Origin of the sequence: Streptomyces lusitanus (assembly GCF_042647945.1) — a bacterium.
Lineage (GTDB): Bacteria > Actinomycetota > Actinomycetes > Streptomycetales > Streptomycetaceae > Streptomyces > Streptomyces pseudogriseolus.
Genome location: NZ_JBHRWL010000003.1, coordinates 244,031 through 299,114, shown reverse-complemented (window position 1 = coordinate 299,114; position 55,084 = coordinate 244,031). Strand labels below are relative to the sequence as shown.

Below are 55,084 nucleotides of genomic sequence, written 5' to 3'. Positions count from 1 at the left end.
CCGTCCGTGGGCGGGGCGCCGGCGGCGTCCGTCCCGGGGACGGCACGGATCCGCCGGGCGATCGCCTCGGCGAGCCCTGACTCGTCGGCCATCTGCACACCGAGGTTGCGCACCAGGAGATGGGGGGCGGAGCGCAGCACGCCGGCGTGCAGGCTCCACAGCTCGTGCTCCCGCTCCGCCTCCCTCAGCTCGGCGGCGAGCGCCTCGCGCAGCGCCTCCAGCGGCGACAGCGCGGGCGGTGCGGCGAGGAACGACCGCCGTACGCGCTCGCCCGCGTCCGCGTCCACGACGACGAAGGCGTCGTCGCGCGAGTCGAAGTAGTTGAAGAAGGTCCGCACGGACACACCGGCCGCGGCGCTGATGGCCTCGACCGTCACCTGGTCCGCGCCGTGCTCGGCGGCCAGCCGCACCGCCGCCTCCGCGAGCGCGGCGCGCGTGGCGCGCTTCTTGCGCTCCCGCAGACCGCCGCCCACGGCGTCCTTCCCCGTCATGAGGTGCATGGTATGCAAAAATGCACACTCTGCAAAATTGCGCCCTGCCAGGCGTTCTTCCGGAAGGTCACGCCGTTGGCGTACTGAGGCGGGCGCCCGGGCGCTCCGCGACTAGCGTCGGGGCATGACCGGTGACCGGCTCGGATGGCGCGCGTGCCTGCTCGGCGGCGCCGTGTTCGCGGTGTGCATGACCGGCACCACGCTGCCGACCCCGCTGTACCCGCTCTACCAGCAGAAGTTCGGCTTCTCCGAGCTGACGGTCACCGTGGTGTACGCGGTGTACGCCTTCGCGGTCATCGGCGCCCTGCTGCTCGTGGGCAACGCCTCCGACGCCGTCGGCAGACGTCCGGTCCTGCGGTGGGGCCTGGTCTGCGCGGGCGCGAGCGCCGTCTGCTTCCTGCTGGCCACCGACATCGCCTGGCTGTACGCCGGACGGCTCCTGTCGGGCCTGTCGGCCGGCCTGTTCACCGGAGCCGCCACAGCCTACGTCATGGAGTCGGCCCCGCCCGGCCGGGCCTCCCGCGCCACGTTCGTCGCCACGGCCGTCAACATGGGCGGCCTCGGCTGCGGCCCTCTGCTCGCAGGACTCCTCGCCGAGTACGCCCCCTGGCCGCTGCATCTGCCGTACGCCGTCCACCTGACCCTGGTCGCCTGCTCGGCGGTGGTGCTCCTGTGGCTGCCGGAGACCGTACGGGACCTGCGCCCCTTGCGCACCGTACGGCCGCAGCGCCCCGGCGTGCCCCCGCACGTGCGGGCGGTGTTCGGGCCGGCGGCGACGGCCGCGTTCGTGGGCTTCGCCCTGTTCGGTGTGTTCACCTCCGTCAGCCCCGCCTTCCTCGCGCAGTACCTTCACGTGACCGACCACGCGGTGAGCGGTGTGGTCGTCGCGACGGCGTTCTTCGCGTCGATCGCCGGGCAGACGGCGGTCGGCCGGGTGGGGGTGGGCCGGTCCCTGCCCCTGGGCTGCGCCGGGCTGCTCGCGGGTCTGGCCCTGCTGGCGGGCGCCCTGCACTGGGACACGCTGGCGCTGGTGGTGCCGAGCGCGCTCGTCGGCGGCGTGGGGCAAGGGCTGGCGTTCCGCGGGGCGCTGGCCGCGGTGGGCCGGGCGTCCCCGCCGGACCGGCGTGCGGCGGTGATCTCGTCGCTGTTCGTCGTGGCGTACACCGGCATCTCGGTCCCGGTCATCGGGGTGGGTCTGCTCACGGAGCCGTTGGGCCTGGAGAACGCGGGACTGGTGTTCATCGCCTGCATGGCGGCGCTGGTGATCCCGGCGGCGGGCTATCTGCTGCGCAGGCCGGTGCCGGCCGAGGCATGAACGGGGGCGGGGCGTTTCCGGCCGGAGGGACCCTTCCGCGGGCGTGGTGACGCATGACGTCCTATAGTCGGGGTTGCGAGAATGTTGAATATCGAACTTCCTTGACAGTCGAACGTCCTCGGTGGGAGGCACCCGGCATGAGCAACACGGAGACACGACCGGCGGAGATGAGGTGCGGCGGCGCGTCCGAGGCGGACCGCCCGGCGGACGTCGAGATCCTCACGGCGCGTGACGTGCCGCTCGGCGGCCCGCGCGCGATGCGGGTACGGCGCACCCTGCCGCAGCGCGCCCGGTCGCTCATCGGCGCCTGGTGCTTCGCCGACCACTACGGCCCCGACGACGTCGCCGGCACCGGCGGCATGAACGTCCCCCCGCACCCGCACACGGGTCTGCAGACGGTGAGCTGGCTGTTCAGCGGGGAGATCGAGCACCGCGACAGCCTCGGCAGCCACGCCTACGTCCGCCCCGGCGAACTGAACCTGATGACCGGCGGTCACGGCATCGCCCACTCGGAGGTCTCGACCCCGGACACCACGGTTTTGCACGGCGTCCAGCTGTGGGTGGCTCTCCCTGACGAACACCGGGGCACGGAACGGGACTTCCAGCACCATGTGCCGCACCCGGTCGCCCTGAACGGCGGCGAGGCCCGCGTCTTCCTCGGCACGCTCGCGGGCGTCACGTCACCGGTCCGCACCTTCACCCCGCTGCTGGGCGCGGAACTCACGGTCTCCCCGGGCGCGCGGCTGGTGCTGGACGTCGACCCCGCCTTCGAACACGGGGTGCTCGTCGACACGGGCGACGTCCTCGTCGAGGACACACCGGTGGAACGGGCCGCCCTCGGCTACACGGCCCCGGGCCGCACCTCCCTCACCCTCACCAACCGGGGCCCGGCCCCGGCCCGCCTGATCCTCCTCGGCGGCCCGCCCTTCGGCGAGGAGATCATCATGTGGTGGAACTTCATCGGCCGCACGCACGAGGACATCGTCCGGGCCCGGGGCGACTGGATGACGCAGCTCAAGGCGGGCACGGGGGAGCGCTTCGGCGAGGTACGCGGCTACGACGGGGACGCGCTGCCGGCGCCCGAGCTGCCCAACGTCCCGCTGAAGCCGCGGGGGAGGCCGAGGTGAGAGTATCCGTTCCATGAGCGGCGACCTCGAAGTGAGTGCTCTGGCGATCAACGTCACCGTCCCCGAAGCGCTCCGCTGGACGGACACGCGGCGCGGTCAGGAGTTCCGGCTGACCACGCTCAACGTCCGGCTCCTCCCGGACGGTCACCTCGCCGTGAAGGCGTACGGCCGGCCGGTCGGCGGCGGCCGCGGCGCGTACGTCTCCTTCCCGGTCCCCGACGAACCGGCCCTGGCGGCCCTGGTCGCCGAAGCGGCGGGTGAGGCAGGGAGGTTGTGGGCCGCCCACCGGGGTCTCGACCGGCCTCGCGCGTGACGCGGCCGGCCTCGTTGCGCCGGCCGGGGAACTCCCTTGACCCTCACGTGGCGTGAGGCGCCACAGTCGGCGCCGTGGAGGAGCACTGGACCGTGGGACGCGTCGCCGAGCTGGCCGGGGTGAGCGTCCGCACGTTGCATCACTACGACGACATCGGCCTCGTCCGGCCGTCGGCCCGCACGGCGGCCGGGTACCGGGCGTACTCGACGGACGACGTGGAGCGGCTGCGCGAGGTACTGGCGTACCGGCGCCTGGGCTTCGGGCTGCGGGAGATCGCGGACCTGGTCGGGGACCCGGCCGCCGACGCCGTCGCCCACCTGCACCGGCTGCGCGGACTGCTGCTGGAGCGCCGTGACCGCGTCGACGCGACGGTAGCCGCCATCGACAAGGAACTCGCCGCACGGGGAAGGGGGTTGACGGTGACGCCGGAGGAGCAGCTGGAGATGCTCGGGGCACGGCTGTACGACGCGATCGGCGGCGCCTACACCGCGACCCGGCGTACGGATCCGCGGATCGCCGCGCAGATCTGGGACGCCCTCGGTGACGCGCGGACGGTCGTGAACGTCGGGGCAGGCACCGGCTCCTACGAGCCCGTCGGCCGTGACGTGACGGCGGTGGAGCCGTCGGCGGTCATGCGGGTACAACGTCCGGCGGGTTCGGCGCGGTGCGTGGCCGCCGCCGCGGAGAGTCTGCCGTTCGCGGACGGGTCCTTCGACGCTGCGATGGCCGTGTCCACCGTGCATCACTGGAAGGACCCGCTGGCGGGGCTCCGCGAGATGCGGCGCGTCGCCCGCCGTGTCGTCGTGCTGACCTTCGACACCGACGAACCGGGATGGCAGGACCGGTTCTGGCTCACCCGCGACTACCTGACCGAGTTCGCCGACGTGCTCGACGGCTTCCCCTCGCTCGCCCGGATGGCCGCCGCGATCGGCGCCCGTACCGAGCCGGTGCCCGTCCCGTGGGACTGCGCCGACGGTCTCTTCGAGGCGTACTGGCGCCGGCCGGAGGCGTATCTGCGGGAGCCCGTGCGGCGTGCGATGTCGGTGTGGACGAGGGTCGGGCCGCACGCCGAGCGCCGCGCGGTACGACACCTCGGGGACGACCTCGCCTCCGGCCGCTGGGCCGCGCGCAACGCCGATCTCACCGCCCTCGCCTCCGCCGACCTCGGCCTCCGGCTGCTCATCGCCTGACCCGGCCGGGAGCCGCCGCGCACGCGGGTGTCCGGCGCCGGCTCGGTCAGGACGGGGGCGGCTCGGTCAGGACGGGGGCGGCGCCGTGGACGCCCGTACGACCAACTCCGTGGCCAGCTCGATGTGATGGGACTCCGCCTTCTCGCCGCTCGCCAGCCGCAACGCCGTGCGCAGCGCGGCGGCCCCCATCTCCCGCAGCGGCTGGCGCACGGTGGTCAGCGGCGGCGAGGCCATCCGGGCGAGGCTCGTGTCGTCGAAGCCGACCACGCTCACGTCCTCGGGGACACGCAGACCCCGGGCGCGGGCGGTCTCGACGACGCCGAGGGCGATCTCGTCATTGCCCGCGAACACCGCCGTGGGCGGCCGGTCGAGGTCCAGCAGCGCCGCGGCCCCGGCCAGGCCCGTCTCGTACGTGAACTCCCCGGGCCGGACGTACTCGTCCGGCACCGCGGCACCCTCGGCCTCCATGGCGGCCCGATAGCCGTGCATACGCGCCTGGTTGCAGATGGCGGTGGCCGGGCCGCCGAGGTAGGCGATGCGGCGGTGGCCGAGGGACAGCAGGTGCCGGGTCGCGGACAGGCCGCCGGCGAAGTTGGTCGCGCCGACGCTGTGCACCCGGCTGTCCGGCAGGTGCAGGGGGTCGAGCACGACCAAAGGCAGCCCTGAGCGGGCGAGTTCCTTCAGGTGCGCCGCGGTGTGGACGCTGGTGACCGCGATGACGGCGCGACGTCCTGCCGACACCAGGTCCCGTGCCCAGTGCGGGGCGCCGGACGCCTTGCTCACCACCACCGACGCGCCCGACTCGGCGGCGGCGTCGACGATGCCCTCCAGCGTCTCCGCGACGTACGACTTGAGGCTGCCCTTGAACTGCACCTCGATCGTCGGGCTCTCGACGGCCTCCGTGTGGCGGAACACCGGGGCCAGGTAGTCGTGCCGGTGCAGGAGTTCCTGCACGCGGACGCGGGTGTGCGGCGCCACGTCGCCCCGGCCGTTGACCACCTTGGACACGGTGGCGACGGAGACCCCAGCCGCTTGGGCGATGTCCGCCAAGGTGGTGCGCCGGGCGTTCGGTCGCATCGGTTCCTCTCAGCTCCAGGGACACCGGTGTGGTGACCCGCCGGTCCGGCCGGTCACCCGGACGGACGCGGTCCACCGTACCGGTCGACGCCGGCCCGCCGCCGGGAACACCCGGCCGGCACGGAGGCGCCGGTTCCGGCGGCCCGGCCCGGACCGCACCGACAGTGTGACAGTCCGGAGCCGCTGCGTCATCAACGCCTTTCACCCACCCCTTTCGAAACAGTTTCGGAGTCTGTCGCGGTCCCTCTCGGGTCGATCAAGTCCCTGTTCGACGCGGAATATGCCCGCATCACGCCGACCGTGCACGCGTCTTGACACCGGCTGAGACCGAAACCTAGCTTGCTCGAACAGAGCTGGATGAAGTGATTTTCGAAAACCTTTCCACGACTTGCGAGAAGCCGACGGCTCTCGAGTGCGGAGAAAATCATGGCGCTCTCCCGACGCACCCTTCTCGGCCTGGCGGCCACCGTGCCCGTCTCCGCGGCGCTCGCCGCCTGCGGCGGCTCCTCGGGCCCCGGCAAGAGCGGTGCCGCCACCTACTGGTATCTGAACGGACAGCCGCAGGAAGGCGTCAGGGCCGGCGCCGTCGAAGCCTTCAACAAGGCCCACCCGGACAGCACGATCGAGGACACGACCTTCGAGAACGACGCCTACAAGACGAAGATCAAGACCGCCATCGGCGCGGGACAGGCGCCCACCCTCATCTGGGGCTGGGGCGGCGGCACCCTGCGCGCCTACGCGGAAGCCGGCCAGGTCGAGGACCTCACCTCCTGGTTCGACGAGAACCCCGACGTCAGAAAGGGACTGTTCCCGTCCTCGTTCGGCGCGGCGACCGTCGACGGCAAGATCTACGCGATGCCGTGCGAGACGGTCCAGCCGATCATCCTCTACTACAACCGCAAGGTCTTCGACCAGGTCGGGGTGGAGCCGCCCGAGACCTGGGACGACATCATGGCGCTGGTCCCGAGGTTCAACGCCAAGGGCATCGCGCCCTTCGCCCTGGGCGGCCAGTCCCGGTGGACCAACATGATGTGGCTGGAGTTCCTGTTCGACCGCATCGGCGGGCCCGAGGTCTTCCAGGCCGCCATCGAGGGCGAGAAGAACGCCTGGTCCCACCCGGACGCCATCAAGGCGCTGACCGCACTCCAGGACCTCGTCAAGGCCGACGGGTTCGTCAAGGGATTCTCCTCGATCACCGCGGACTCCAACGCCGACCAGGCGCTGCTGTACACCGGCAAGGCCGCGATGATGCTGCACGGCGCCTGGTCGTACGGCATCCAGCAGGCCGACGGCGGGGACTTCGTGTCCAGCGGCTCGCTCGGCTTCATGACCTTCCCGGCCGTCGAGGGCGGCAAGGGCGACCTGAGCGACACCGTCGGCAACCCCGCCCAGTACCTGTCCATCTCCTCGAAGGCGAGCGCCGAGCAGAAGAAGACCGCCAAGGAGTACTTCGCCACCGGCGTCCTCCAGGAGGAGGAGGTGAAGGCGTGGATCGGCAACGGGTCGGTGCCGATCCGGCTGGGCACGGAGAAGCTGCTGGCCGCCTCCGACAACGCCGAGTTCCTCCAGTTCACCTACGACATCGCCAGCAAGGCCAAGGTGTTCGTGCAGTCCTGGGACCAGGCGCTCAGCCCCACCGCCGCCGACACACTGCTCGACAACATCGTCAAACTCTTCCAGCTGTCCGTCTCGCCGCAGCAGTTCGCCGCCAACCTCAACGCGGTCACCGCCGCATGAGCACGCTCACCGCCAAGCGGAGCGGCCGTCGCCCGCCGCGCAGCATCCTGCCCTGGCTGGCGACGCCGGCGCTGCTGCTCTTCACCGCCTTCGCCGTCGTACCGCTGGTCGGCGTCTTCGCGCTGAGCTTCACCACCTGGGACGGCATCGGCTCCATCCGCGCCACCGGGCTGACCAGTTGGCGTGCGGTGCTCACCGACCCCGGGCTGCCGCACGCCTTGTGGGTGACGTTCCTGGTGATGGCCGTGTCCTGGGCCGTGCAGACGCCTCTCAGCATCCTGCTCGGCACGTTCCTCGCCGGCCGCCAGCGGTACCGGGCGGTGCTCGGCGTCGTCTACTTCGTTCCGCTGATGCTCAGCTCCGCCGCCATCGCCATCGCCTACAAGGCCTTGCTCGACCCGAACTTCGGGATGGGCGCCGGGCTGAACATCGAGGCGCTCAGCCAGGACTGGCTGGGGCGGCCGGGACTCGCGTTCGGCGTCGTCGTCTTCGTCGTCTCCTGGCAGTTCGTCCCGTTCCACTCGCTGATCTACCAGGGCGGGGTCCAGCAGATCCCGAAGTCCCTCTACGAGGCGGCACAGCTGGACGGGGCCGGGCGCGTCAGGCAGTTCTTCAGCATCACGCTGCCCCAGCTGAAGTACACGATCATCACCTCGTCCACCCTGATGGTGGTCGGGTCGCTGACCTTCTTCGACCTTATCTTCGTCCTGACCGAGGGCGGCCCCGGCGACGCCACCCGGGTCCTCGCACTGGACATGTACAAGCGGGGATTCCAGGCCAGCCTCATGGGACCCGCCAGCGCCATCGCGGTCATCCTCGTCCTCGTGGGCCTCGCCCTCGCCCTGCTGCTGCGCCGCCTCGGAGGCCGGGACGCCGGAGCGAGCCAACTCGAGGGGGCCTCCTGACGTGACCACCACGCTCACCAGGACCCGACGCCCGCGGAACGGCACACGGACGACGAAGCCGCACCCCGCCCGCCCGGCCGCCCGCGGGCGCAACTGGGCCGGGGGACTGGCCGGCTGGCTCTGGCTGGTCGTCGTCGCCGTGCCCCTCTACTGGACCCTCATCACCAGCCTCAAGGACCGCAGCCGCTACTACGCGAGCAACCCCCTGGCGCCGACGGGCGACCCGACCCTGGAGAACTACCGGCTCGTCATCGAGTCCGACTTCCTCCAGTACTTCGTCAACAGCGTCGTCGTGACCGCGGGAGCCGTGACACCGGCGGTCCTGGTCTCCTTCATGGCGGCCTACGCCATCGTCCGCGGCCGGCGCATGCGGGTACTGCGCGCCATGAACGGGCTGTTCCTCATGGGCCTGGCCATCCCGTTGCAGGCCACGGTGATCCCGGTCTACCTGATCATCATCAAGCTGCACCTCTACGACAGCCTGCTCGCCCTGATCCTCCCGTCGATCGCCTTCGCCATCCCGCTGTCCGTCCTGGTGCTCGCCAACTTCATCCGCGACGTGCCGAAGGAGCTCTTCGACTCGATGCGGGTGGACGGCGCCACGGAGTGGACGACGCTGTGGCGGCTGGCGGCGCCCCTCACCCGGCCCGCCATCCTCACCGTCACCGTCTTCAACGCCCTGACCATCTGGAACGGCTTCCTGCTGCCGCTGGTCCTCACCCAGAGCCCCGACCGCAGGACCCTGCCGCTCGCCCTGTGGGCCTTCCAGGGCGAGTACGGCGTCAACGTCCCGGCCGTGCTGGCCTCCGTCGTCCTGACCACCCTGCCCGTCCTGGTGCTGTACGCCTTCGGCCGCCGCCAGCTGCTGAGCGGCCTGACCGCGGGATTCAGCCGCTGACCGACACCGGAACCGGCGGGACGCCGACCCCGCCCCGACTCCCACCCGTCCACCGGCACGCCCGCCCCGCCCCGCTCCGGGGCCCGGCGGGCGGAGGAGGAAAGTGAACGCCGACGTGGCCGCGGAGAACCCCTCCGCCCCCTCCCTCTGGAACGACCCGACCGCCCCCGTCGCCGCACGCGTCGACGCGCTGATCGACGCCATGACCCTTCAGGAGAAGACCGCCCAGCTGGTGGGGGCGTGGGTGGGCGCCTCCGACGAGGGCGGCGAAGTGGCCCCCCACCAGCACGAGATGGAGGAGCCCGTCGACCTCGACGCGCTCCTGCCCACCGGACTCGGCCAGCTGACCCGGCCCTTCGGCACCGTCCCCGTCGATCCCGCCCTCGGCGCGCTCTCCCTGGCCCGCACCCAGGCCCGGATCGCCGCCTCCAACCGCTTCGGCATCCCCGCCCTCGCGCACGACGAATGCCTGGCCGGCTTCGCCGCCTGGGGCGCCACCGCCTACCCCGTCCCGCTGTCCTGGGGCGCCGCATTCGACCCCGGCCTGGTGCGGCGCATGGCCGCCGCCATCGGCCGCGACATGCGCGCCGTCGGCGTCCACCAGGGCCTGGCGCCCGTCCTCGACGTGGTGCGCGACGCCCGCTGGGGCCGCGTCGAGGAGACCATCGGCGAGGACCCGTACCTCGTCGGCACCGTCGGCACCGCCTACGTCCAGGGCCTGGAGTCCGCCGGCGTCGTCGCCACCCTCAAGCACTTCGCCGGATACTCGGCCTCCCGCGCCGGACGCAACCTCGCGCCCGTGTCGATGGGACCGCTGGAACGCGCCGACGTGGTGCTGCCGCCGTTCGAGATGGCCGTCCGCGAGGGCGGCGCCCGCTCCGTGATGAACGCCTACACCGACACCGACGGCGTGCCCTCCGCGGCCGACGAGAACCTGCTCACCGGGCTGCTCCGCGACACCTGGGGCTTCGACGGCACCGTGGTCGCCGACTACTTCGCCGTCGCCTTCCTGAAAACCCTGCACGGAGTCGCCGCCGACTGGGCGGACGCCGCCGGCACGGCGCTGCACGCGGGCGTCGACGTCGAACTGCCCAACGTCAAGACGTACGGCGCGCCCCTCACCGAAGCCGTCGCCGACGGCCGCGTCCCGGAGGAACTCGTCGACCGCGCCCTGCGCCGGGTCCTCACCCAGAAGGTGACGCTCGGCCTGCTCGACCCGGACTGGGACCCCGTGCCGGCCGCCCTGGACGGAACGGACCCGGCCGACCCCGAGGCCCTGCGCGGACGCGTCGACCTCGACAGCTCCGGGAACCGCGCCCTGGCCCGCACGCTCGCCGAGGAAGCGGTCGTGCTGCTCGGCAACGACGGCACGCTTCCGCTGGGCGGCCCCCGCCGCATCGCCCTGATCGGCCCCAACGCGGACGAACCCACCGCCGTACTGGGCTGCTACTCCTTCCCGCAGCACATCGGCGTCCAGCACCCCGGCACGCCCCTCGGCATCGCCCTGCCCACCCTGCGCGAGACGCTCGCCGCCGAGTTCCCCGACGCCGCCGTCACGTACGTCCGCGGCACCGGCGTCGACGACGGGGACCTGACCGGCCTCGACGAGGCGGTACGGGCGGCCCGCGAGGCGGACGTCACCGTCGCGGTGCTCGGCGACCGCGCCGGCCTGTTCGGCCGCGGCACCAGCGGCGAGGGCTGCGACGCGGAGTCCCTCGCCCTGCCCGGCGCGCAGCAGCACCTTCTCGACGCGCTGCTGGACGCGGGCACCCCGGTGGTCACCGTCCTCCTCGCGGGCCGCCCTTACGCCCTTGGCCGCGCGGTGACGGAGTCGGCGGCGATCGTGCAGTCCTTCTTCCCGGGCGAGGAGGGCACGCACGCGATCGCCGGGGTGCTCAGCGGCCGGGTCAACCCCTCCGGACGCCTCCCGATCGGCGTGCCGCGCGCACCGGGCCTCCAGCCGGGCACCTACCTAGGAGCGCGGCTCGCCCACGCCGGCGACGCGTCCGCCGTCGACCCGACCCCCGCGTTCCCCTTCGGCCACGGCCTGTCCTACACACGCTTCGACTGGACGGACCTGACCGTGGACGCCCACGAGGCCCCGACGGACGGCGAGTTCACCCTCGCCCTCACCGTCCGCAACACGGGCGACCGTCCCGGCACGGAGGTCGTCCAGCTCTACCTCCACGACCCGGTCGCCTCCGTCGTCCAGCCGCTCCAGCGCCTCGTCGGCTACACACGGGTGGTGTTGGAACCGGGGGAGTCCCGACGCCTGACCGTCACGGTCCCGGCCGACCTGGCGTCCTTCACGGGCCGCGACGGGCGGCGGGTCGTCGAACCGGGCGAGCTCGAGCTGAGACTGGCCGCCTCCAGCACGGACCGCCGCCTGACGGCCCGGGTCACACTGACCGGCGAGGAACGCGAGGCCGACCACACCCGCCGCCTGCACGCGACGTTCACGCAGAAGCCGGCCACCTGAACGGACGGGGGTGCGCGGTACACGTGGGGGTGCCGCGCACCCTCGCACCCCCGCACCCCCGCACCCGCGTGCCCGGCGTTCACGGGTAACGGACGCCGGTCAGGTCCTGTGCGACCGCCCACAGGCGGCGGGCGACGGCCGGGTCGGCGGCCTCCTCGCCGAGGCGGGCCTCGGTCACCGGGCCGCGGGTCTCCCAGAGACGGGCGGGGCCGAAGAACTGCCCGCCCCGCACCTCCGGGTCGGTCGCGGCACGCAGCTGCGGCAGCGCCCCCTGCTCCACCGACTGGGTGGCCAGAAGGCCCCCCGCGGCGATCAGCCGGCCGAACCGCCCGCGATGCTCCCAGGCGCGGGGGGTGAGGTTGGTGCGGGTGAGTCCCGGGTGGGCCAGCGCGCTGACCACGGGCAGCCCGGCGGCCCGCAGCCGGCGGTCCAGCTCGAGGCCGAAGAGGGTGGTGGCGAGCTTCGAGCGGCCGTAGGCGGAGGACGCCCGGTAGCCGCGCTCGGACATCAGGTCGTCGAAGTCGAGGTGCGCGCTCTTGTGGGTGATCGAGCTGAGGGACACCACCCGGCCCCCGGACCCGGCGGTCAGCGCGTCGAGCAGCAGCCCGGTCAGGGCGTAGGGCCCCAGCATGTTCGTGCCCACGTGCAGCTCGAACCCGTCGGCGGTGGTCCGGCGGGGGCCGAGATGCACGAGGCCGGCGTTGTTGACCAGCACGTCGACGGAGGGGTGGTCGGCGGTCAGTTTCGCCGCGAACGCCCGCACCGACGCCAGTGACGCCAGGTCCAGTGCGCGCACCTCGGTGTCGCCCGGGATCCGGCGGGCCGCCTCCTCGCCCGCGACGACGTTGCGCACGGCCAGGACGACGTGCGCCCCGCGCCGGGCCAGCTCGGTCGCGGTGACCAGGCCGAGCCCGGAGTTCGCGCCGGTGACGACGACGACCTTGCCGTGCTGGTCGGGGATGCGGTCGGCGGTCCATCCGCTCATCTGCTGCTCCTGGGGTGTGGCGGTGCCGGGAACGCCGACGTTAGGAGCGGTACGGCAGGGTTCCGTCGTTCCCGTTTTCCTGGGTCCACGAGACCTACCCTGGGCGGCCGGCAGCGGGGCACACTGGCGGCATGACCCATCCGTACGCCCGTGAGCTGGGCGACTTCCTGCGCGCGCGGCGCGACAGGCTCCACCCGGACGACGTCGGCCTGGAGCCCGGAGGACGCCGCAAGGTCGCCGGGCTGCGGCGCGAGGAACTCGCCCTGCTCGCCGGTCTGAGCACCGACTACTACCAGCGGATGGAGCAGGGCAGGGACGTCCGGCCCTCCGACGACGTCCTGGACGCCCTCGCGACGGCGCTCGCCCTCGACGACGAGGAGCGCCGGCACCTGTTCACGCTCGCGCACGCCGCACGCCGTCCCACACGGGCCCGGGTGGACCGCGCGCCGGAGGTGGTGCCGGACAGCACCCGGCGGCTGCTGCGGGTCCTGCACACCCCGGCCGTCGTGCTCGGCAGACATCTCGACCTGCTCGCCTGGAACCAGCACGCCGAGGCGCTGCTCGGCGATCCGGGCGACCTCCCGCCCGACCGGCTGAACATGCTTCTGCTGCTGTTCGACGACGAGCTGACCGGCGAACGCACCTGCGCCGACTGGGAGCGGCAGGCGCTGGACTACATCGGGATGATGCGCGCGGCGGTCGCCGCCGACCCGACGCATCCGCGAGCCACCGCCATCGTAGGCGAACTGAGCATTCGCAGCGCCGAGTTCCGCCGGCTGTGGGCCCGGCACGACGTCCGCGCCTCGGTGAGCGGCACGAAGACCTTCCACAGCCCGGCCGTCGGCGACCTCACCCTGGAGTGGAGCACGTACCCGCTGCCCGGCCGGCCCGGCCCGTTCCTGCTGGTGTTCACCGCGGAACCGGACTCGGCGGACGCGGACCGGCTGCACCTGCTGGGGTCCCTGCACGCCACCCGCACCACCGGCCGGGACCGGCCGTAGGCCACATCCGGCCGGAGGCTCACAACAACCCCCGCCGCGCGAGGTTCCGCATCAGCGCCCCCACCCCGAACGTCCACGGAGCCGCCTCCTCGCTCGGCACCACGGTGTTGACCAGCGCCCCGAGCCGTGGGCTGGAGATGCGGACCACGTCGCCGTACTCGTGGGTGAAACCCTCACCCGGCGCCTTCCGGTCCTCGGTCGGGGCGAACAGGGTGCCGGTGAACAGGACGAAACCGTCCGGGTACTGATGGTGCGCGCCGTACGTGGCGGACACCAGGTCCAGGACGTCGCGGCTGATCTCGCGCAGGCTGCTGCTGCCGCGCAGCTCGTAGCCGTCCGGACCGTCGATCCGCAAGCCGATGTCCAGGTCGCGTACCGCGTCGATGCCGAAGTCGTCGTCGAGCAGGCGGACGAACGGGCCGATCGCGCAGGAGGCGTTGTTGTCCTTGGCGCGGGACAGCAGCAGGGCGCTGCGGCCCTCGACGTCGCGCAGGTTGACGTCGTTGCCGAGGGTGGCGCCGCGCACCCGGCCGCGCGCGTCCACGACGAGGACGGCCTCCGGTTCGGGGTTGTTCCACACGGAGGCGCGGAGCACGCCGATGTCCGCGCCGGTGCCGACCGCCGACAGCACGGGGGCCTTGGTGAACACCTCGGGGTCCGGCCCGATGCCGACCTCCAGGTACTGCGACCACAACCCCTCGGCGACCAGCAGCTCCTTCACCTCGGCCGCCTCCGGCGATCCGGGCCGGATGCCGTCGAGCCTGCCGCCCAGCACCCGCAGGACACGCTCCCGTACCCGCGCGGCCTGTGCGGGGTCGCCGCCCGTGCGTTCCTCGATGACGCGTTCCAGCAGGCTCCGCGCGAACGTGACGCCCGCCGCCTTGATCACCTGGAGGTCGACCGGGGCCAGCAGATGCGGCACGTCCCGGCGTCCGGGCGGCGCTGTCAGGAGGTCGTCCAGGCGCCAGGTGCGTCCGCCGTCGGCCTCGCGGACCGCCTCCGGCGCGTCGTCGCGTTCCAGCAGGCCGGAGACGGTGGGCGCGAGGGCCGTCAGGTCGACGACGTGCTCGCCGCGCACCGCGGCCACGCACGGCCCGCCCGCCTCCGGGTCGTGGACGCGCGCGACGAGGGCGGCCCGGCCGGCGTCCTCCGGCAGGACGGAGCCGGCGGTCAGGACCGGCCGGGGGCGTGCTGCTGCCGATTCCACGGTCGTTGCTCTCCTCAGGGCGGGAAGGGACGGGTGCTCAGTGCGAGTCCCGGGGGACCTCGTGACCGCGCCCGCCGCGCAGGAACCCGAAGTCGGCGCCGCGGTCCGCCTGTTCGACGTGCTGGGTGTAGAGCCAGGTGTAGCCGCCGGCATACCGCTCCGCGGGCGGGGTCCACTCCTGCCTGCGCCGCGCGAGTTCGGCGTCGTCCACGTCCAGCCGCAGGGTGCGGGCGGGGACGTCGAGGACGACGGGGTCCCCGTCCCGTACCAGGGCGAGGGGTCCGCCGACGGCGGCCTCGGGCGCCACGTGCAGGACGACCGTCCCGTAGCCGGTGCCGCTCATCCGGCCGTCGCAGACGCGCACCATGTCCGTGACCCCGGCCTTCAGCAGCTTCGCCGGCAACGGCACGTTGGAGACCTCGGGCATGCCCGGATACCCCTTGGGGCCGGCGTTGCGGATGACGATCACGGTGTTCTCGTCGACGTCCAGGTCCGGGTCGTCGGCGACGGCGTGGTACGCCTCGGGGGAGTCGAAGACACGGGCGGGCCCGCGGTGGGTGAGCAGGTGCGGTGACGCGGCCGACTGCTTGAGGACCGCGCCGTCCGGGCACAGGTTGCCGCGCAGCACGGCGATGCCGGTGCCGGCGGGCTGGAAGGGGGTGTCGAGCGGGGTGATGACGTCGGTGCCGAAGCGCTCGGCGCCCTCGGTGTTCTGGGCGACGGTGCGTCCGGTGACGGTGACCGGCCCGCCGTGCAGCAGCCCGCCGCCGAGCAGTTCGGCCATCACGGCGGGCAGTCCGCCCGCGTAGCAGAAGTCCTCCATCAGATACGTGCCGCTGGGCATCAGGTTCACCAGCGTCGGCACCTCACGGACCAGCCGGTCGAAGTCGTCCAGGTCCAGCTCGACGCCCACGCGTCCGGCGAGCGCGGTGAGATGGATGACGGCGTTGGTGGAGCCGCCGATGGCCGCGTTGACCCGGACGGCGTTCTCGAACGCCTCCCGCGTGAGGATCCGCGAGGGCCGAAGGTCCTCCTCCACCATGTCGACGACGCGCCGCCCGGCCGCCTGCGCGGTCTCCATGCGCCGGGAGTCGACCGCCGGCCAGGCCGCCGAGCCCGGCAGCTGCATGCCGAGCGCCTCGGCCACGCACGCCATCGTCGCCGCCGTCCCCATCGTCATGCAGTGACCGCCTGAGCGCGCCATGCACCCCTCGGCGAAGAAGCACTCCTCCTCCGTCATCCGGCCGGTCTTCAGGTCCTCCTCGAACTTCCACACATGGGTGCCCGAACCCACGTCCTGGCCCCGGTACTTGCCGTTGAGCATCGGCCCGCCGGTCACCATCACCGCGGGCAGGTCGACGCTCGCGGCGCCCATCAGCATGGCGGGGGTCGTCTTGTCGCAGCCGGACAACAGCACCACCCCGTCCAGCGGGTTGGCGCGGATCAGCTCCTCGACCTCCATCGCCATGAGGTTGCGGTACAGCATGGCCGTCGGGCGCATCAGCGTCTCGCCGGTCGCCATGGTCGGGAACTGGAGCGGCAGACCGCCCGCCTGCCACACCCCGCGCTTCACGGCCTCCGCGACGCGCGTCAAATGCGCGTTGCACGGCGCGAGCTCGGACGCGCTGGTCGCGATGCCGATGACGGGACGCCCGTCGAACACCTCGTGCCCGAAGCCCTGGTTGCGCATCCACGAGCGGTACAGCATCCCGCTGCGGCCCTGTGCGCCGAACCAGGCCTGACTGCGGCGGTTCGTGTTCCGGCGGTCGGTCATGCGCACACACTCCCGTGGCTCGCTCCGGCGTCGTCCGCTGCGCGGATGGGGCGTGATCGCGCGGACCCCGCTACCCTGGAGCCACAATCATTAAATGATTCGATGAATGGCGTCCAGGGGGTGGACGGAGATCGACACCAACTTCCCGACCATGCAGCAGCGCGTGGCCGACGACCTCGGGCGGCGCATCGTCGCCGGCGTCTGGCAGCCGGGGAATCCGCTGCCGGTCGAGGACGCCCTCGCCTCCGGGCTCGGCGTCAGCCGCGGCGTGCTGCGGGAGGCGGTCAAGTCGCTGGTGGCCAAGGGCATGCTGCGGGTACGGCCGCGCACCGGCACGCGCGTACTGCCCCCGGAGGACTGGAACCACCTGGACCCGGACGTGCTGCGCTGGAAGCAGTCCGGGGACGCGGCGGCGCTGCTGCGGGACACGGGCGAACTGCGGCGCATCGTCGAGCCCGAGGCGGCCCGCCTCGCCGCCGAACGCGCCGGCCCCGACGACGTGCGCGCCCTGAACGACGCCCTGGCCGCGATGGAGGCCGCGGCGGCGTCACCCGCGCGCGGCGGCTACGTCGCGGCCGACATCGCCTTCCACCGGGCCCTGCTGGACGCCGGCGGCAACCGGCTGCTCGGCTCCCTGGGACGCGCCGTGGAGATCGCGCTGCGGCACAGCTTCGACGTCAGCACGCAGACCCCGGGCGCGGTGGAGGCCTCGCTGCCGGGCCACCGCGCCGTCGTCCGGGCCGTCGAGGCCCGGGACCCGGACGCGGCGGCGGCGGCCGTGCGGGGAATCATCGACGCGGCCCGGCAGGAGATCGCCCGGTCACCGGCGAAGCCGGGCGGGAGTCCCCCGGCTACTCGGGCCACGCCGAGTTCCGGATGACGTCGACGAAGTCGACCCGGCGGAAACCCGGCACGAAGTGCTCCAGGACGTCCGCGTTGACCGTGCCGAACGTTGTGGCCGGCCGGTGCCCGAAGCCGTCGGCGAACGCCTGGAGGATCTGCCGCTTGAAGTCCGGCCGCGGGTGTGCGGCGGTGACCTCGTCGATCTGCGCGCGGGTGAGGCCGTCCAGGTGCAGGCCCAGTACGTCCGTCTCCACGCCCGCCGTCGTCGCCGCGATCTCGGCGGCCATCTTGTACGGCACCTCCGGGGTGGTGTGCAGGGCGACGGCGGTCCACACCGTGTGCGCGTCGGCCTCGGACAGCCCGTGGCTCAGCAGGAAGGCACGGGCCTGGTCGGCGCCGTCCATCTCGAACCGCTGGTCGTCGGACCGGTACGGCTCCACCAGGCCGGTGTCGTGGAACAGGGCGGCCACGTAAAGCAGTTCGGGGTCGGGAGCGAGCCCGCGCGCGGCGGCCTGGAGGCTGCCGAACAGGAACACCCGACGGGAGTGGTGGTAGATCAGCGGCGGGGTGGTGTCGCGGATCAGCTCGGTGGCCTCCCGCGCCAGGGTGCTGTCCGGGATCGCGACACCGGCGATCTTCTCGCTCATGACTGTCTCCAAGAGGTCGTGGGTGACCGGAACGCCTCCAGCCTGCGACGACGGACCCGCCCGCTGCCGCTCACGGACGGCCGACAACCCCTCGGAAACGGACACCGGGCCCCGCGCCCGCACCGGGACGCCGAAGCCCCGCGCCCGCGCCGGACACCGAGGACCGAGGGATCAGGGCGGCGCGTCCGCCCTCGTCGTGGAGAACCGCTGCCGGTACCGCGTGGGAGACACCCCCAGATGCCGTGCGAAGGCCCGCCGCAGACTCTCGTAGCTGGGGAAACCCGAACGCGCCGCCGCCTCCGTCGCGTTGTGCCCCGCGTCCAGCAGGGCCTTCGCCATGTCGAAGCGGATCAGCTCCACGTACTTCATCGGCGTGGTGTCCAGCTCCGAGCGGAACAGCCGGGTGAGATGGCGCGGACTCACGCGGACGCGCGCCGCGAGGGACTCCACCGTGTGGTCGCCCGTCGGGTCCGCCTGCACCGCGTCCTGCACCAGCCGCAGCACGGGTGTCTGCGGGACCGGCCCCTGCAGCGAGGCCGAGAACTGCGACTGGCCGCCCGCGCGCTGCATGTACACCACCAGCGAGCGGGCGACCCCGCGCGTCAGATCGGGCCCGTGGTCGTCCTCCACCAGGGCCAGCGCCAGATCGATGCCCGCGGTGACCCCGGCCGAGGTGTACGTGCCGCCGTCCTTGACGAAGATCGCGTCGGGCTGCACCCGCGCGGCCGGGTGGCGACGGGCCAGCAGCGCGGTGTGCTGCCAGTGCGTCGTGGCCCGTCTGCCGTCGAGCAGACCGGCCGCGCCGAACACGAAGGCGCCCGTGCAGATCGACGCGATCCGCCCGGCGCGTGCGGCCAGCCGCGCGGCGGCGGAGCTGAGCTCGGGGTCGACGGGAGAGGCGGGCAGCCCGTCGCCGCCCACCACCAGGAACGTGTCGAAGGCGGGGGCGTCCAGCGCGTCCGCGTCGGCCGGCACCGGCACGCCGATCGACGACCGCGCGGGCTTCCCGCCGACCGAGACGATGCTCACCCGGTAGGCGGCCCCGAACCGGTTCGCCTCGCTGAACACCTCGGCGGGTCCGGACAGGTCCAGCATCTTCATCCCGTCGAAGACCAGCACGCCGACGCGGTGCTCCCGCCGCTCCATCCGCCCTCACCCCGCACGCCCGCTCACCGCTCCCCGCGTCCGGGAAGCCTGGTCACGGGCATTCTCCTCCCGCCCGCGAGTGGCGCCCGCGGCCACGGGCGGGACACCGTGGCGGACATCACCGCCGCGGCCGGGGGGCCCGACGGCACGGCGGCCCCGCTCCGACGCCCGCGAGGGGCCGGAACGGGGCCGCCTGCCCACCGCCCGCTACGACTTCAGCCACTCCAGGATGTCCGGGTTCAGCACGTCGGGATGGACCGTCAGCATGCCGTGCGGGTAGCCCTCGTAGCTCTTCAGCGTGCCGTTCTTCAGCAGCTTCACCGTCAGCGGCGCCGAGTCGTCGTACGGCACGACCTGGTCGTCGGTGCCGTGCATGACCAGCACCGGCACCTCGATCCGCTTCAGGTCCTCGGTGAAGTCGGTCTCCGAGAAGGCCTTGATGCACTCGTAGTGGGCGTTCGCCGCGCCCGTCATCCCCTGGCGCCACCAGTTGTCGATCAGACCCTGGGAGACCTCGGCGCCCGGCCGGTTGAAGCCGTAGAACGGGCCGGACGCGACCTCGATGTAGAACTGGGCGCGGTTGGCGGCGAGTGCGCTGCGGAAGCCGTCGAAGACCTCGATCGGCGTGCCGCCCGGATTGCTCTCCGACTTGACCATGACGGGCGGCACCGCGCCCACGAGCACGGCCCTCGCCACCCGGCCCGGCTCGGCGCGCGCCACGTACCGCGTCGCCTCGCCGCCGCCGGTGGAGTGCCCGATGTGGACGGCGTCGCGCAGGTCCAGGGCCTCGGCCAGCGCCGCGACGTCGGCCGCGTACGTGTCCATGTCGTGCCCGTCGGAGGTCTGGTCGGAGCGTCCGTGGCCGCGCCGGTCGTGGGCGATCACCCGGTAGCCGTGCTGAAGGAAGAACATCAACTGGGCGTCCCAGTCGTCGGAGCTGAGCGGCCAGCCGTGGTGGAAGACGAGGGGCTGCGCGTCACGCGGGCCCCAGTCCTTGTAGAAGATGGCCGTCCCGTCAGAAGTCGTCACCGTGCCCATGGTTGATCCTCCGCAAGATGGGGCTGAGGCGGCCGGGCCGGTCCATGACCACCGCTGCACGGCAAGGCGTGCGGGCGGACCCCGGCCGGCCGGAGGGACTGCATCCGCGGGCCCGGGGGCCAGGGCCGGATGCACGGCAATCACCTTACGCCGATGAGACGAACCCCTCATCTCAGGAGATTCCGGGCGCGCTCGCTTTGGGCCGGTACCTGGCATTTGATCCGCTTATGGTGGTCCAATGCTGCTTGTTCCCAGATGGGTTCTGTTCTCGTCGGGGTGCGCGCCGGTGCTGTTGATCGCGGGCTGGGCGATCTCGGCGGCGCTCGAGGGGTCGGCCTACGACCCGGTGACGCAGACGATCAGCGTCCTGGCGGCGTACGGCGCCTCGGGCTCCTGGGTGATGACCGGGGCGTTCCTCGCGCTGGGCGTGTGCCATCTGCTCACCGCGTGGGGACTGCGCGCGGCCGCGGCGGCCGGCCGGGTGGCGCTGGCCGGCGGGGGAGTGGCCGCACTGACCGTGGCGATGGTCCCCGCGCCGAGCAGCGGAGGCTCGCTGGGGCACGGATCGGTGGCTGCCGTCGGGTTCACGCTGCTCGCCCTGTGGCCGGTCCTCGCCGCGACCGCCGGCCGCGGCACGCCGTGGGCGCTGCGGCCCCTGCCGTCCTTCGCGGCGACCGCCGTGATGGTCGCGGGGGCGGTGTGGTTCCTGGTCGAGATGCACCGCCACGGCATGGCGGGCGTCGCCGAACGCGTGGTGACGGCCGTCCAGTCACTGTGGCCCTTCGTCGTCGTCCTGTCCTGCCTCCGGCACCGCGCGGGGCGGCGCGCGGAACAGTCCGCGTGAGCGGATCGTCCGTGCGATCGGATCACCGGATCACCGGGTGACCGGATCGACAGTGACCTGATCATCCGCGTGACCGGAGCTTCCGTGCGACCCGATCATCCGCGTGACCGGAGCTTCGGTGCGACCCGATCAGAGGAACCGCGAGCTGCCCACCGGCCCCGACGACCGCACCGCGTCCCGGTCGCCTCGCAGCCAGGCGTCACGGACGACCGTGACGAACGAGGCCGGCCCCTCCACCGGATCGGCAGGCGTCCGCCCGTCCCCCTCGGCCGGCTCCGGGCCGGCGCCCACCACGGCGGCGGCGATCTCCTCCTCGGGACGCGCGTCGGGCTCACCCTGCTCCACCCCGCCGTCGGCGCCCTGCCGCAGCCCGCCCGCCCACGGGGCGACGACCGACTGGTGCAGGAGCGTCACACTGTCCGCCGCGACCGGCGGCGGATCCGTCCAGCAGCTCGCGTGCTCGTGCAGCACCTGCCCCGGCACCCGCTCCCGCAACTGCTCCAGGACAAGCTCCCCCTGCGGGTGCCCGGCCGTCCCGCCGAGGTCGTACGCCACGACGACGGTGTCCTGCCGTCCGGCCTCGAAGGGCTCCGCGGGCAGGCCCAGCACCTCCGCCGCGGCCAGTCCCAGGATCCGGCTGTCCCGGTCCGGCAGCAGCGACACCGAGCGGGCCCGCACCCCGGCCGCGTCGAGCACCGCCCGCAGCCGCACCAGGCCGGCCAGGCACTGGTCGTAGGTGTCCTGGAGCCACGCCCACCGGCCGCTCATCCCCGCGTCGAAGCCGTACGGCGACAGCGTGCCGAGCACGGTGCCGCCCAGCACGAACTGCCAGCCGCGCAGATCCGTGCCGTCCAGGGGACCCGCCTCCCGCGCGCTCGCGGCGCGTCGCAGCATGCGCGTCTGCCGGTCGTGCGCGCCGCGCCACAGGTCGTCGTCCGGGGCGGGCAGCAGCGCGTGCTGCCGCCGGGCCAGCTCCAGGTCACCGGACAGGAGAGCGTTGTGGACGAGCAGGTAGCGGTCGGGCCAGTCGAGGAGCCCGGACTCGTGGGCGAGCAGCGCGTCGGCGGCGTCCCGGTGCCGGCCCTCGTCCTCGTACGCCGACACCAGCTCCCGCAGCACCCCGGCCGACCCTCCCGTCAGCCGCAGCGCCTCGCGCAGGGCGGGGATCGCCAGGTACGACACGCCGCGCTCGACGCACGCGTACCCGTAGTCGTACAGGGCGCGCGGCCGGTCCGGGTGGGCCGCGAGCGTGGCGGCGGCGGTGCGGAGGTCGTCGAACCCGGCCGTCCCGGCGGCACGGCCGACCACGAGGGCGACCTCCGCGAGGGGCGCCGTGCCGGCCTGCCGCAGCAGACGGAGCGCGCCGGGCAGGTCACCGGAGTCGAGGCACGTCCAGGCGGGGACCAGGTCAGGGGACGTGGGACGCCGGCCGGAGCTGCCGGCGCGGGAGAAGCGGGAGAACATGCACGGCATCCTCCAAGGCGGCCGTGACGGAGCTCAACCGGATTTGCCCGCAGGCCACTTCGCGCAGGGGCCCGCGGGCTGCTTCACGCGCCCGCGACATCACCGCCCGTCGCGCTGCGCCGTCCCCGTGGAGAACTCCTCGCTGCCGAGCACCCGCAGCAGCTCCATCCGCTCGCGGGTCTCGGCGTCCGCCGGGGTGAGCACCAGCAGTTGCTGCCCCTGGTCGGGGGTGACCAGGGTCTCGCAGTCGAGGAGCAGCCGGCCGACCCGGGGGTGCAGCAGCGTCTTGCGGTCAGCGCGCCGCACCGCGACCTCGTGCTCCGTCCAGAGCGCACGGAATTCGGCGCTGGCCGCCTCCAGCCGCTCGACCAGCCCCGCCACCGTCGGGTCACCCGCCCGGCGTCCGGCGGCCGCGCGCAGGTCGGCGACCAGCCGGCGGCCGTTGAGCTCCCGGTCCTCGGGCGGACAGAAGGCACGGGCCTCCGGCTCGGTGAACCAGCGGTGGATCATGTAGCGGCGGTCGCCGCGGAAGCCGGTGTGGTCCGACATCAGCAGCAGGGACGCACGGTTCTGCGCCAGCATCTCGCCGAGGTCGGACATCACCGCGGCCGGGGTGCCGCCGAGCAGGTCCAGCATGCGCACCAGCCCCGCGCGGGCCAGCCGGGCCGTGCCGTCCGCGGGCGGGGGCCGGTGACCGGCCAGATGGAACAGATGGTCCCGCTCGTCGTCGGACAGCCGCAGCGCACGGGCCAGGGCGACCAGCAACTGCGCCGACGGCTGACTGCTGCGGCCCTGCTCCAGACGCACCACGTAGTCCACCGACATCCCGGCGAGCATCGCCACCTCCTCCCGGCGCAGTCCGCGGGTGCGGCGCCGGGGTCCGTCGGCGATGCCCACCTCCGCCGGGCGGATCGCCTCGCGGCGGCGGCGCAGGAAGTCGGCGAGCTGTTCTCGTTCCACCCGTCCATGGTCCCGCGTGGCCGGACGCCCATCCAGGGAGCGGCGCTCCCATGATGAACGCTCCGCTCCCGCCCGCCCGGCCGCCGCAACACAGTGGAGGCGGTTCAGGCGATTCTGCGCCGACGAGCAAGGCGACAAGGGAGCACATCATGCGGACACGCACACTGGGCAGCACCGGGCCGAAGGTTTCCGCGCTCGGGCTGGGCGCGATGGCCATGTCGGGGGCGTACGGCGAGGCCGACCGCACGGAGAGCATCGCGACCGTGCACGCCGCACTGGACGCCGGAGTGACCCTGATCGACACGGGCGACTTCTACGGCATGGGCCACAACGAGCTGCTGCTCGCCGAGGCGCTGCGCGGCCGGGACCGGGACAGCTACGTGCTGAGCGTGAAGTTCGGCATGCTGGCCGGCCCGGGCGCGACGCCCGGCAAGGTCGACGGCCGCCCGGCCGCGGTGAAGAACTTCCTCGGCCACTCGCTGACCCGCCTCGGCACCGACCACGTCGACATCTACCGGCCCGCCCGGCGCGACCCCGACGTGCCGATCGAGGAGACCGTCGGCGCGATCAAGGAACTGATCGAGGCAGGCCACGTACGGCACCTCGGCCTCTCCGAGGTCGACGCGGCGACCGTGCGGCGGGCGCACGCGGTGCATCCCGTCTCCGACCTCCAGATCGAGTACTCGCTGATCTCCCGCGCCGTCGAGGCCCAGATCCTGCCCACCCTGAGCGAGCTGGGCATCGGCCTGACGGCGTACGGCGTCCTCGGCCGGGGGCTGATCTCCGGGCACTGGTCGCCGGACCGCGCCGGACGGCCGGGCGACCACCGGGCGGTCAGCCCCCGGTTCGCCGCGAGGAACGTGGAGCACAATCTCGCCCTCGTCGAGGCGCTGCGCCGGGTGGCCGAGACGAAGGGGTGCACCGTCGCCCAGCTGGCCATCGCGTGGGTGGCGGCGCGGGGCGAGAACATCGTGCCGCTCGTCGGCGCCCGTACCCGTGAGCGGCTGGCGGAGGCGCTGCCGGCGCTCGACGTGACGCTCACGGAGGACGACCTGGCGGAGATCGAGAAGGCGGTGCCGCCGGGTTCGGCACGCGGGGACCGTTACCCGGCCGCGTTCATGTCGGGGCTGGGGGTGGGCAATTGAGCAGGTGAGCAGCTGACCGGCCGGGGCGGGGGCGGTCGAGGGGGGCGGGCGGCCGAGCGCCAACGAGCGGCCGTGACCGGGGTGGCCGTCAACCCGCCTCGAGGCCGAGGACGCGGCGGGCCGCCTCGGCCTCCGCGGCCGGCGGGGAGAGCTCGTCCAGGGTGTCCAGTTCCGTGTCGTCCGCCAGCTCCCGCTCCCAGGCGTCGGCGAGCCGCTGCTGCTCCTCGTGGGGTTTCGCGCTGACGGCCTCCCGGTGCTCCGGGTCCAGGGCCGTGAGGAAACGCTCGACCGATTCCATGGACATGCCGTACTCCTTGTTCGCTCCGGAAGGCGCCGCACGGCCCAGGATGGCCAGCGCCCTCGGGCTACGGGTGCCCGACACGGCCCGTGGCCACCCTGATGGCCCCGCGCGGAAGGGACCCGCACTTGCCTCACCTATCGAATTTCGATAGCTTCCCATCGTCATTCGATCGGCGCGGAGATGCTGCGCGGCGCCTCATCGGGGTTGCCATGCCCCGCGTCCACGTCCGATGCGCCGTGCCCGTCGCCGTGCCCGTACCCGCCCTCTCCGTGCCCGTGTCCTGGAGTGCCCGATGTCCTCAGCCGCCCCTGCCCCTGTGCCCGCACCCGCCTCCGCGCCCGCCGCCCGTCCGGCGTCCACGGACTCTACCCGCACCGACGTGCTGGTCGTAGGCGCCGGTCTGGCCGGACTCCACGTCGCCACGCGGCTCGCCCGGCAGGGACACGACGTCCTCCTCGTGGACCGGCGCACCACCCTGGCAGGCGCGATCCGCACCACCGGGATCTTCGTGCGCAAGACGCTCGACGACTTCCCGCTGCCCGAACGCCACCTCGGCCCGCCGATCCGGCGGATGCTGCTCTATCCGCCCAGTCTGAGCCGCCCCGTCGCCCTGGTCAGCGACCGGGACGAGTTCCGCGTGGGCGACATGGCCGGGCTGTACGAGACGTCGGCCAGGGTCGCCGTCGAGGCGGGCGTACGGCTGGCGCTGGGCACCCGCTACGCCGGCCGGCACGCCGGGACGTACCACCTGACCGGCCGTGAGGGGGCGTACCGGGTCCGTGCCCGGTACGTCGTCGGCGCCGACGGCGCCCGGTCGAGCGTCGCCCGTGACCTCGGCCTCGACCGCAACCGGCACCTGCTGGTCGGAGCCGAGGAGGTCTTCCCGGTCGCCCCGAACGGCGAACCGCCAACCTTCCACTGCGTCCTCGACCCCCGCGTCGCCCCCGGATACCTGGCGTGGGCCGTCAACGACGGGGAGCACGCCCACGTGGGCGTCGCCGGGTACGCCGACCGCTTCCCCGACGGCCTGCGCCGGGCCATGGAACGCTTCAGCGCCCACGCACCCGGACTCGAGGGCGTACGGCGCCCCGACACGGTGGAGCGGCGCGGCGGACCCATACCCGTCGGCGGGGTGCTGCGCCGCATCGGCTGCGCGGAGGGACTGCTCGTCGGGGACGCGGCCGGCGCGGTGTCCCCGCTCACCGCCGGCGGCCTCGACCCGTGCCTGCGCCTGTCCGACCTGGCGGCCCAGGTACTCGACGACGCCCTGCGCACCGGCACCCCGGACGCGCTGACCCACTACAGCGGCGCCTCCCTGCGCTCCCGCTTCCGCGGCCGGCTGGCGCTGCGCACCGGACTCGCGCACATCCGGACGCCCGCCGCGACCACGGCGGCGTTCACCCTCCTGCGCACCCCGCCCGGCCGTGCCGCGGCGGCCCGCATCCTCTTCGGCGACCGTTCCTTCCCAGGTCAGCCTGCCCCTGAGCCGAGCCTGGCGACCGGCTGACCGGGCCGCCGCGGCGGGCCCGCGCCCGCATGCGTGCCTCTGGCACTCCGTGCACGCTGGACCCATGGCGAGCGACCAGCAGCCCATCGTGATCTACCCGCCCGCCGGCGACGGCGGCCGCCGGGTCCGCGCCGGCCCGCACTTCCTGGGCATGGCGTACACCCTCCTGGACGTGGTGGAGTTCCTGCGGCTTGCCGGAATGGAGGACGCCGACGACGACTGGCTGCGGCAGTCCCCGCTCGTCGAGTGGCGCGGCGGCGGCCCGGACACCTGGACCTCGGCCCACGGCCTGCACGACTGATTCGGCTGACTCGTCCGCGCTGACGCACGTGACAGGGCTGTGCCGACGCATCTGACCGGGCTGCGCCACGGGCATGATGTGATCATGACGGAACTGGTCGAACGGGTGGACGGCGGCGATCGGGTGATCGGCCTCGCCGACAGGGGCGAGGCGATCCGCAGGCGGTGGCTGCACCGCATCGCGACGGTGGTCTGCCGGGACACGCGGGGGAGGATTCTCGTGCACCGCAGGCCGCCCGACGCGGACCGCTTCCCGAACGGCGTCAACTTCATGCTCGGGGGAGCGTCGGAGCCCGGCGAGACCTACGAGGAGGCCGCCGCGCGGGAGCTGACGGAGGAACTCGGCGTCCGGGCCCGCCCCCGCTTCGTCCTCAAGTTCCTGTGCGCGGGCGTGATCAGCCCGTACTGGCTCGGGCTGCACGAGGCGGTGGTGACCGGGCCCGTCGCCCCCGACCCGGACGAGGTCGCCTGGTACGACTGGCTGACGGAGCCCCAGCTCGCGGAGCTGGTCGAGGACGAGGCGTTCGTCCCCGACGCGCGGGAGGCGTACCACCGCTGGGCCGCCCTGCGCCGCGACGGGTCGGCCGCCGCCGGGCCCGTCGGCTGAATCGGTGCGCGCCGCCCCCGCCCCCGTCCGCGCCTCCGCCCCCGCTTCCGCGTTCGCGCGCCGTCCGCCGGGCGGTCACCATGACAGGGAATGCGGGATGACAGGGACCGGGGGCGGGCCGACGTCGTGGAGGGTGGACATGTTGCTGCCGGTCCTGTTCGCGCTGGGCGCCGCGCTCAGCAACGCGCTCGCGACCGTGCTCCAGCGCAAGGCCGCCCTGACGGTGCCCAAGAGCGAGGGGCTGCGCGTCGGACTGATCGTCGACCTGCTGCGCCGCCCCGTCTGGCTGGTCGGCATCGTGGCCGTGATCACCGCGGGCGTCTGCCAGGCCGTGGCGCTCGCGACCGGACCGATCACCATCGTGCAGCCCCTGTTCGTCCTCGAACTGCCGCTCGCCCTCGTCATCGCCACCGCACTCCTCCAGGGGCGGCTGTCCTGCGCCGGCTGGGCGGCCGTCGGCACGGTGGTCGCCGGGCTCGCCGTCGTGCTCTTCGCCGCCTCGCCCGCCGGGAACCGCACCCAGGTGCCGATGACCCACTGGATCCCGGCGCTCGCCGGATGCGTCGCCGCCATCGCCGCCCTCGTCGTCGCGGCACTCCGCCGCCCCGAGGGCCGCGGACGCGCCGCCTGCTTCGGACTCGCCACGGCGATCTCGTACGCGATGACGGCCGCGCTGATGAAGACGTCGATGCACACCCTCGACGACAGGGGCGTCACGGCCTTCTTCACCACCTGGCAGACGTACGGATTCGCCCTGTTCGGGGTGTGCGCGCTGTTCTTCCTCGAGAACGCGATGCAGTCCGGCCCGCTGGTCGCCTCCCAGCCCGCCCTGACGCTGGGGGACGCGTGCGTGAGCCTGGCCCTGGGGGTCACGGTCTACGCGGAGTACGTCCGCACGGGCTGGTGGCTGGTCCCGCAACTGCTGGGCGCCGCGCTGATCGCGGCGGGCGTACTGGCGCTGTCGCGCCTGCCGTTGGCGCGGGCGCTGGCGAGTGAGGACGGGGAGAAGGGGACGGCGGCGGACGCGGAGTCGCCCGCGCCATGAGGGTTGTTGACGGTCTCGCCCCGGGACCGGTGAGATGGTCGCCGTTCGCTGTCATCACGGCGGCAAAGAGGCCGGTGAAGTGGTGCCGCTGTCCTGCAACGGCAGCACCGTGTACGACTCGGTCGCCGCGGAGGACGTCGCCCCGGCCGGCGAGGAGACCGTCGGCTTCACCGCCACGACTCGTACCAGGGTGTGTCCCACCTCGTCCGCACCCAGGTCGTCCGTGCGGGCGACGTCGTCGCCGTCTACTTCGCGGCCGACGGCATGGCGGTCGCCAACGGCCGGGCGAGCGAGGCGAAACCGCAGCCGGCCGTGGTGAAGGCGCAGTGGGCGAAACTGGGTTGAGCGCTTCACGCCGCTCTAAGCTCCCCCTGTGCGACGCAATGATGTGACGCGGACCGACGGCACGTGGGTGGGCCTGTCCGTGGAGGTGCGGGACCGCCGCCGGGCGGGACTGGCCGTGTTCACCGCCGGCGCGTCGCGCCTGCTGATCTCGCAGGCGTCGCGGCCCGTCCTGCTCGCGGTGGTCGACGAACCGCTCCAGGGCGTGGACTTCTGGCGCACCGACGCGTACCGCTCCTGCGTCCCGCCGCTGCGCGCGGACGTGGGGCGCGCCCTGGCGGGCGACGTGGAACGGTGGGCTCACCGCTTCGTGCGGTATCTCGTCGACGCACCGGACAGCCCTTTGCACGAGGGCCGGTGGCTGCTGACACGCGACTGCCCACTCCCGCGATGGCGGCACACCGACGTCTCCCACGCCGAGTACTGGGAGTCGATGCTCGTCGAGGGCCATCCCGGCGGATACATCGACTGGTTCGTCCACTCCGGCTCATGGGAGGTACTTCCGCTCCGGCCCATGCCTCATGCCGACGACAGCAGGGTCAAGGCATACCGCAAGCAAGCCCGCGAGGGCACACTGCCACCCGTCCTGCTGTGGTGGGTCAGCGGCCTGGACTGCCATCTGATCCTGGACGGTCACGCACGGCTCGCCGCGGCGATCGCCGAATCCGTCGAGCCTCCCCTGCTGGAGTTGCACCGCACCGTGCCCCGCGACGACCTCGCCGCACGCACCGACGAGGCAGTGACCTTCTACGAGGGTGAACTGGCACGTTTCGCCAGGCTCCGGGCCGCCCACGGCCCCGCCGTCCCGGACGGAGCCGCTCTCGCCGGGCCGCAGTTGGTACGGCTCTTCGACGACCTGAACACGGCCCGACTGCCGACCTGGGCCTGGCCCCTGCCCGGTGGGGTGAGCCGGTGGCGTCGGATCTCCCACGAGGCGACGGGCTGCCGGTGCGGCCTACCCGCAGGTGAGTCCTGCTCAGCTCCGGACTGCCCGCGCCGGGACGGTGTGTAAGGTCCCGCCCCGTGAACCGGCCTGCGACTCCCCGCCCCCGCGCCCGTGACCTCGGCATCGTCATCGGGCCCACCCCCACCGGACCCCTCAACGCCCTCACCGACGTGTCGGGAGTCCGCGTCGGACACACCACCGTGCGGAGCCGGCCCGACGTGCACAGCGGGGTGACGGCCATCGTGCCCGACGGTGTGCGGCCGGGGGCGCCGTTGCCAGCGGGCCTGTTCGTCGGGAACGGGTACGGGAAGCTCGTCGGCGCCACCCAGCTCGCCGAACTCGGCGAGCTGGAGACGCCCGTGCTGCTCACCTCCACGCTGTCGGCGTTCCGGGTCGCCGACGCCCTGGTCGGGTGGGTGCTCGAACAGGCGGGAAACGAAGGGGTGTTGAGTCTCAATCCCGTGGTGGGGGAGTGCAACGACGGTTTCCTCTCCGACATCCGGAGCCGGCCCGTACGCGAGGAGCATGTACGGGCCGCGCTCGACGGGGCGTCGGCGGGGCCCGTGGCCGAGGGGTGTGTCGGCGCGGGGACCGGCACCGTCGCCCTCGGGTACAAGGCCGGCATCGGGACGTCCTCCCGCACCCCGGAGGTGGCAGGCGGCCGCTGCACCGTGGGCGCGCTCGTCCAGGCCAACTTCGGCGGCACCCTGCGCGTCCTGGGACGCACCCTTGCCTCCCGGGCGACCAGGCCGGAGGACGCCGGACCGCCCGCCGAGACCGGGTCCTGCATGATCGTCGTGGCCACGGACGCCCCGCTCGACGCCCGGCAGCTCACCCGCGTCGCCCGCCGCGCCGTGTTCGCCCTCGCCCGGACGGGCGCGGCCTACAGCCACGGCAGCGGCGACTACGCCGTGGCCTTCACCACCACCCGGCCCCACACCGCGCCCCCACTCGCCGACGCCGCGCTGAGCCTCCTCTTCGAGGCGGTCCTCGACACCGTGGAGGAGGCCGTCCTCAACTCCCTCCTCACCGCAACGACGACCACCGGCCACGCGGGCCGCACGGTCCCCGCACTTTCCGCGGACCGACTCCTCGCAGACATGCGCCTGGACAGCTAGTCCGCCCGCCGCCCCCACACCATCGCCATCCCCGGGCCCACCTCCGCCAGCTGAGGTGACTCCAGGTACGCCAGGGCCTCGTCCACCACCCGCGCGTCCACCAGGCCCGTCGCCTCCAGTTCCGGGCGCATGCGCTGCCAGGTGTCCGACCAGAAGAAGGCCGCGGGGGCGCCCGGGAGCAGGGGCGGGCAGACCACCTCCGCGCCGATGTCGCGCAGACCCTCCGCGCGGAGGTAACGCGGGTACGCCGGCACCTCGGTGAGGTCGGTGCCGATCGTCGCCCACAGCGCCGCCCACATGGCGTCCATGGTGCGCCGGTAGGCGGAGGAGCGGTCGAGGGTGTCGGGCAGTTCCACCGCGTCGCCGAGCACCAGCACGCCGCCCGGGCGAAGCAGGCCCGCCAGCCGGTGGACGAGCCTGCGGCGGCCCGGCAGGTGCATGAGCACGAACCGGGCGTGCACCAGGTCGAACCTGCCCGGGTCCAGGTCCTCGTCGGTGACGTCCGCGGTCAGCACCCGCAGCCCGGGCAGCTCCCAGGCCGCCAGGGCGCGGGTGTCCCGGTCGAGGGCGACGACCTCCTCGACCCCGGCCTCCTCCAGGAGCCACCGCGCGACGGTCCCGGTCCCCGCCCCGACCTCCAGGCACCGCATGCCCGGACCCGCGCCCAGTTCCCGCAGCCGGCGGGTGGTGACCGGGTCGTGGACCAGCGCGGCGGCGTCGATGCGCTCCGACTCGTGCGGGTCCTCGGGCGGGAAGAGCTCACGCCCGTACCGCCCGGCGGGTACGTCCCCGGCGCCTTCGCCGGGGCCCGAGGACGGCGTGCCGCCCCCGCCGGGGCCCGAGGACGGCGTGCCGCCCGCACCCGCCCCGTCGCCGTCGCCGTCGTCCGGGGAACCCGCCCGATCCCTCACCCGCACACCCCGGTCAGTTGATCCCGCTCGGCGTCGGCGACGGCGTGCGCCCCGCGAGCACTTCCTGGAGCCGCTGCGTCCCCTGCTCCACCGCGGCCGACGTGGTGTCGTGGTCGGCGCCCTCCAGCCCGCCGTTGGTGACCGTGATCGCGTCCGCGCCGATCTGCACGACGGCGACGTCCAGGCTCAGGGTGACGGGGTCGCCGTTGCTCTCGCCCTTCACCGTCACGGTCAGGCCCTGCCGGTTGTCACCGACCTGCGGCAGCGACGTCTCGATGACCTGGACCGTACGCTCCCCGGCGTCGCCGCCGGTCAGCGTGAACTGGTCACAGGTGTCGGGCAGCTCGCTGAGCCACTGCATGGAGTCGTCCAGGTCGGCCTTGTCGTACGCGGCGACCTGGTACAGCAGCCGCGAGTCGCCCTGCTGGAAGCCGGTGACGGCGGACGCGCCCGTGGGTTTGCCCAGCAGCGTCTCGTCGAACAGCGCGTCGGTCAGGCGCTGGCAGTCCTGCGTGTCGCTCTGGCCGTCGACGAACGCGGCCACGTCGACGCTGCCGACGAGCAGCGAGTCCCGCCACTCGCTCGGGTTCCGCACCTGCGTCCAGTCGTCCTCGATGTCCGCCGGGGTGATCAGCGCGTTCCGTGCGCCCTCCTCACTGAGGTCCGACGGCGAGGCCGAGGCGGACGGCGACGACGCCGAGGGCGAGGTGGTCTGCGCGGCGACGCCCCGCTCGGCGACCGTGGACGAGGCGTCCGCCTCGGGCGAGGCGCTGCTGTCCGAGCCGGAACAGGCCGCCGTGGCGAACAGCGTGCCGGCGGCCAGGGCGGCGGCCAGGACGCGGGCCGGCCGGACGAGCGGGCGAGGGGTGGTCACGTGTGCCTCCTGTGGGACGGACGGTCCGCCCGGTGCCGACCTGCACCGGGCACGCTTGCTCCCCCGCCTCCCACCGCACCACCGCTTTGCCCGCGCGACCAGCGCAGCGGAGGCATACAGGTGAGACCGCGGGGAACACGGGCCCGTGGCCGCGGCCGGACGCACACCGGAACCGGCGGCCGCCACGACCCCAACGGGCGCCCCTGCCACGGCGCCCGCACGGGAACGCTGTTACGTTCCCGATGCACCGTTGTGTCCAGGAAAGGAACGAAGCCACGTCCCCCACCGACAACGGCCCGGCCCCGCCCGAGGCGGCCAGGCGCCACCCGACCCTGTTCCGTGCCGTCCGCCGCCGGCGGAACCCGCCGCTGCGGCGGTCGGACATCACGGTGACGGACGAGCGGGCGGTCAAGCGCGCGGTGAAGGCCGCCTCGCTCGGCAACGCCATGGAATGGTTCGACTTCGGGATCTACGCCTACCTGGCGGGCACCATCGGCAGGGTGTTCTTCCCCTCGGGGAACGAGACGGTGCAGCTGCTGTCCTCCTTCGCCACCTTCGCCGTGGCGTTCCTGGTGCGCCCGCTGGGCGGCATGGTCTTCGGGCCGATGGGCGACAAGATCGGCCGTAAGAAGGTCCTCGCCCTGACGATGATCCTGATGGCCATCGGCACGGCCGCGATCGGCATGCTGCCGTCGTACGCGGCGGTCGGCTTCTGGTCGCCGGCGCTGCTGATCCTCTTCCGGCTGCTCCAGGGCTTCTCCACGGGCGGCGAGTACGGCGGCGCCTCCACCTTCATCGCCGAGTACGCCCCGGACCGGCGGCGCGGCTACTTCGGCAGCTTCCTGGAGCTGGGCACGCTCGCCGGGTACACCGGCGCGGCCGGTCTGGTCGTGGCGCTGACCGCGTGGCTCGGCAACGACGCCATGGACGCCTGGGGCTGGCGCATCCCCTTCCTGGTCGCCGGTCCCCTCGGCATCGTCGGCATCTACCTGCGGCTGAAGCTGGACGACACCCCCGCCTACCTCAAACTGGGGGAGGGCAACGTCCACGTCTCCGACGCCGCGAACCAGGTGGAGACCACCGCCCGCGGCGACCTCGCCAAGATCTTCCGGCAGCACTGGCGGGCGCTGATCCTGTGCATCACCCTGGTCGGCGCGTACAACGTCACCGACTACATGCTGCTGTCGTACATGCCGACGTACCTGTCCGACGAGCTCCACTACAAGGAGTCGCACGGGCTGCTGATCCTCGTCGCCACCATGGTGGTGCTGATGCTGATCATCAACCAGGTCGGCCGGCTCAACGACCGCTACGGACGCAAGCCGCTGCTGATGGCGGGCATGCTGGGCTTCCTGATCCTGTCCGCGCCGGCCTTCGTGCTCGTGCAGCAGGGCAGCCTGCTCGCGGTGTCGGCCGGCATGCTGATGCTCGGCCTGTCCCTGGTCTGCCTGCTCGGCACCATGTCGGCCGCGCTGCCCGCCATGTTCCCGACGTCCGTGCGCTACGGCTCCCTGTCGGTCGGCTACAACCTGTCCGCCTCGCTGTTCGGCGGCACCACCCCGCTGGTGATCACCGCGCTCATCGGCGCGACCGGCTCGGACATGATGCCCGCGTACTACGCGATGGCGGCCGCCCTGGTCGGTGTGATCTCGGTGGCCCTCATGAAGGAGACGGCACAGCAGCCGCTGGAGGGGTCGCCGCCCTCGGTGCAGACCGAGGAGGAGGCCGCGGAGATCGTGCTCGCGCAGGCGCCGACGCCGAAGTTCTGACGCGGGCCGTCCGGTGACGCGGAGGGGTGGGGGCGTGACCCCCGCCCCTCCCGCGTGCCCCCCAGCTCGCCCGCGCCCGTCAGAGACCGGCGAGCAGGCCCTCCAGAGGGGCCGGCACCCGCTCCTCACCCAGCGCCTCGACCAGCACCCGTCCGTAGCGGATCTTGCGGCCCTTCTTCGTACCGAGGAAGCGGCGCAGCTGCTGCTGGGCGGGCCGCCCCCGTTGCGCGGGCTGCCGCAGGAAGGTACTCAGGGCGCGAAACTCCCCCTGCTCCTGGACCAGTTCGGTCACCCGCTCCACACCGAGGGCGCGGATCAGCTCGTCCTCCAGGTCCGCCGCGCAGACGAAGACGCCGTCGCTGTCGGCGCCCGCCCGCTCCCAGCCCCGCGTGTAGTAGCCGAGTTCCCGCTCGTCGCACAGCCCCGTCAGACGCAGGCCCAGTCCACGGGGACCGAGAAGGGCGGAGAAGCGGCCGACGTTCATCGCGCCCCCCATCGGCAGCACGCAGACGCCCCCGGCCGCCAGGTCCCGGCCGTGACGCGCGGCGAGTGCGTCGACCGCGGCGGCGTCGCTGAGCCCCTCCAGCAGGACGACCGTACGGAGGGACAGCCGCCCGGCCAGTTCGCGCGCCGGGTCACCGGGCCCGCCGGCCGCCCACGCGGTCACCGCGTCCCGGAACGCGTTCATGTCGCTCATGCGCCAAGTCTTCTCCGGTCGCGGCGACTTCGGTACTCGGTTTCGGCCCGTGCGAGAGGGCGGGGACGGTGTCGGGCGGTGTTGGCGGGAACCCGTCGGCACCTGGCACGGACGCCCATGGGTCCCCGCCCCGCGGCTCGTTAGCTTCGGAGGCGTCCGCGTCCGACCGGACCGGAGACCGGACGCCCCACGGGAGGTACGTCGCCCCATGCATGCCCAGATCGTCCTGTTCGACGGCTTCGACCCGCTCGACGTGGTCGCGCCCTACGAGGTCCTGTACGCGGGAGGCACCGCGTCCGGCGGGGCGCTCACCGTCGAGCTGGTCTCCGCCGAGGGCCCGCGCGAGGTGGTGAGCGGCACCGGCGCCCTCACCCTGCGGGCCACCGGCACGCTCGACCCCCACGCCGCCGGCCTCATCGTGGTGCCGGGCGCCTCGGGCCGGGTCGGCGAACCCGGCGAGGTGCCCGACGTCGACGCGGGTGCGGGGGAGTGGCGGCAGGACGAGTTCGTACCCGTCCTGCTGGGCCGCGCCCTGACCACCGCGCTGCCCGCGCTGCTCAAGGAGGCGCTGGACGACCCGGCGGTGACCGTGGCCACGGTGTGCGGCGGCTCGCTGGTGCCCGCGATGGCCGGCCTGCTGGAGGGCCGCCACGCCACGACCCACCACCTGGGCATCGACATGCTCGACGCGACCGGCGTCCACGCGGTGCGCGCCCGCGTCGTCGACGACGGCGACCTGGTCAGCGGCGCCGGCGTCACCTCCGGTCTCGATCTGGGCCTCTACCTGCTGGAACGCGAACTGGGCCCGCGCATCGCGCACGCCGTCGAGACCCTGTTCGCCCACGAGCGCCGCGGCACGGTCTGGCGCGCCACGGGCCCCGCCCCGGCCGCGCTGTGACGTACGACCCTGCCTTTGTCCTCTTCTCCACCCCCGCCCCCATCACAGGAGTCCCACGCACATGACCGCCGACACCGACACCGACCGCGCCGCCTCCCTCGAGGGCGTCTGGGACCTGACCATCGCCACCCCCGTCGGCCGCATCAAGGCCGTCGTCGAGTTCCGCCGGCGGGACGGCTCGCTGGTCGGCGTCGCGTCCGGCGCGGGCGAGGACGTGCCGCTGAGGGACATCGCCGTCGACGGCTCCCACGTCACCTGGAAGCAGTCCGTCACCAAGCCCCTCCGGCTGAACCTCGCCTTCGCGGTCGACGTGGACGGCGACACCCTGGAGGGCGCCTCGCGGGCCGGCCGGCTGCCCGCCTCGAAGGTCACCGGGACACGCCGGCCGACGCCCGTGGGGGAGGCGGAATAGGGGACCGGGGGGCGCTGTTACACCTGCTGCCTGACATGCGCGAGTCATTCGACTCGGGCGATGACGGCGGAAGGAGCACCTCATGGCACGCAGCACGGCACGCCCGGTCGTCAAGCTGAAGTCCACGGCCGGCACCGGCGTCACCTACGTGACCCGCAAGAACCGTCTGAACGACCCCGACCGGCTGGTCCTGCACAAGTACGACGCGGTCGCCGGACAGCACGTCCTCTTCCGCGAGGAGCGCTGACGCGCGGACCGTCGCGCGAGGACGTCGACACACCCCGTTTCCGCCGCCGCTCCCGGCGGCGGAGGCAGCGAGAAAGGACACCCATGAGGCACGGCATCCACCCCGTCTCCCGGCCGGTCGTCTTCCGCGACCGCGCGGCAGGGTTCCAGTTCCTGACCCGCTCCACGCTCGACTCCGACAGGACGGTCGAGTGGGAGGACGGCACGACGTACCCGGTCGTCGACGTGGAGATCTCGTCGGCGAGCCACCCGTTCTACACCGGCACCGCCCGCGTCCTCGACACCGCGGGACGCGTGGAGCGCTTCGAGCGGCGCTACGGCACCGCTCGGGCCCGCGGCTGACCGTTCCGGCCGGCGGTTGCCGCTCCGGTCGGCCGTTCGACCCGGACGGCCCGCTGCTGACCGCCCCGGTCGGCCGCTGACCGGGACATCCGGCCCTCACCAGGGCCTTCCACCAGGAGTACGTGATGAAGGTACGCAAGTCCCTGCGCTCGTTGAAGGCCAAGCCCGGCGCCCAGGTGGTGCGCCGCCGGGGCGTGACCTTCGTGATCAACAAGAAGGACCCGCGTTTCAAGGCCCGCCAGGGCTGACGAGCCGCAGGTACCGACGACGTCCGGACGGCCCGGCACCGCAGTGCGCGGTGCCGGGCCGTCGGCGTGCCCCCGCACGATGAGCCGGCTGCACGATCGCCCGGCCGCACGATCGCCCGGCCGTGCGGGGTCCCCGTCGCGCGGCCAGGATGGAAGGGAGGTCGCGGAACCGGGCGGACGAGGCCGTCCTGGCGGGGCGAACGGCAGCCGGGAGGCGGGCATGACGGTGAAGCGGGTCGGCATGGTGGTGCACGGCGGACGCCCCGAGGCGGTGGCGGCCGCCGGCACGGTCCGTGAGTGGTGCGCGGAGCACGGCATCGCCTGCAAGGACGTCGACGTGTGGGCCGACGGCGGCCGGCACAGCGCCCGCCAGGAGGTGGCCGCCGCGGGCGACCCCGACCTGGTCGTCACCCTCGGCGGCGACGGCACCTTCCTGCGCGGCGCCCGGCTGGCCGCCGCCGCGGACGCCCTGATCCTCGGCGTCGACCTCGGCCGGGTGGGCTTCCTGACGGAGGTGCCCATGACGGAGGTGCGCGCCGCGCTGGACGCCGTGTACGAGGGCCGCCTCGACGTCGAGAAGCGGATGCTGCTGACCATGCGCGCCTCCCGCCGCCTGGAGGTCCCCTCGGACATCGAGGCGCTCATGCGCTACGGACGCGGCCCGCTGCTGCCGCCGACCAGCGTGCGCCCCGACTGCGAGACGGGCGGCGAGTGGGGCGTCCCGCTGGACGTGGCCGCCCTCAACGACGTGGTCCTGGAGAAGCTCGCCCGTGACCGCCAGATCTCCGTCGGCGTCTACATCTCCGGCCGGCTGCTCGCCTCGTACTCCGCCGACGCGCTGCTGGTGGCGACCCCGACCGGCTCGACGGCGTACAGCTTCGCCGCCGGCGGGTCGGTGGTGTCGCCGCGCGCGGAGGTGCTGGTGTTCACGCCGGTCGCCCCGCACATGACGTTCAACCGCTCGGTCGTGGCCGCGCCGGACGAACCCGTGGGACTGCGCGTCCTGGAGCGGTCCGGGCGGGCCGCCGTCAGCGTCGACGGCCAGGTCCGCGGCGTCATCGGCCCGGGCGACTGGATCGGCGTGTACGCCTCACCCCGCAGGCTGCGCGCCGTACGCCTCGGCCCGATGGACTTCTACGGCCGGCTGCGCGAGCGCATGAACCTGACCGACGCGCCCGCGGCGGTCGCCGACGGCACGCCCGCCCCGCTGTGGCCGGTGCGCAGCCCCCCGCCGGGCGACCTGGCCCACCTCGCCATGCCGGAACGCCCGGTCGCGCGGCCCTGACCCGGCGCCGACGGGAAGTCAGTGGACGAGGGCCTTGACGGTCGTCAGGTCCTCGCCGGTCAGCTCGGCGATCCGGTGCGCCGGCACCCCGGCCGCCACGGCACGGGCGAGCAGCGCCTCGCGGCCCTCGGCGCAGGAGCGGTAGGCGAGGAGTTCCTCCTCCATGCGTGCGACGTCGTACGGGGCGTTGAGCTGCCGCACGCGGCTCAGCTCCTCGTCCCCGAGGGGAACGGGCAGCCGCTCGGCGCCCTCCGGAACGGCCGAGGTCTCCTCCGGCGGCAACAGCCGCAGCCCCGGCGAGGTCACGGTCACACCCTGCGCCTCCAGCCACGCCCGCACGGCCGGGGTGTCCATGAACGCCGCGTCCTCCACGGCGGCGAGCGGCACCCCCAGCGACACGGCGGGGTCGTCGAACAGCACGATGTAGGCGTCGTCGGTCATGGTCGGTACCTCCTGCGTGTGGTCCCACTCCGGTGGACACCCTCTACCCCCCTTCGGGCGGTCCACGACAGGTGGGCGGCCCCCGCCGCGCCGGCCGGCCTCGTCCCCACCGTTCACCTGGTAGCCGGGGACGGAAGGCCAACGCACCGTCAGCACCACGGAGTCCGCCTCCGCGAACCACGAGTGATCGACCCCCCGGCCCCACACGACGTAGTCCCCCTGCTCGGCCAACAGGACGCTACGCCCGGGCAGTTCGACCCGGAAGCGCCCGCTGACGAGAACCAGGAGCGCGGTGCGCTCTTCACCGGTCACCCACCGGGCCCGCTCGTCACCCCGCGGGTGAACACCCCACTTGATCTCCACGTCCTCGCTGTGACGAGGGTCGGACACCTCCTTGAAGTGCCCCAGCAGCCAGCCCCGGTCCAGTGCGGCATCCTTGCCGGCATTGCCCACGTACACACGGTCGCTCATGGTCGCGGACGGTAGCAGCCGATCCGGTATCACGTGCTGTGGCAGCACCGGCCCCGGTAACGTGGCCCGAGCCGGAGGGGGATGTCTGTGTCTGCGAAGCCGCCGAGCCGTTGGGGTGTACTGACGCAGCGGGACTTCCGCCTGTTGTTCGTCGGTGAGACCGCGAGTGGCCTGGGGAACGGCATCACCGCGGTGGCTCTGCCGCTTGTCGCCGTGCTCACTCTGCACGCCACGGCCCTGGAGGTCGGATTACTTGCCGCAGCCGTATGGGTCCCGTGGCTGGTCGTGGGGTTACCCGCCGGCGCCTGGGTCGACCGGTTGCCCCGACGTCGCATCATGGTCGTCTGCAACCTCGTGTCGGCCGCGATGTACGCGAGTGTGCCCGTCGCCGGCTGGATCGACCGGCTGACGCTCACGCACCTGTTCGTCGTGGCGGTGGCCTGCGGCACCTCCGCCGTCTTCTTCAACACAGCCTGCCACGCGTACGTTCCATCCATCCTGGTGCAGTCGGATCTCGCGGACGGCAACGCGAAGCTCCAGGTGAGCGAAGCCGGAACCCGAGTGATGGGCAGAAGCGCGGCGGGCTTCACGGCCCAGGCGGTCGGCGCGACGACGGGACTCCTGCTGGACGCGCTCACCTTCCTCGTCTCCACGGCGTGCCTGCTCGGCATCCGCGCCCGGGAGGAGAAGCCCGCACGTCAGGGCGGAACGTCGTCCAGCTTGGTCCACGAGACGGGCGAAGGACTGCGCTTCCTCAGCCGTGACCCCTATCTGCGGCCCATCGTCGTCTACGGCGCCACCCTCAACCTGCTGCTGATGGGCTACCAAGCCGTGCAGATCGTCTTCCTGGTCCGGACGGTCGGGGTCGGCGCCGGCGCCGTGGGGCTGCTCGTCATGTGTTCCAGCCTCGGTGGAGTCCTGGGCGCGTTGCTCGCGACGCGGTTGTGCCGCCGGTGGGGCACCGCACGGGCACTGGTCCTCACCCAGGCGGTGGCCTGCCCCTTCGCACTGCTGTTACCCCTCACCACCCCCGGTCCGGGGCTGTTGTTCTTCGTCTCGGGGGCTTTCGTGCTCGGCGTCGGGGTGTCCGTGGCGAACGTCGTCGTGGGCACCTTCCGCCAGAGCTACTGTCCGCCGTATCTGCTGGGGCGGGTCTCGTCGGCCTCCATGGCCACCAATCAAGGCACGATCGCCATCGGCTCGGCTCTCGGCGGCTTCCTCGGATCGGTCATCGGCACGCGCCCCACCCTCTGGGTCCTGACGGCGCCCCTTGCGCTGACCTGGCTGCTCCTGGCGTTCAGCTCCGCGGGCAAGGCGCGTGAACTACCGCTCGCCGTCAACCCGGAACGGCGCACCGGACCTACGGCCGACGCGCCGTCCCCTGCGTGAGCACACGCCTGCTACGCGTATGCGTGGGGCGCGGCACCCCCGCCGCGCCCCACCCCGCCCGTAGCGACCCCTACCGCTCGTCGACCTCCCGGTCGAAGTCCCGCGCGCAGTCCTGCCGGTCGTTCTGGCTGTTCGCGTGCTCGACGCAGTCCTGGTAGTCCTTGAACTCGTCGCTGTTGACCACGGCCACGCCCAGCGCCAGCAGTACCGACGACACCACGAGGGCCAGTGCGCCCAGCACCGCGCCGATGACCGCCATCGTGCCGTTCGTGGCCACGCCTCGTCTGCTGCGCCGGAAGCCGAGCACGCCGAAGATCACGGCCAGCAGGCCCAGCACGATGCCGCCGATCGCGGTCCAGAACAGCAGCGCGCCCACGATGCCCAGGACCAGCGCCGCGATGCCGAAGCCGTTGCGCCGTTCACCCGTGCCCGCCGGCCCGCCGTGCCCCGTCGGCTGTCCGTAGCCCGTGCCGTCGTGTCCGTGCGTCGAAGTCATGTGCGCTCTCCGGGTGTTGAGGGGTCGTCAGTCGCCTGTGTCCCGTCCGTGTGCCCGGACCCGCCGCCCCCATGCCGAACCCCGCCGTCACCGGACGGGACGACGCCCGCGGTGCGCCGGTCGGCGTGATGCCTCCCACACGCCGGACCGGCCCTGTCTCGAATTCCGCCCTTGTACCCTGACCTGCACCCCCCTACGATGAATGCGCTTTCATCGCGCCGACCTAGGGATGCCCCCCGATGAGTACCGCCCCCACGGTGTACGACGTCGCCGAACGCTCAGGCGTGTCCATCGCCACCGTGTCCCGCGTCTACCGCAACCCCGACTCGGTGCGGGCGCAGACCCGTGAGCGGGTGCTCGCCGCCGCGCGCGACCTCGGCTACGTGCCCAGCGGCAACGCACGCGGACTCGCCAGCCGCTCCACCGGCGTGCTCGGACTCTGCTTCCCCGACTACGCCGACCCGGACACCGACGCCGAGGACGACGACGCGGCGATGCTCTACTCCGACCAGATCATCCGCGGCATGGAGCGCGCCGCCCGCCGGCACGGGTACGCCCTGCTCATCGCCGCCTCCCTCAAGGGCGGCCCGGAAAGCCTCGTCGCCAAGGTCGCCGGACGCGTCGACGGCTTCGCCGTGCTGGCTCGCACCGTGCCCACGGAGGAACTCGAGGGCATCTCCAGGCGCCGCCCCGTCGTCATGCTCGCCGGGCCCCGCGAGGAGGGCGACCACCTGGACCACCTCGACCACATCGAGGTCGCCAACTTCGACGGGCAGCGGGAGCTGACCCGCCACCTCGTGGAGGACCACGGCCTGCGCCGCCTCGCCTTCGTCGGCTCCGCCGAGGAGTCCCCGGACGTCGAGGCCCGCTTCCAGGGCTTCCTCGCCGCCTGCCGCGCCGCGGGCGTCGACACCCCCGACGAGCCCGCCGTGCGTGCGGACATGATGACCCAGGCCGAGGGCGCCCGCGCCGCCGACGCCCTCTGCGACCGGGACGGCGGGCCGCCGCAGGCCCTCGTCTGCGCCAACGACCAGATGGCCGTCGGCGCCCTGCACGCGCTGGAGCGCCGCGGCCTGTCCGTGCCGGACGACGTGGCCGTCACCGGCTTCGACGGCATCCCGCTCGGCCGGCTCGTCCGCCCCACGCTCACCACCGTGCGCCAGCCCATGCTGCGCATGGGGGAGGAGGCGGTCGAACTCCTCGTACGCCGCCTGAACGGCACGCCCGACGCCGACCCGGTGTCCCTGATGCTCCCCGTCACCGTCGCCCGCCGCGCCAGCTGCGGCTGCGGGCCGGAGGAGCAGACCGCCGTCGCCATCGGCGCCTGACGTCCCGCTGCATCCCGTGGCCCGCGCCCGCCTGACAGGCGTCACGCTCACGCCCCGGCGCGGCCCCCAACACCTCCACCACACCCCCCACACCACACCCCCACGGGACGTATCTCACACCCGCTTCCGTACGCCCCGCCCCCGGCCTAGGTTGCTGACAGGGCCCTGTGCCCATCCCCGGGGGTGTCCGCCTGCCGCGACGCACAGCGCGCGCGGGTGAACGCCCCCTTTCCGCGCCCGGCCAGGCGCACCCCAGCCGTTACCGGAGTGTGACCCAGCTCCCCCTTGTCACGGCGAAGCCCCTCCCGCAGAGTCATGTATGCGCTTACAGAATGCGCATACATCAGGAACGCTCGAGGAGGAGCAGTCCATGCACCGCGCCACACCTGCCGCGCTCGCCCTCACCGTGGCGTCCGCGCTCACCCTCACCGCCTGCGGCGGCTCCGGTGGCGCGGACGTGGACGCCGACGCCGAGCAGACGCTCACCGTCTGGGCCATGGGCACCGAGGGCGAGAAGCTCGCCGAGGTCGCCGACGGCTACGAGAAGTCCCACCCGAACATCACCGTCAAGGTGACCCCGGTCGGCTGGGACGTGGCGCACCAGAAGCTCGTCGCCGCGGCCGCCGCCGGCAAGCTGCCCGACGTCGTGCAGATGGGCGGGACCTACCTCGGCGAGTTCGCCGACATGGGCGTCCTCGAACCGGTCGACACCAAGACCGTCAAAAAGGGCGACTTCTTCCCCGCCGCCTGGGAGCAGGCCTCGTACGACGGCGAGACGTACGGCGTCCCCTGGTACGTCGACACCCGCGTCCTCTTCTACCGCACCGACCTCGCCCGCAAGGCCGGTCTCGCGAAGCCGCCCGCCACCATGGACGAGCTGCTGAAGGCCGCCCAGGCCTACCAGGACAAGGCGGAGACCAAGTGGGGTCTGTCCGTCCAGCCCGGCGGGCTCGACACCGTGCAGAGCTTCTACCCGTTCCTGTACTCCGCCGGCGGCGAGATCATCGACGAGGACGGCAAGGCCGCCGTCAACAGCCCCGAGGCGGTGAAGGCGCTCGAGACCTACGGCGAGTTCTTCGCCAAGGGCGTCAGCGAGAAGGCCGTCCGCCCCGGCTACGACGTGACCAAGGACTTCAACACCGGCGACGTGCCGATGTTCTTCGGCGGCCCGTGGATCATGTCGCTGCTCGACGAGAACTACCCGGACGTCAAGGGCAAGTGGGCCGTCGCCCCCGTGCCCGCCGACAAGGAGTCCGTGTCCATGGCCGGCGGCTCCAGCCTCGCCGTGTCCGCGGACAGCGAGCACAAGGCCGCCGCCCAGGAGTTCATCTCCTTCCTCACCGACGCCAAGGGCCAGGCCGACTGGTACGAGCGCACCCGTGACCTGCCCGCCAACCAGCAGGCCTGGACGTCCGGCGACCTCGCCACCGACCCCAAGCTCAAGGTGTGGCGCGCGCAGATGGAGACCGCCAGGACCACGCCGTCCCAGCCCCGGCTGACCGAGATCACCTCCAAGGTGGACTCCGCCATCGAGTCGGTCACCCAGGGCAAGTCCGGCGCCAAGGCCGCCCTGGACAAGGCGCAGGCCGAGATCGAAGGACTCGTGGAGTAACCGGCATGCCCTCCCTGACCAAGGCGGCCGCCGACCCCGCGGCCGCGGTGACCAAGACCGGCCCGGACGGGCCGCCGGGAGACGGGCGGCGCGCCCGCCGCCCGCTCGGCCGGCACAACCTCCACGGCTGGCTGTTCTCCACGCCGTTCCTGGTGCTGTTCGCCGTCTTCATGGCCTTCCCGATCGTCGCGACGCTCCTGATGAGCTTCACCGACTTCGGGGCCCGCCATGTCACCCGCCCGCTGGAGGCGGAGTTCGTCGGCCTGGAGAACTACACCAAGCTCTTCGAGGACGACCGGTTCCTCAAGGCCCTGTTCAACACGGCGTACTTCGTGGTCGTCGGCGTGCCGCTGACCGTCCTGCTCGGACTGCTGGTCGCGGTCCTGCTGAACAACGGCATCGACCGCGCCCGCACGTTCTTCCGGGTCGGCTTCTACGCCCCCGTGGTCACCGCCATCGTCGCGGTCGCCGTCGTCTGGCGGTTCGTCCTCGACCCGTCCGACGGTCTGATCGCGGGCCTCGCCGCCGAACTGAGCGTGACCGCGCCGGACTTCCTCGGCTCCGAGACCTGGGCCATGCCCTCGCTCATCGCCATGGCGGTGTGGCGCAACCTCGGCACCGTCATGGTGCTGTTCATCGCCGGCCTCCAGGCGATCCCCGCCGACGTACGGGAGGCGGCGCGGCTCGACGGCGCCGGCGCCTGGCAGGAGATGCGCCGCATCACCGTGCCGTTGCTGCGGCCCACCATGCTCTACGCCAGCGTCATCACCACCATCGGCTACCTCAACGTCTTCGAGGAGCCGTTCGTGATGACCCAGGGCGGCCCGTCGGACGCGACGCTGACGGTGTCCCTGGACATGTACCGCGAGGGCTTCAACTTCTTCCACATGGGCTATGCGAGCGCCATGGCGTACGTGCTGTTCGTGGTCGTCATGGGCATCACGGTGCTCCAGCTCCGACTGCTGAAGGACAACACCCGATGAGCGCCCCCACGGCATCCCCGCGCCCGGTGCCCGCACCGGCCCGCCCCCGCGGACGGGGCCGCGTCCGCACCCCCCTGCTCTACACGCTCGCCTCGCTCGGTCTGCTGGTGATGTCCGCGCCGTTCCTGTGGATGGCGCTGTCCGCCTTCAAGACCCGCCGTGACCTCACCGCGAGCCCGCCGGTGTGGCTCCCCTCCGAGTGGACGCTGAGCAACTTCACCGCCCTGCTCGACCAGCTCGACATGCCGCGGTACTTCCTGAACAGCCTGATCGTGGCCGTGCTGGTCACCCTGTGCAACCTGCTGTTCTGCTCCATGCTCGGCTACGCGCTGGCGAAGCTGGAGTTCACCGGCCGGTCCAAGGTGTTCGGCGTCGTGCTGGCCGCCCTCATGGTGCCCGGCAACCTGCTGATCCTGCCGCTGTACGTGCTGATGACCAAGCTCGGCCTCATCGACACCTACGCCGGCCTCGTGCTGCCCTTCGCGGCGGGGGCGTTCGGCGTGTTCCTGATGCGGCAGTTCATGCAGTCCATCCCCGACGAGCTGCTGGAGGCGGCCCGGATCGACGGCGCGGGCGAGTGGTACATCTTCTGGCGCATCGTGCTGCCGCTGGTGAAGCCCGCCCTCGCCACGCTGACGATCTTCACCTTCCTCGGCTCGTGGAACAACTTCGTCTGGCCGCTCATCGCGACCAACGACCCGGACAAGTACACCCTGCCGGTCGCCCTGGCCACCTTCGCCAACGATCCCAACCGGACCGTCGGCGGCGGCAACGGCATGCTGATGGCGGGCTCCCTGCTCGTCGTCCTGCCGGTCCTGTTCGTCTTCGTGGTCCTCCAGCGCCACTTCACGCAGGGCATCGCGACCGCCGGACTCAAGTGACCGGTCCCGCCGGCCCGTCGCATTGGCACCGCCCCACCCCCACCAGAGAGAAAAGGACGATGACGCGTACCTCCCTGCCCTTCCCCGACGGCTTCCTGTGGGGGGCGTCCACCGCCGCCCACCAGATCGAGGGGAACAACGTCAACAGCGACTGGTGGCGGAAGGAACACGACCCGGCGGCGAACATCGCGGAACCCAGCCTGGACGCCTGCGACAGCTACCACCGTTGGGAGCAGGACATGGACCTGCTCGCGGAACTCGGCTTCACCGACTACCGGTTCAGCGTCGAGTGGGCCCGCATCGAACCGGTGCCCGGCACCTTCAGCCACGCCGAGATCGCGCACTACCGGCGCATGGTCGACGGCGCCCTCGCCCGCGGCCTGCGGCCCATGGTCACTCTGCACCACTTCACCGTGCCGCAGTGGTTCGAGGACCTCGGCGGCTGGACCGCCGACGGCGCGGCCGACCTGTTCGCCCGCTACGTCGAGCACTGCGCCCCGATCGTCTCCGAGGGCGTCCGGCACGTCTGCACCATCAACGAGCCCAACATGATCGCCGTCATGGCGGGCGCCGCCAAGGCCGGCGACCAGGGCTTCCCGCCCGCGGGACTGCCCACCCCCGACGAGGACACCACCCACGCCGTCATCGCCGCCCACCACGCCGCCGTCAAGGCCGTACGGGCGATCGACCCGGACATCCAGGTCGGCTGGACCGTCGCCAACCAGGTGTACCAGGCGCTGCCCGGCGCCGAGGACGTCACCGCCGCCTACCGGTACCCCCGCGAGGACGTCTTCATCGAGGCCGCGCGCGGCGACGACTGGATCGGCGTGCAGTCCTACACCCGCACCAGGATCAGCACGGACGGTCCCGTCCCCGCCCCCGAGGACGCCGAGCGCACCCTCACGCAGTGGGAGTACTACCCGGCCGCCGTCGGCCACGCCCTGCGCCACACCGCCGACGTCGCCGGCCCCGGCATGCCGCTGATCGTCACCGAGAACGGCATCGCCACCGCCGACGACACCCGCCGCGTCGACTACTACACCGGCGCCCTGGAAGCCGTCTCCGCCGCCCTCGAGGACGGCGTGAACGTCCACGGCTACCTGGCCTGGAGCGCCCTCGACAACTACGAGTGGGGCTCCTACAGGCCGACCTTCGGCCTCATTGCGGTCGACCCGGTCACCTTCGAGCGCACCGCCAAGCCCTCCGCCGTATGGCTCGGCGGTCTCGGCCGCACCCGGCAGCTGCCGCGCGCCGAGCGCTGATCCCCGCGGCGCCGCAGTGCGCCGCTCCCCCCTGGCCCGGGAGCCGGTGGGCCCCTGACACCCACCGGCTCCCGCACCCCCTGCGCACCACATCCGCACCGCACCACATCTGCACCGCACCACACCCGCACCGCACCACACCCGCACCGCACGACGCCCCGGCGGCCGGCGCCGTACCGCCCGGCCGCACCCCGCCGTTCCCGAAGGCAGGAGCCGCATGAACCGTCGTACGTTCCTCACCACCGCCACCCTCACCGCCGCGGCCTCCGCGACCGCCCTCGCCGGCGCCGCGCCCGCCGCCGCCGGAGCCCGCACCGGCGCCGGGCGCGCCCCGCTCCGCACCTGGTTCGAGGCCACCCACCGCTCCCTCGACGCCATGACCACCGACTTCGGCCTCACCACCGACAAGATGGACATCAGCGGCGCGGGCGCCCCCGTCCTGTCGGCGCAGACCTCGCCCACCAACATCGGCTGCGGCCTGTGGACCACCGTCGCCGCCGCCGGACTCGGCGTCATCGGCTCCGACACCCTCCACCGCCGCCTGTCCCGCACCGTCGCCGCCGTCGAGAGGCTGGAGCGCGCGCACGGCTTCTGGTTCAACTGGTACGACGCGCACGACGGCTCGCTGCTGACGGCCTGGCCGGAGACCGGCGACCCGGTGCGGCCCTTCCTCTCCAGCGTCGACAACGCCTGGCTGGTCACCGGCCTGATGATCGCCGCCGACGCCGACCCGTCGCTGCGCCCCCGCGTCGCCCGGCTGCTCGAGGACGCCGACTGGTCGTACTTCTACACGCCCTACGACCCCGCCGACCCGGTCGCCGGACCCGGCCAGCTGCGCGGCGGCTACTGGCCCGACAAGCCCGGCAAGGGCGAGCCGACCGGCCACCACTACGGCGCCCTCAACACCGAGCCCCGCATGGCGAGCTACCTCGGCATCGCCGACGGCTCCCTGCCGCCGGAGCACTACTGGCACATCTTCCGCACCCTCCTGCCCGGCATGGGCCAGGAGCAGGAACCCGAGGGCGCCTGGGTCACGATCGACGGCGTCCGCGTGTGGCAGGGCCACTACACCCACCGGGGCCGCAAGCTCGTCCCCACCTGGGGCGGTTCCATGTTCGAGGCGCTGATGGTGCCGCTGTTCGTGCCCGAGCCCGACTGGTCCCCGCGCTCCTGGGGCGCCACGCACCACCGCTACGTACGCGGCCAGATCGACCACGGCCTGAAGGAGGCCGGATACGGCTACTGGGGCTTCTCGCCCGCCAACATCCCCGACGGCGGCTACAGCGAGTACGGCGTCGACGCCCTCGGCATGCAGGAGGAGGGCTACACATCCAAGGGCGTGGTCACCCCGCACGCCTCCTTCCTCGCCCTGCCCTACGAGCCCGCCGCGGCCGTCGCCAACCTCACCGCGCTGGACCGCGACTTCGGCGCGTACGACGACCGCTACGGCTTCCGCGACTCGGTGGACACCGCGACCGGCCGGGTGAGCGACTTCGTCCTCGCCCTCGACCAGGGCGTGGTCGCCGCCGCCCTCGCCCGGCAACTGCGCCCCGGCCTGCTGCAACGGCCGTTCCGCACGGGCGGCTTCCGCTCCCGCGTCAGGCCGCTGCTGGCCAAGGAGCGGTTCAGCATCTGACGGCGCGGGGGCGTGGGCTGGACGGTGCGGTCGTCGCGGGTCACACGGTGGGGTCGTTGGGATGCGTCTCCAGCTCCGTGACGACCGCGGTCATCCACGGCCACAGGGGCAGCGTGCCGAGCACCTCCTCGCGCAGCGCCGCCTCGTCCGCGGCACGCCACAGGCCGATGCTCCGCCGTTCCCCGACGGGCCGCCACAGGCGCGCCAGATGTCCGGAGGCCGCCAGCTCACGGGCGCGCACGGCCTCCCGGGCACGGACCCGGTCGACCTCGGCCGGGTCCGTGCCGTCCGGGACGGTGGTGGTCAGCTCCACCAAGAACTCCCGCATGTCGTTCTCCCTTCGTCGCTTCATGTCGCCTCGGGACTGCTGTCAGGACTCCGTGTGGGCTTCGGGACTACTGTCGACGCATGAGCGAAGCGTCCAAGCGTTCCGTCGTCGTCGAGCGGACCGGCGCCGGCCGGTTCACCGCCACCAACCCGCGCGGCGGGACAATCCGGTTCGGCACCGACGGGGGTGACGCCTTCACCCCCGTCGAACTGCTGCTCGCCGCCATCGGCGGCTGCTCCGCCGCCGACGTCGACGTCGCCACCGGCCGGCACGCCGAGCCGACCGCGTTCACCGTCGAGGTGACCGGCGACAAGATCAACGACGAGCAGGGCAACCGCATGACCGGACTGCGGGTCACCTTCCACGTCGCCTTCCCGGACGAGGACGGCGCCGACCGGGCCCGCGCCATCCTCCCGCGCGCGGTGAAGGCGTCCCACGACCGTCTCTGCACGGTCAGCCGCACCGTGGAGCTCGGCACGCCGGTCACCACCGAGATCGCGGAGGACTGAGCGCCCCGTCACGGACGCCGCCCTCGTCCGGGCGCCTGCGGGTCCGGCACGGCGGCCGGCCCGTCCGGCAGCGGGGGAGCGGTGGCGGGTACGGCCGCCGCCGTGCCGTGCTCGGCGAGCGGCCCGACGGTCAGTCCGGCGGCGCGCCGGCCCGCCACCAGGCCGGGCAGCGCGCCCAGCGAGGCCCGCCAGCATCCCGGCGCCGCCGTACGGTCCGTGTCGTGCAGCAGGACCGTGCCGCCGCCGCGCAGGTCCGCCTCCACCGTGGCCCGTACCGACGCGGGGGTGGCCGTCGCCGTCCAGTCCCGGCCCCAGGCCGTCCACAGCACCGGACGCAGCCCCGCCGCACGGGCGGCGGCCCAGCGGCCGGACGTCAAAATTCCGTACGGCGGCCGGTACCACCGGGGCGTCACGCCCGTCACGTCCCGCACGGCCTCCACCGCGCGGCGCAGGGCGCGCACGTCCCGCGCCGGCGCCGGCAGCCACGGCCGGTCGTGGCTCCAGCCGTGCACGGCCACCTCGTGCCCCTGGCGCACCGTCTCCCGTACGACCTCGGGATGCCGTACGACGGCGTCGCCGAGGACGAAGAACGTCGCCCGCACCCCGAGGCCGTCCAGCGCATCGAGGAAGCGGGGCGTCGACACGGGGTCGGGGCCGTCGTCGAAGGTCAGGGCGACATGACGCGGGTGCCCGACGCCGGCGAGACCGGGGGTGAGGCGTCCCCGGACCGCCGGCAGCCAGGTGGCCGCGGGACCGACGTGCGCCAGGGCGGCCCCGGCGAGCGGCAGTCCGACGGCCGCGGCGCGCCGCGCGGCGGCCCGGGGGACGGATACGGGCATGTCGGCGACCTCCTGCTCACACGGACGGCAGACCTCCGTCCGGCACGGTCCCGTGGCCGCCCCGGACGCGCGCGGCTCACGGCGGGCGGGTCACCTGCTGCTGCGCCTCGGAGCCGGGGTCGTCCCGCACCCTGGCCTGGTCCCAGCCGCCCCCCACCGACGGGGCGCGCGCCAGTCCGACGCTGCCCGCGCCCATCAGCACGACGCCGATCAGCTCCGGCACCACCCGCGCGCCGAGGTGGATCTGCTCCCCGAACAGCGCCCAGCCGAGGGCGACGCTGGTGAGCGCGTCGCCGAGGGTCAGCGCGGGCTGGGACGCGGCCAGCGTGCCCGCCCGGAACGCGGCCTGGAGCAGCAGGAACGCGATCACGCCCACCACGGCGGTGGCGTACAGCGGCCATGTCGACAGGACGGCGGCCGGACCGTCCGGGATCAGGCCGGTGACCTCCTTGAGCAGCGCGGCCGTCGCGGAGAACGACACGGCGGACGCCAGCCCCAGCAGCGCCGCGCGCGGCGCGCCCCGCACCGTGCGGGACGCCGCCACCAGCGACAGCACCACCGCCGTCACGGCCGCACCGGCCGGCCACCAGTGCCCGGGAACGGCCATGGACCGCCCGGACGTCGGCGACGCCGAGGTCAGGAAGAGCGACAGACCCGCCGCGAGGGCGACGAACGCCAGCCAGGTTCTCAGGTCCGGGCGGCGGTGGAAGACCAGGCTCCCCACCGCCAGGGTGAACAGCAGCTCGGCCGCCATCAGCGGCTGCACCAGTGCCAGACTGCCCACGCCCAGCGCCGCCGCCTGGAGCACCGTCGACAGCGCGAGCATCCCGGCGCCCGCCACCCAGTGCGGCCGCCGCAGCACGTGCCCCAGCCAGCGCAGCGCCTGCCGCAGCCCCGCGCCGCTCTCCGGCTCGTCGGCGGCGGCCCGCCGTTGCAGCACGGAGGCCGCGGCGTTCGCCAACGCCGCGAGAAGCGCCAGGACCACGGTCAGCACGCCGCGGCGCCGCTCATCCGAACGTGGCGGCCAGCCGCCGGTACAGCCCCGGCGCCGCGCCGCGCACCCTCGCCGGAACACCCAGCCACCGGGGGACGTGCACCTCGTCCCGCCCCCGGACCACGGCACGCCACACGGCGTCGGCCACCCGCTCCGGCGGCACCGGCCGGGGCCGGGTCCGCGCGTAGGGCGTGCCGCGCCGCTCGAAGAACGGCGTGTCCACCACCCCCGGCACGACGAGGCTCACGCCCACCCCTGTGCCGCGCAGCTCGAAGCGCAGCGCGTCGGCGAACACCGCCACCGCCGCCTTCGACGCCGAGTAGACCGCCTCGCCCCGCACCCCGACGGCCCCCGCCAGCGAACCGACGAGCACCACCCGGCCCGACCCCGCCTCCAGCATGTGCGGGAGCACCTGCCGTACCAGGCGCAGCGTGGTCAGCAGATTCACCTCCATCACCTCGTCGAAGGCGCGGCGCGTCATCGTGGTGAACTCACCGGCCCAGCCCACCCCCGCGCACGCCACCAGCAGATCGAGGTGTCCCACCTCGTCCAGCGCGAACCGGGTCAGCCGCCGCTCGGCGGCCGGCCGGGTGAGATCCTCCGGAAACACTGCGGCCGGCGCGTGCGCGGCGGTCTCGGCCAGCCGCCGCGGGTCACGGCCGTTCAGCACCAGGGTCCACCCCTCCGCGGACAGCCTGCGCGCCACCGCCGCGCCGATGCCGGAGGAGGCGCCCGTCACCAGGGCCGTGCCGGGGCGCCGCGCCGCCGCGCCGGGAGACTCACGGGTGTCGTCGGGGAACAGCGCCGGTGTCCGGACGTCGGAGGCGCCGGGCGTGCCGGCGCGGGAGGGTGCGTGGGGCATGGGCTGACCTCGGCTGCTGGGCGGACACCGGAAGCGGCCGGCTGGACCACTCCCGGCGTCCGGGAGGGGGTGAGCCCGGAGTATCCAGGCCAGGGACGCCCGAAACGCCCCGCGGGCGTTTCACCGCTGCGCCGACGGTGACTCAGCAGACGTGCTCCCGTCCTCCCCGGCCCCGCACCGGGGCGCCGCCCGTCAGACCGGCGCCCGCCGCGTGCTGGTGCTCAGCGCGAGCATGGGCGCCGGCCACGACACGGTCGCCCGCGAACTCGTCCGCCGCGCCCGCGCACAGGGACACCAGGCGGAGACCGTCGACCTGATGCGACTGCTGCCGTACGGCACGGGCTCCGGGTTGCGCGCCTTCTACCGGACGTCCGTACGCCACGCCCCCTGGGTGTACGACGGCCTCTACCGGGCGTTCCTGCGCCCCGGCGACCACACCCGCCCCAGCGGCGTGCCCCTCGCCCGGCTCGCCGCCGACGGGCTGGACCGGCTCGTCGCACGCACCGGCGCGGACCTGGTCGTGCCCGTCTTCCATCTGGCCGCGCAGCTCACCGGCCACCTCAGGACACTGGGCCGGCTGCGCGTCCCCAGCGCCGTGTTCGTCCTCGACTTCGCCGTGCACCGGCAGTGGCTCCACCCGGGCAACGACGCCTGCTTCTGCCTCACCGACCAGGCCGCCGACGCCGTGCGCAGGGCCGTCCCCGGCACGCACGTCGAGACCACGGGCCCGGTCGTGTCACCCGACTTCTTCGCCCCCGCCCCCGCCCCCGGCGCGGACGGCTGGCGGCGGCGGTTCGAGCGGTACGCCCCGGGCCGGCCGCCCGTGCTGCTGTCCGCGGGCGCCTGGGGAGCAGCCGCGGGGCTCGGCGAGACCGCCCGCCTGCTGGCCGGCGCCGGCTACCTCCCCGTGGTGCTGTGCGGACGCAACCAGGCCCTGCGGTCCCGCACCGCCCGCCTGCCGGGCGCGCTCGCCCTGGACTGGGTGACCGACATGCCCGGTCTGCTGCACGCGGTGTGCGCGCTGGTGGACAACGCGGCGGGCCAGACCGCGGTGCAGGCCCTCGCCGCAGGCCTGCCGGTGGCGGGCCACCGCCCGCTGCCCGGCCACGGCGCGGACGGGGTCCGCCGGATGGCGGAACTGGGCCTCACCGAGCCCGCGGCCGACGGCCCCGCACTGCTCGCGGTCCTGGACCGGCTCATGTCGGAGGACGCCGACGAGCGCCGCCGCAGGGCGGCACGGGACCGCGCGGTCTTCCGCGCCGACGTGATGGAGCGGGCGGTCGCCTTGACGGGGAGGCCGGCCCCGTCGGCCGGTCGGCCGTGACGTCCCGGGACCCGGACGGAGCGGACGCGTGTGGGCCGATCGGCGCCCGGCTCGCTCCGGCGCCGCTCCGCGCCCGACCTCTTCGCATGGCTCCGCGCGTGGCGCGCTCAAGCGTCACTCCGCGCCGTCAGGCCCGACGTCGCTTCACGGAGGCCCGTTCCCCGCGCCGCTCCGCGCCGGCCTGTCCCCGCGTCCACGCGTGACTTCGCGCCACTCCAAGCCGGGCGTGCTCCGGCGCCGCTCCGCGCCGGCCTGTCCTCGCGTCCACGCGTGACTTCGCGCCACTCCACGCCCGGTGTGCTCCCGCGCCGCTCCGCGCCGGCCTGTCCTCGCGTCCACGCGTGACTTCGCGCCACTCCACGCCCGGTGTGCTCCCGCGCCGCTCCGCGCCGGCCTGTCCTCGCGTCCACGCGTGACTTCGCGCCACTCCACGCCGGGCGTGCTCCCGCGCCATTCCGCGCCGGCCCGTTCCCGCGTGGCCACGCGCCCGGACCGTCCCGCGTGACTCCGCGCCCGGCGCGTTCCCGCGTCGCCCCGTGCCCGCCGCGCTCCCGGGCTGCCCGGCCCCTGTCCCGCGCCCGCCGCGCCCCCGCGCCCGCCCCGCCCGACCCCCGGCCGGCAGGCGCCACGTGGCTCCGCCTCACCTCACGCCCACCCGCTCCCGTTCCCCCTCGTGCTGCCGGTGTCCGATGTGGAGAAGGCCGTGGTGGGTGAGGAGCCAGTGGCCGAACAGGGCGCCGCCGTAGACGACGAAGCCCACGCCGATCAGCCAGGACTCCACGACCAGGACCACGCCGACCGTGCCGTAGCTGAGGGCGTTGTCGACGATCAGCGGGGTGAAGACGTAGTACGAGAAGATTCGCAGGCCGATCAGGCCCACCATGGTGGCGACCGCGCCCGGGAGCAGGTCCCGCCAGCGGACCTGGCCGCCGAGCAGGAAGCGCTGCCCCCACCAGAAGAACAGCACACCGGCCGCCGTCGACAGGGTGATCCGCTCCGGCCCGTACAGCAGCGTGCGCGTGCGCACCTCCTGGTACAGGAACGCGGTCAGCACCGCCAGCCACAGCGCCTGCCGCCACACGCGGTGCCACGGGCCGGGCGGCAGCCGCCACACACGCTCGTAGCCGTTCTGGACGCTGCCGCCCAGGGCGACGCCGAACACGGCGAGCGCCAGACCGCCCCACACACTCGTGGTGCCCACCACCTTGCGGGGCGGGTTGAAGATCTCCGTGAGCACCCGCGCGGAGCGTCCGGTCAGGCCCATGCCGTCCGCCAGCCAGGTCGCGAAGCCGCCC

Annotated in this window: 56 protein-coding genes and 1 pseudogene (2 of these 57 cut by a window edge); 35 read left to right on the top strand and 22 right to left on the bottom strand. The window is 73.5% G+C overall.

Translation table 11 applies throughout. The annotated features are described in order from the left end of the window. On the bottom strand, positions 1-500 hold the 5' portion of the coding sequence (locus ACFOSY_RS05855; protein WP_394305635.1) for a TetR/AcrR family transcriptional regulator. The gene continues 175 nt to the left of window position 1, outside the view; only the first 500 of its 675 coding nucleotides appear in the window; it begins with the start codon at positions 498-500; its stop codon lies beyond the left edge, outside the window. A gap of 115 nt (positions 501-615) precedes the next feature. Here ACFOSY_RS05855 and ACFOSY_RS05850 point away from each other — a divergent pair, with 115 nt between their 5' ends. The 4 genes from ACFOSY_RS05850 (at position 616) to ACFOSY_RS05835 (ending at position 4,436) form a co-directional block, all read left to right on the top strand. Further along, positions 616-1,806, top strand: a complete 1,191-nt coding sequence (locus ACFOSY_RS05850; RefSeq protein ID WP_394305634.1) for an MFS transporter — start codon at positions 616-618, stop codon at positions 1,804-1,806. A 137-nt stretch (positions 1,807-1,943) separates the two neighbouring features. Further along, the gene (locus ACFOSY_RS05845; protein ID WP_394305633.1) at positions 1,944-2,933 is read left to right on the top strand and encodes a pirin family protein; all 990 of its coding nucleotides are present in this window, start codon (positions 1,944-1,946) and stop codon (positions 2,931-2,933) included. A 13-nt stretch (positions 2,934-2,946) separates the two neighbouring features. Continuing rightward, a complete protein-coding gene (locus ACFOSY_RS05840; protein WP_394305632.1) occupies positions 2,947-3,246 on the top strand; it encodes a hypothetical protein in 300 nt (99 codons plus the stop codon). A gap of 92 nt (positions 3,247-3,338) precedes the next feature. Continuing rightward, a complete protein-coding gene (locus ACFOSY_RS05835; protein WP_394305790.1) occupies positions 3,339-4,436 on the top strand; it encodes a MerR family transcriptional regulator in 1,098 nt (365 codons plus the stop codon). Between the two features lie 66 nt (positions 4,437-4,502). Here the strand turns inward: ACFOSY_RS05835 and ACFOSY_RS05830 are convergent, their stop codons facing one another. After that, the gene (locus ACFOSY_RS05830) at positions 4,503-5,513 is read right to left on the bottom strand and encodes a LacI family DNA-binding transcriptional regulator (RefSeq protein ID WP_394305631.1); all 1,011 of its coding nucleotides are present in this window, start codon (positions 5,511-5,513) and stop codon (positions 4,503-4,505) included. Positions 5,514-5,939: 426 nt separating this feature from the next. Here ACFOSY_RS05830 and ACFOSY_RS05825 point away from each other — a divergent pair, with 426 nt between their 5' ends. From ACFOSY_RS05825 to ACFOSY_RS05810, 4 genes are all read left to right on the top strand, one after another. After that, positions 5,940-7,250 carry an extracellular solute-binding protein gene (locus tag ACFOSY_RS05825; RefSeq protein WP_394305630.1) on the top strand — a complete coding sequence of 437 codons (1,311 nt, stop codon included), beginning with the start codon at positions 5,940-5,942 and terminating at the stop codon, positions 7,248-7,250. Further along, positions 7,247-8,155, top strand: coding sequence for a carbohydrate ABC transporter permease (locus tag ACFOSY_RS05820; protein WP_394305629.1), 909 nt, complete (start codon positions 7,247-7,249; stop codon positions 8,153-8,155). Before ACFOSY_RS05825 ends, ACFOSY_RS05820 begins: the two co-directional genes overlap by 4 nt. Before the next feature lies 1 nt (position 8,156). After that, on the top strand, positions 8,157-9,053 hold the full coding sequence (locus ACFOSY_RS05815) for a carbohydrate ABC transporter permease (protein ID WP_394305628.1): 897 nt from the start codon (positions 8,157-8,159) through the stop codon (positions 9,051-9,053). A 103-nt stretch (positions 9,054-9,156) separates the two neighbouring features. After that, entirely contained in the window at positions 9,157-11,532 is a 2,376-nt protein-coding gene (locus tag ACFOSY_RS05810) for a beta-xylosidase/alpha-l-arabinosidase (RefSeq protein WP_394305627.1), read from the top strand. A gap of 79 nt (positions 11,533-11,611) precedes the next feature. On the opposite strand, the gene ACFOSY_RS05805 is transcribed toward ACFOSY_RS05810, so the two are convergent. After that, a complete protein-coding gene (locus ACFOSY_RS05805; RefSeq protein WP_394305626.1) occupies positions 11,612-12,517 on the bottom strand; it encodes an oxidoreductase in 906 nt (301 codons plus the stop codon). Positions 12,518-12,648: 131 nt separating this feature from the next. Between ACFOSY_RS05805 and ACFOSY_RS05800 the strand changes: the two genes are divergently transcribed. Next, entirely contained in the window at positions 12,649-13,518 is an 870-nt protein-coding gene (locus ACFOSY_RS05800) for an MmyB family transcriptional regulator (RefSeq protein ID WP_394305625.1), read from the top strand. 19 nt (positions 13,519-13,537) lie between these two features. Here the strand turns inward: ACFOSY_RS05800 and ACFOSY_RS05795 are convergent, their stop codons facing one another. After that, positions 13,538-14,725: a fumarylacetoacetate hydrolase family protein gene (locus ACFOSY_RS05795; protein ID WP_394305624.1), complete on the bottom strand. Its 1,188-nt coding sequence runs from the start codon at positions 14,723-14,725 to the stop codon at positions 13,538-13,540. 37 nt (positions 14,726-14,762) lie between these two features. Beyond that, the gene (locus ACFOSY_RS05790) at positions 14,763-16,499 is read right to left on the bottom strand and encodes an IlvD/Edd family dehydratase (protein WP_394305623.1); all 1,737 of its coding nucleotides are present in this window, start codon (positions 16,497-16,499) and stop codon (positions 14,763-14,765) included. Positions 16,500-16,605: 106 nt separating this feature from the next. On the opposite strand from ACFOSY_RS05790, the gene ACFOSY_RS05785 reads away from it, so the two are divergent. Next, a complete protein-coding gene (locus tag ACFOSY_RS05785) occupies positions 16,606-17,379 on the top strand; it encodes a FadR/GntR family transcriptional regulator (protein ID WP_394305622.1) in 774 nt (257 codons plus the stop codon). Here the strand turns inward: ACFOSY_RS05785 and ACFOSY_RS05780 are convergent. The 3 genes from ACFOSY_RS05780 to ACFOSY_RS05770 form a co-directional block, all read right to left on the bottom strand. Further along, positions 17,351-17,989, bottom strand: a complete 639-nt coding sequence (locus ACFOSY_RS05780) for an HD domain-containing protein (RefSeq protein ID WP_394305621.1) — start codon at positions 17,987-17,989, stop codon at positions 17,351-17,353. The two genes, ACFOSY_RS05785 and ACFOSY_RS05780, sit on opposite strands and share 29 nt — an antisense overlap. Positions 17,990-18,160: 171 nt before the next feature. Next, the gene (locus ACFOSY_RS05775) at positions 18,161-19,135 is read right to left on the bottom strand and encodes a GlxA family transcriptional regulator (RefSeq protein WP_394305620.1); all 975 of its coding nucleotides are present in this window, start codon (positions 19,133-19,135) and stop codon (positions 18,161-18,163) included. Between the two features lie 207 nt (positions 19,136-19,342). Next, complete coding sequence (locus ACFOSY_RS05770; protein WP_394305619.1) at positions 19,343-20,173, bottom strand: alpha/beta fold hydrolase; 831 nt, start codon at positions 20,171-20,173, stop codon at positions 19,343-19,345. A gap of 238 nt (positions 20,174-20,411) precedes the next feature. Here ACFOSY_RS05770 and ACFOSY_RS05765 point away from each other — a divergent pair, with 238 nt between their 5' ends. Beyond that, positions 20,412-21,017, top strand: coding sequence for a DUF998 domain-containing protein (locus tag ACFOSY_RS05765; RefSeq protein WP_394305618.1), 606 nt, complete (start codon positions 20,412-20,414; stop codon positions 21,015-21,017). A gap of 129 nt (positions 21,018-21,146) precedes the next feature. On the opposite strand, the gene ACFOSY_RS05760 is transcribed toward ACFOSY_RS05765, so the two are convergent. Together ACFOSY_RS05760 and ACFOSY_RS05755 are read right to left on the bottom strand one after the other, a co-directional pair. Next, a complete protein-coding gene (locus ACFOSY_RS05760; protein ID WP_394305617.1) occupies positions 21,147-22,481 on the bottom strand; it encodes a hypothetical protein in 1,335 nt (444 codons plus the stop codon). Positions 22,482-22,580: 99 nt separating this feature from the next. Next, on the bottom strand, positions 22,581-23,441 hold the full coding sequence (locus ACFOSY_RS05755; RefSeq protein ID WP_394305616.1) for a helix-turn-helix transcriptional regulator: 861 nt from the start codon (positions 23,439-23,441) through the stop codon (positions 22,581-22,583). Positions 23,442-23,590: 149 nt separating this feature from the next. On the opposite strand from ACFOSY_RS05755, the gene ACFOSY_RS05750 reads away from it, so the two are divergent. Beyond that, on the top strand, positions 23,591-24,586 hold the full coding sequence (locus ACFOSY_RS05750; RefSeq protein ID WP_394305615.1) for an aldo/keto reductase: 996 nt from the start codon (positions 23,591-23,593) through the stop codon (positions 24,584-24,586). Positions 24,587-24,674: 88 nt separating this feature from the next. On the opposite strand, the gene ACFOSY_RS05745 is transcribed toward ACFOSY_RS05750, so the two are convergent. After that, on the bottom strand, positions 24,675-24,890 hold the full coding sequence (locus ACFOSY_RS05745; protein ID WP_394305614.1) for a hypothetical protein: 216 nt from the start codon (positions 24,888-24,890) through the stop codon (positions 24,675-24,677). 289 nt (positions 24,891-25,179) lie between these two features. Between ACFOSY_RS05745 and ACFOSY_RS05740 the strand changes: the two genes are divergently transcribed. The 7 genes from ACFOSY_RS05740 to ACFOSY_RS05710 all read left to right on the top strand — a co-directional run bounded on the left by ACFOSY_RS05740 (position 25,180) and on the right by ACFOSY_RS05710 (position 30,752). After that, a complete protein-coding gene (locus tag ACFOSY_RS05740) occupies positions 25,180-26,394 on the top strand; it encodes an FAD-dependent oxidoreductase (RefSeq protein ID WP_394305613.1) in 1,215 nt (404 codons plus the stop codon). Between the two features lie 64 nt (positions 26,395-26,458). Next, entirely contained in the window at positions 26,459-26,695 is a 237-nt protein-coding gene (locus ACFOSY_RS05735; RefSeq protein WP_394305612.1) for a hypothetical protein, read from the top strand. Positions 26,696-26,779: 84 nt separating this feature from the next. Next, positions 26,780-27,301: an NUDIX hydrolase gene (locus ACFOSY_RS05730; RefSeq protein WP_394305611.1), complete on the top strand. Its 522-nt coding sequence runs from the start codon at positions 26,780-26,782 to the stop codon at positions 27,299-27,301. Between the two features lie 139 nt (positions 27,302-27,440). Continuing rightward, on the top strand, positions 27,441-28,346 hold the full coding sequence (locus tag ACFOSY_RS05725) for a DMT family transporter (RefSeq protein WP_394305610.1): 906 nt from the start codon (positions 27,441-27,443) through the stop codon (positions 28,344-28,346). Positions 28,347-28,538: 192 nt separating this feature from the next. After that, positions 28,539-28,691: a hypothetical protein gene (locus tag ACFOSY_RS05720; protein WP_394305609.1), complete on the top strand. Its 153-nt coding sequence runs from the start codon at positions 28,539-28,541 to the stop codon at positions 28,689-28,691. A gap of 28 nt (positions 28,692-28,719) precedes the next feature. Beyond that, complete coding sequence (locus tag ACFOSY_RS05715; RefSeq protein WP_394305608.1) at positions 28,720-29,700, top strand: hypothetical protein; 981 nt, start codon at positions 28,720-28,722, stop codon at positions 29,698-29,700. An 11-nt stretch (positions 29,701-29,711) separates the two neighbouring features. After that, positions 29,712-30,752, top strand: coding sequence for a P1 family peptidase (locus ACFOSY_RS05710; protein ID WP_394305607.1), 1,041 nt, complete (start codon positions 29,712-29,714; stop codon positions 30,750-30,752). Here the strand turns inward: ACFOSY_RS05710 and ACFOSY_RS05705 are convergent. Together ACFOSY_RS05705 and ACFOSY_RS05700 are read right to left on the bottom strand one after the other, a co-directional pair. Beyond that, positions 30,749-31,663, bottom strand: coding sequence for a class I SAM-dependent methyltransferase (locus ACFOSY_RS05705; protein ID WP_394305606.1), 915 nt, complete (start codon positions 31,661-31,663; stop codon positions 30,749-30,751). The two genes, ACFOSY_RS05710 and ACFOSY_RS05705, sit on opposite strands and share 4 nt — an antisense overlap. 13 nt (positions 31,664-31,676) lie before the next feature. Continuing rightward, complete coding sequence (locus tag ACFOSY_RS05700; RefSeq protein WP_394305605.1) at positions 31,677-32,537, bottom strand: hypothetical protein; 861 nt, start codon at positions 32,535-32,537, stop codon at positions 31,677-31,679. 242 nt (positions 32,538-32,779) lie between these two features. On the opposite strand from ACFOSY_RS05700, the gene proP reads away from it, so the two are divergent. Further along, a complete protein-coding gene (proP, locus tag ACFOSY_RS05695; RefSeq protein WP_394305604.1) occupies positions 32,780-34,306 on the top strand; it encodes a glycine betaine/L-proline transporter ProP in 1,527 nt (508 codons plus the stop codon). A 79-nt stretch (positions 34,307-34,385) separates the two neighbouring features. Here proP and ACFOSY_RS05690 read toward each other — a convergent pair whose 3' ends face one another. Continuing rightward, entirely contained in the window at positions 34,386-35,003 is a 618-nt protein-coding gene (locus ACFOSY_RS05690; RefSeq protein ID WP_394305603.1) for a TOPRIM nucleotidyl transferase/hydrolase domain-containing protein, read from the bottom strand. 208 nt (positions 35,004-35,211) lie between these two features. On the opposite strand from ACFOSY_RS05690, the gene ACFOSY_RS05685 reads away from it, so the two are divergent. The 6 genes from ACFOSY_RS05685 (at position 35,212) to ACFOSY_RS05660 (ending at position 38,434) form a co-directional block, all read left to right on the top strand. After that, positions 35,212-35,901, top strand: a complete 690-nt coding sequence (locus ACFOSY_RS05685) for a DJ-1/PfpI family protein (RefSeq protein WP_394305602.1) — start codon at positions 35,212-35,214, stop codon at positions 35,899-35,901. A 61-nt stretch (positions 35,902-35,962) separates the two neighbouring features. After that, positions 35,963-36,313: a hypothetical protein gene (locus ACFOSY_RS05680; protein ID WP_394305601.1), complete on the top strand. Its 351-nt coding sequence runs from the start codon at positions 35,963-35,965 to the stop codon at positions 36,311-36,313. Between the two features lie 82 nt (positions 36,314-36,395). Next, positions 36,396-36,560 (top strand): 50S ribosomal protein L33, encoded by a 165-nt coding sequence (gene rpmG, locus ACFOSY_RS05675; RefSeq protein WP_394305600.1) that lies wholly within the window; start codon positions 36,396-36,398, stop codon positions 36,558-36,560. Between the two features lie 83 nt (positions 36,561-36,643). Continuing rightward, positions 36,644-36,901: a type B 50S ribosomal protein L31 gene (locus tag ACFOSY_RS05670; RefSeq protein WP_006130959.1), complete on the top strand. Its 258-nt coding sequence runs from the start codon at positions 36,644-36,646 to the stop codon at positions 36,899-36,901. A 125-nt stretch (positions 36,902-37,026) separates the two neighbouring features. Continuing rightward, entirely contained in the window at positions 37,027-37,149 is a 123-nt protein-coding gene (gene ykgO, locus ACFOSY_RS05665; RefSeq protein ID WP_006130958.1) for a type B 50S ribosomal protein L36, read from the top strand. 220 nt (positions 37,150-37,369) lie between these two features. Beyond that, positions 37,370-38,434 (top strand): NAD(+)/NADH kinase, encoded by a 1,065-nt coding sequence (locus ACFOSY_RS05660; RefSeq protein ID WP_394305599.1) that lies wholly within the window; start codon positions 37,370-37,372, stop codon positions 38,432-38,434. An 18-nt stretch (positions 38,435-38,452) separates the two neighbouring features. Here ACFOSY_RS05660 and ACFOSY_RS05655 read toward each other — a convergent pair whose 3' ends face one another. Both ACFOSY_RS05655 and ACFOSY_RS05650 read right to left on the bottom strand, forming a co-directional pair. Then, complete coding sequence (locus ACFOSY_RS05655; RefSeq protein ID WP_006130956.1) at positions 38,453-38,875, bottom strand: DUF6003 family protein; 423 nt, start codon at positions 38,873-38,875, stop codon at positions 38,453-38,455. Positions 38,876-38,980: 105 nt separating this feature from the next. After that, positions 38,981-39,346, bottom strand: a pseudogene (locus ACFOSY_RS05650) (signal peptidase I); the annotation flags it as partial. Positions 39,347-39,427: 81 nt separating this feature from the next. Here ACFOSY_RS05650 and ACFOSY_RS05645 point away from each other — a divergent pair. After that, on the top strand, positions 39,428-40,735 hold the full coding sequence (locus ACFOSY_RS05645) for an MFS transporter (protein ID WP_394305598.1): 1,308 nt from the start codon (positions 39,428-39,430) through the stop codon (positions 40,733-40,735). 70 nt (positions 40,736-40,805) lie between these two features. On the opposite strand, the gene ACFOSY_RS05640 is transcribed toward ACFOSY_RS05645, so the two are convergent. Further along, the gene (locus tag ACFOSY_RS05640; protein WP_394305597.1) at positions 40,806-41,231 is read right to left on the bottom strand and encodes a DUF4190 domain-containing protein; all 426 of its coding nucleotides are present in this window, start codon (positions 41,229-41,231) and stop codon (positions 40,806-40,808) included. A gap of 239 nt (positions 41,232-41,470) precedes the next feature. Here ACFOSY_RS05640 and ACFOSY_RS05635 point away from each other — a divergent pair, with 239 nt between their 5' ends. From ACFOSY_RS05635 to ACFOSY_RS05610, 6 genes are all read left to right on the top strand, one after another. After that, a complete protein-coding gene (locus ACFOSY_RS05635; RefSeq protein WP_394305596.1) occupies positions 41,471-42,559 on the top strand; it encodes a LacI family DNA-binding transcriptional regulator in 1,089 nt (362 codons plus the stop codon). A 370-nt stretch (positions 42,560-42,929) separates the two neighbouring features. After that, complete coding sequence (locus ACFOSY_RS05630) at positions 42,930-44,171, top strand: sugar ABC transporter substrate-binding protein (protein ID WP_394305595.1); 1,242 nt, start codon at positions 42,930-42,932, stop codon at positions 44,169-44,171. A gap of 5 nt (positions 44,172-44,176) precedes the next feature. Further along, entirely contained in the window at positions 44,177-45,154 is a 978-nt protein-coding gene (locus tag ACFOSY_RS05625) for a carbohydrate ABC transporter permease (RefSeq protein ID WP_394305594.1), read from the top strand. Continuing rightward, a complete protein-coding gene (locus ACFOSY_RS05620; protein WP_394305593.1) occupies positions 45,151-46,035 on the top strand; it encodes a carbohydrate ABC transporter permease in 885 nt (294 codons plus the stop codon). The genes ACFOSY_RS05625 and ACFOSY_RS05620 overlap by 4 nt, the downstream gene beginning before the upstream one ends. A gap of 59 nt (positions 46,036-46,094) precedes the next feature. Continuing rightward, on the top strand, positions 46,095-47,297 hold the full coding sequence (locus ACFOSY_RS05615; protein WP_394305592.1) for a glycoside hydrolase family 1 protein: 1,203 nt from the start codon (positions 46,095-46,097) through the stop codon (positions 47,295-47,297). 217 nt (positions 47,298-47,514) lie between these two features. Then, positions 47,515-48,933: a glucoamylase family protein gene (locus ACFOSY_RS05610; protein WP_394305591.1), complete on the top strand. Its 1,419-nt coding sequence runs from the start codon at positions 47,515-47,517 to the stop codon at positions 48,931-48,933. Positions 48,934-48,973: 40 nt separating this feature from the next. Here ACFOSY_RS05610 and ACFOSY_RS05605 read toward each other — a convergent pair whose 3' ends face one another. Next, a complete protein-coding gene (locus ACFOSY_RS05605) occupies positions 48,974-49,261 on the bottom strand; it encodes a muconolactone Delta-isomerase family protein (protein ID WP_369161546.1) in 288 nt (95 codons plus the stop codon). An 80-nt stretch (positions 49,262-49,341) separates the two neighbouring features. Between ACFOSY_RS05605 and ACFOSY_RS05600 the strand changes: the two genes are divergently transcribed. Beyond that, positions 49,342-49,770: an OsmC family protein gene (locus ACFOSY_RS05600; RefSeq protein WP_394305590.1), complete on the top strand. Its 429-nt coding sequence runs from the start codon at positions 49,342-49,344 to the stop codon at positions 49,768-49,770. An 8-nt stretch (positions 49,771-49,778) separates the two neighbouring features. On the opposite strand, the gene ACFOSY_RS05595 is transcribed toward ACFOSY_RS05600, so the two are convergent. From ACFOSY_RS05595 to ACFOSY_RS05585, 3 genes are all read right to left on the bottom strand, one after another. Then, positions 49,779-50,609 carry a polysaccharide deacetylase family protein gene (locus tag ACFOSY_RS05595; RefSeq protein WP_394305589.1) on the bottom strand — a complete coding sequence of 277 codons (831 nt, stop codon included), beginning with the start codon at positions 50,607-50,609 and terminating at the stop codon, positions 49,779-49,781. Between the two features lie 76 nt (positions 50,610-50,685). Further along, on the bottom strand, positions 50,686-51,603 hold the full coding sequence (locus tag ACFOSY_RS05590) for a DMT family transporter (protein ID WP_394305588.1): 918 nt from the start codon (positions 51,601-51,603) through the stop codon (positions 50,686-50,688). Between the two features lie 13 nt (positions 51,604-51,616). After that, positions 51,617-52,465, bottom strand: a complete 849-nt coding sequence (locus tag ACFOSY_RS05585) for an SDR family NAD(P)-dependent oxidoreductase (protein WP_394305587.1) — start codon at positions 52,463-52,465, stop codon at positions 51,617-51,619. A 151-nt stretch (positions 52,466-52,616) separates the two neighbouring features. Between ACFOSY_RS05585 and ACFOSY_RS05580 the strand changes: the two genes are divergently transcribed. Next, positions 52,617-53,789 (top strand): MGDG synthase family glycosyltransferase, encoded by a 1,173-nt coding sequence (locus ACFOSY_RS05580; RefSeq protein ID WP_394305586.1) that lies wholly within the window; start codon positions 52,617-52,619, stop codon positions 53,787-53,789. A gap of 640 nt (positions 53,790-54,429) precedes the next feature. On the opposite strand, the gene ACFOSY_RS05575 is transcribed toward ACFOSY_RS05580, so the two are convergent. Further along, a protein-coding gene (locus ACFOSY_RS05575; protein WP_394305789.1) for a ribonuclease BN crosses the window boundary here: on the bottom strand, positions 54,430-55,084 show its 3' portion. It continues 116 nt past the right edge of the window; the window shows 655 of its 771 coding nt (coding positions 117-771); its start codon lies off the right edge, out of view; it ends in the stop codon at positions 54,430-54,432.

Coding starts and splice junctions, on each gene's coding strand:
- ACFOSY_RS05850 (WP_394305634.1), top strand. CDS start 616: ATGACCGGTGACCGGCTCGGATGGCGCGCGTGCCTGCTCGGCGGCGCC.
- ACFOSY_RS05845 (WP_394305633.1), top strand. CDS start 1,944: ATGAGCAACACGGAGACACGACCGGCGGAGATGAGGTGCGGCGGCGCG.
- ACFOSY_RS05840 (WP_394305632.1), top strand. CDS start 2,947: ATGAGCGGCGACCTCGAAGTGAGTGCTCTGGCGATCAACGTCACCGTC.
- ACFOSY_RS05830 (WP_394305631.1), bottom strand. CDS start 5,513: ATGCGACCGAACGCCCGGCGCACCACCTTGGCGGACATCGCCCAAGCG.
- ACFOSY_RS05825 (WP_394305630.1), top strand. CDS start 5,940: ATGGCGCTCTCCCGACGCACCCTTCTCGGCCTGGCGGCCACCGTGCCC.
- ACFOSY_RS05820 (WP_394305629.1), top strand. CDS start 7,247: ATGAGCACGCTCACCGCCAAGCGGAGCGGCCGTCGCCCGCCGCGCAGC.
- ACFOSY_RS05805 (WP_394305626.1), bottom strand. CDS start 12,517: ATGAGCGGATGGACCGCCGACCGCATCCCCGACCAGCACGGCAAGGTC.
- ACFOSY_RS05800 (WP_394305625.1), top strand. CDS start 12,649: ATGACCCATCCGTACGCCCGTGAGCTGGGCGACTTCCTGCGCGCGCGG.
- ACFOSY_RS05790 (WP_394305623.1), bottom strand. CDS start 16,499: ATGACCGACCGCCGGAACACGAACCGCCGCAGTCAGGCCTGGTTCGGC.
- ACFOSY_RS05785 (WP_394305622.1), top strand. CDS start 16,606: ATGGCGTCCAGGGGGTGGACGGAGATCGACACCAACTTCCCGACCATG.
- ACFOSY_RS05780 (WP_394305621.1), bottom strand. CDS start 17,989: ATGAGCGAGAAGATCGCCGGTGTCGCGATCCCGGACAGCACCCTGGCG.
- ACFOSY_RS05775 (WP_394305620.1), bottom strand. CDS start 19,135: ATGGAGCGGCGGGAGCACCGCGTCGGCGTGCTGGTCTTCGACGGGATG.
- ACFOSY_RS05770 (WP_394305619.1), bottom strand. CDS start 20,173: ATGGGCACGGTGACGACTTCTGACGGGACGGCCATCTTCTACAAGGAC.
- ACFOSY_RS05765 (WP_394305618.1), top strand. CDS start 20,412: ATGCTGCTTGTTCCCAGATGGGTTCTGTTCTCGTCGGGGTGCGCGCCG.
- ACFOSY_RS05760 (WP_394305617.1), bottom strand. CDS start 22,481: ATGTTCTCCCGCTTCTCCCGCGCCGGCAGCTCCGGCCGGCGTCCCACG.
- ACFOSY_RS05750 (WP_394305615.1), top strand. CDS start 23,591: ATGCGGACACGCACACTGGGCAGCACCGGGCCGAAGGTTTCCGCGCTC.
- ACFOSY_RS05745 (WP_394305614.1), bottom strand. CDS start 24,890: ATGTCCATGGAATCGGTCGAGCGTTTCCTCACGGCCCTGGACCCGGAG.
- ACFOSY_RS05740 (WP_394305613.1), top strand. CDS start 25,180: ATGTCCTCAGCCGCCCCTGCCCCTGTGCCCGCACCCGCCTCCGCGCCC.
- ACFOSY_RS05735 (WP_394305612.1), top strand. CDS start 26,459: ATGGCGAGCGACCAGCAGCCCATCGTGATCTACCCGCCCGCCGGCGAC.
- ACFOSY_RS05730 (WP_394305611.1), top strand. CDS start 26,780: ATGACGGAACTGGTCGAACGGGTGGACGGCGGCGATCGGGTGATCGGC.
- ACFOSY_RS05725 (WP_394305610.1), top strand. CDS start 27,441: ATGTTGCTGCCGGTCCTGTTCGCGCTGGGCGCCGCGCTCAGCAACGCG.
- proP (WP_394305604.1), top strand. CDS start 32,780: ATGCACCGTTGTGTCCAGGAAAGGAACGAAGCCACGTCCCCCACCGAC.
- ACFOSY_RS05690 (WP_394305603.1), bottom strand. CDS start 35,003: ATGAGCGACATGAACGCGTTCCGGGACGCGGTGACCGCGTGGGCGGCC.
- ACFOSY_RS05685 (WP_394305602.1), top strand. CDS start 35,212: ATGCATGCCCAGATCGTCCTGTTCGACGGCTTCGACCCGCTCGACGTG.
- ACFOSY_RS05680 (WP_394305601.1), top strand. CDS start 35,963: ATGACCGCCGACACCGACACCGACCGCGCCGCCTCCCTCGAGGGCGTC.
- rpmG (WP_394305600.1), top strand. CDS start 36,396: ATGGCACGCAGCACGGCACGCCCGGTCGTCAAGCTGAAGTCCACGGCC.
- ACFOSY_RS05670 (WP_006130959.1), top strand. CDS start 36,644: ATGAGGCACGGCATCCACCCCGTCTCCCGGCCGGTCGTCTTCCGCGAC.
- ykgO (WP_006130958.1), top strand. CDS start 37,027: ATGAAGGTACGCAAGTCCCTGCGCTCGTTGAAGGCCAAGCCCGGCGCC.
- ACFOSY_RS05660 (WP_394305599.1), top strand. CDS start 37,370: ATGACGGTGAAGCGGGTCGGCATGGTGGTGCACGGCGGACGCCCCGAG.
- ACFOSY_RS05655 (WP_006130956.1), bottom strand. CDS start 38,875: ATGACCGACGACGCCTACATCGTGCTGTTCGACGACCCCGCCGTGTCG.
- ACFOSY_RS05645 (WP_394305598.1), top strand. CDS start 39,428: ATGTCTGTGTCTGCGAAGCCGCCGAGCCGTTGGGGTGTACTGACGCAG.
- ACFOSY_RS05640 (WP_394305597.1), bottom strand. CDS start 41,231: ATGACTTCGACGCACGGACACGACGGCACGGGCTACGGACAGCCGACG.
- ACFOSY_RS05635 (WP_394305596.1), top strand. CDS start 41,471: ATGAGTACCGCCCCCACGGTGTACGACGTCGCCGAACGCTCAGGCGTG.
- ACFOSY_RS05630 (WP_394305595.1), top strand. CDS start 42,930: ATGCACCGCGCCACACCTGCCGCGCTCGCCCTCACCGTGGCGTCCGCG.
- ACFOSY_RS05625 (WP_394305594.1), top strand. CDS start 44,177: ATGCCCTCCCTGACCAAGGCGGCCGCCGACCCCGCGGCCGCGGTGACC.
- ACFOSY_RS05620 (WP_394305593.1), top strand. CDS start 45,151: ATGAGCGCCCCCACGGCATCCCCGCGCCCGGTGCCCGCACCGGCCCGC.
- ACFOSY_RS05615 (WP_394305592.1), top strand. CDS start 46,095: ATGACGCGTACCTCCCTGCCCTTCCCCGACGGCTTCCTGTGGGGGGCG.
- ACFOSY_RS05610 (WP_394305591.1), top strand. CDS start 47,515: ATGAACCGTCGTACGTTCCTCACCACCGCCACCCTCACCGCCGCGGCC.
- ACFOSY_RS05605 (WP_369161546.1), bottom strand. CDS start 49,261: ATGCGGGAGTTCTTGGTGGAGCTGACCACCACCGTCCCGGACGGCACG.
- ACFOSY_RS05600 (WP_394305590.1), top strand. CDS start 49,342: ATGAGCGAAGCGTCCAAGCGTTCCGTCGTCGTCGAGCGGACCGGCGCC.
- ACFOSY_RS05595 (WP_394305589.1), bottom strand. CDS start 50,609: ATGCCCGTATCCGTCCCCCGGGCCGCCGCGCGGCGCGCCGCGGCCGTC.
- ACFOSY_RS05585 (WP_394305587.1), bottom strand. CDS start 52,465: ATGCCCCACGCACCCTCCCGCGCCGGCACGCCCGGCGCCTCCGACGTC.